This is a genomic window from Coleofasciculus sp. B1-GNL1-01, from assembly GCF_040220235.1.
Lineage (GTDB): Bacteria > Cyanobacteriota > Cyanobacteriia > Cyanobacteriales > Coleofasciculaceae > Coleofasciculus.
This window is the reverse complement of the sequence record NZ_JAVJTO010000009.1, coordinates 1-57671: the sequence shown is the minus strand read 5'-3', so window position 1 is coordinate 57671 and position 57671 is coordinate 1. Positions and strand designations below refer to the sequence as shown.

The 57671-nt window shown below is 45.9% G+C and carries 38 protein-coding genes and 2 pseudogenes (1 of these 40 running past the window's edge); 16 read left to right on the top strand and 24 right to left on the bottom strand.

Annotation, left to right across the window (positions count from 1 at the left end):
- A protein-coding gene (locus tag RID53_RS02035; protein WP_446386530.1) for a PEP-CTERM sorting domain-containing protein crosses the window boundary here: on the top strand, nt 1-787 show its 3' portion. It extends 398 nt beyond the left edge of the window; the window shows 787 of its 1185 coding nt (coding positions 399-1185); its start codon lies beyond the left edge, outside the window; the stop codon is at nt 785-787.
- Between the two features lie 270 nt (nt 788-1057).
- Here the strand turns inward: RID53_RS02035 and RID53_RS02030 are convergent, their stop codons facing one another.
- The 6 genes from RID53_RS02030 to RID53_RS02005 form a co-directional block, all read right to left on the bottom strand.
- The gene (locus RID53_RS02030) at nt 1058-1978 is read right to left on the bottom strand and encodes a CHAD domain-containing protein (protein WP_446386529.1); all 921 of its coding nucleotides are present in this window, start codon (nt 1976-1978) and stop codon (nt 1058-1060) included.
- A gap of 230 nt (nt 1979-2208) precedes the next feature.
- Entirely contained in the window at nt 2209-2724 is a 516-nt protein-coding gene (locus RID53_RS02025; protein WP_446386528.1) for a pentapeptide repeat-containing protein, read from the bottom strand.
- Between the two features lie 415 nt (nt 2725-3139).
- Nucleotides 3140-4456, bottom strand: coding sequence for a four-carbon acid sugar kinase family protein (locus tag RID53_RS02020; protein WP_446386527.1), 1317 nt, complete (start codon nt 4454-4456; stop codon nt 3140-3142).
- 365 nt (nt 4457-4821) lie between these two features.
- Entirely contained in the window at nt 4822-8082 is a 3261-nt protein-coding gene (locus tag RID53_RS02015) for an adenylate/guanylate cyclase domain-containing protein (protein ID WP_446386526.1), read from the bottom strand.
- Between the two features lie 839 nt (nt 8083-8921).
- A complete protein-coding gene (locus RID53_RS02010; protein ID WP_446386525.1) occupies nt 8922-10058 on the bottom strand; it encodes a hybrid sensor histidine kinase/response regulator in 1137 nt (378 codons plus the stop codon).
- Between the two features lie 53 nt (nt 10059-10111).
- On the bottom strand, nt 10112-11347 hold the full coding sequence (locus RID53_RS02005) for an ATP-binding protein (RefSeq protein ID WP_446386524.1): 1236 nt from the start codon (nt 11345-11347) through the stop codon (nt 10112-10114).
- 640 nt (nt 11348-11987) lie between these two features.
- Here RID53_RS02005 and RID53_RS02000 point away from each other — a divergent pair.
- Nucleotides 11988-12707: a response regulator gene (locus RID53_RS02000; protein WP_446386548.1), complete on the top strand. Its 720-nt coding sequence runs from the start codon at nt 11988-11990 to the stop codon at nt 12705-12707.
- A 262-nt stretch (nt 12708-12969) separates the two neighbouring features.
- Here the strand turns inward: RID53_RS02000 and RID53_RS01995 are convergent, their stop codons facing one another.
- Together RID53_RS01995 and RID53_RS01990 are read right to left on the bottom strand one after the other, a co-directional pair.
- The gene (locus tag RID53_RS01995; protein WP_446386523.1) at nt 12970-14973 is read right to left on the bottom strand and encodes an ATP-binding protein; all 2004 of its coding nucleotides are present in this window, start codon (nt 14971-14973) and stop codon (nt 12970-12972) included.
- 89 nt (nt 14974-15062) lie between these two features.
- Complete coding sequence (locus tag RID53_RS01990; RefSeq protein WP_446386522.1) at nt 15063-16010, bottom strand: phosphate/phosphite/phosphonate ABC transporter substrate-binding protein; 948 nt, start codon at nt 16008-16010, stop codon at nt 15063-15065.
- A gap of 560 nt (nt 16011-16570) precedes the next feature.
- On the opposite strand from RID53_RS01990, the gene RID53_RS01985 reads away from it, so the two are divergent.
- Together RID53_RS01985 and RID53_RS01980 are read left to right on the top strand one after the other, a co-directional pair.
- A complete protein-coding gene (locus tag RID53_RS01985; protein WP_446386521.1) occupies nt 16571-18262 on the top strand; it encodes a choice-of-anchor I family protein in 1692 nt (563 codons plus the stop codon).
- Nucleotides 18263-18564: 302 nt separating this feature from the next.
- Nucleotides 18565-18840 carry a GlsB/YeaQ/YmgE family stress response membrane protein gene (locus RID53_RS01980; protein WP_446386520.1) on the top strand — a complete coding sequence of 92 codons (276 nt, stop codon included), beginning with the start codon at nt 18565-18567 and terminating at the stop codon, nt 18838-18840.
- Nucleotides 18841-19147: 307 nt separating this feature from the next.
- Here the strand turns inward: RID53_RS01980 and RID53_RS01975 are convergent, their stop codons facing one another.
- Together RID53_RS01975 and RID53_RS01970 are read right to left on the bottom strand one after the other, a co-directional pair.
- Complete coding sequence (locus RID53_RS01975; RefSeq protein WP_446386519.1) at nt 19148-19405, bottom strand: hypothetical protein; 258 nt, start codon at nt 19403-19405, stop codon at nt 19148-19150.
- A gap of 50 nt (nt 19406-19455) precedes the next feature.
- The gene (locus RID53_RS01970) at nt 19456-20784 is read right to left on the bottom strand and encodes a hypothetical protein (protein WP_446386518.1); all 1329 of its coding nucleotides are present in this window, start codon (nt 20782-20784) and stop codon (nt 19456-19458) included.
- Nucleotides 20785-20907: 123 nt separating this feature from the next.
- Here RID53_RS01970 and RID53_RS01965 point away from each other — a divergent pair, with 123 nt between their 5' ends.
- The 6 genes from RID53_RS01965 to RID53_RS01940 all read left to right on the top strand — a co-directional run bounded on the left by RID53_RS01965 (nt 20908) and on the right by RID53_RS01940 (nt 30885).
- Nucleotides 20908-21498, top strand: a complete 591-nt coding sequence (locus RID53_RS01965; protein WP_446386517.1) for a CpcT/CpeT family chromophore lyase — start codon at nt 20908-20910, stop codon at nt 21496-21498.
- A 243-nt stretch (nt 21499-21741) separates the two neighbouring features.
- Entirely contained in the window at nt 21742-27015 is a 5274-nt protein-coding gene (locus RID53_RS01960; RefSeq protein ID WP_446386516.1) for a CHAT domain-containing protein, read from the top strand.
- A gap of 177 nt (nt 27016-27192) precedes the next feature.
- The gene (locus RID53_RS01955; protein WP_446386515.1) at nt 27193-28146 is read left to right on the top strand and encodes a glycosyltransferase family 10 domain-containing protein; all 954 of its coding nucleotides are present in this window, start codon (nt 27193-27195) and stop codon (nt 28144-28146) included.
- A 5-nt stretch (nt 28147-28151) separates the two neighbouring features.
- Nucleotides 28152-29144, top strand: coding sequence for an Npun_R2821/Npun_R2822 family protein (locus tag RID53_RS01950; RefSeq protein ID WP_446386514.1), 993 nt, complete (start codon nt 28152-28154; stop codon nt 29142-29144).
- A 32-nt stretch (nt 29145-29176) separates the two neighbouring features.
- On the top strand, nt 29177-30124 hold the full coding sequence (locus tag RID53_RS01945) for an Npun_R2821/Npun_R2822 family protein (protein WP_446386513.1): 948 nt from the start codon (nt 29177-29179) through the stop codon (nt 30122-30124).
- Nucleotides 30125-30135: 11 nt separating this feature from the next.
- The gene (locus tag RID53_RS01940; protein WP_446386512.1) at nt 30136-30885 is read left to right on the top strand and encodes a sulfotransferase; all 750 of its coding nucleotides are present in this window, start codon (nt 30136-30138) and stop codon (nt 30883-30885) included.
- Here RID53_RS01940 and RID53_RS01935 read toward each other — a convergent pair.
- The 3 genes from RID53_RS01935 to RID53_RS01925 all read right to left on the bottom strand — a co-directional run bounded on the left by RID53_RS01935 (nt 30856) and on the right by RID53_RS01925 (nt 32650).
- Nucleotides 30856-31737: a sulfotransferase family protein gene (locus RID53_RS01935; protein ID WP_446386511.1), complete on the bottom strand. Its 882-nt coding sequence runs from the start codon at nt 31735-31737 to the stop codon at nt 30856-30858. The two genes, RID53_RS01940 and RID53_RS01935, sit on opposite strands and share 30 nt — an antisense overlap.
- A gap of 136 nt (nt 31738-31873) precedes the next feature.
- Complete coding sequence (locus RID53_RS01930; protein ID WP_446386510.1) at nt 31874-32500, bottom strand: TenA family protein; 627 nt, start codon at nt 32498-32500, stop codon at nt 31874-31876.
- Nucleotides 32501-32509: 9 nt separating this feature from the next.
- Nucleotides 32510-32650, bottom strand: a complete 141-nt coding sequence (locus RID53_RS01925) for a hypothetical protein (RefSeq protein WP_446345504.1) — start codon at nt 32648-32650, stop codon at nt 32510-32512.
- Between the two features lie 205 nt (nt 32651-32855).
- On the opposite strand from RID53_RS01925, the gene RID53_RS01920 reads away from it, so the two are divergent.
- Nucleotides 32856-33428 carry a pentapeptide repeat-containing protein gene (locus tag RID53_RS01920; RefSeq protein WP_446386509.1) on the top strand — a complete coding sequence of 191 codons (573 nt, stop codon included), beginning with the start codon at nt 32856-32858 and terminating at the stop codon, nt 33426-33428.
- A 58-nt stretch (nt 33429-33486) separates the two neighbouring features.
- Entirely contained in the window at nt 33487-34020 is a 534-nt protein-coding gene (locus tag RID53_RS01915) for an alpha/beta hydrolase (RefSeq protein ID WP_446386508.1), read from the top strand.
- Here the strand turns inward: RID53_RS01915 and RID53_RS01910 are convergent.
- From RID53_RS01910 to RID53_RS01865, 10 genes and pseudogenes are all read right to left on the bottom strand, one after another.
- Nucleotides 34017-34220 carry a hypothetical protein gene (locus RID53_RS01910; RefSeq protein ID WP_446352016.1) on the bottom strand — a complete coding sequence of 68 codons (204 nt, stop codon included), beginning with the start codon at nt 34218-34220 and terminating at the stop codon, nt 34017-34019. The two genes, RID53_RS01915 and RID53_RS01910, sit on opposite strands and share 4 nt — an antisense overlap.
- 473 nt (nt 34221-34693) lie before the next feature.
- A pseudogene (locus tag RID53_RS01905) lies at nt 34694-35592 on the bottom strand (RRXRR domain-containing protein).
- A 214-nt stretch (nt 35593-35806) separates the two neighbouring features.
- On the bottom strand, nt 35807-36442 hold the full coding sequence (locus tag RID53_RS01900; protein WP_446386507.1) for a low-complexity tail membrane protein: 636 nt from the start codon (nt 36440-36442) through the stop codon (nt 35807-35809).
- Between the two features lie 64 nt (nt 36443-36506).
- Nucleotides 36507-39533 carry a translation initiation factor IF-2 gene (infB, locus tag RID53_RS01895; protein ID WP_446386506.1) on the bottom strand — a complete coding sequence of 1009 codons (3027 nt, stop codon included), beginning with the start codon at nt 39531-39533 and terminating at the stop codon, nt 36507-36509.
- Nucleotides 39534-39939: 406 nt separating this feature from the next.
- Nucleotides 39940-40218 carry a YlxR family protein gene (locus RID53_RS01890; protein WP_044206893.1) on the bottom strand — a complete coding sequence of 93 codons (279 nt, stop codon included), beginning with the start codon at nt 40216-40218 and terminating at the stop codon, nt 39940-39942.
- Nucleotides 40219-40437: 219 nt separating this feature from the next.
- On the bottom strand, nt 40438-41835 hold the full coding sequence (gene nusA / locus RID53_RS01885) for a transcription termination factor NusA (RefSeq protein ID WP_446386505.1): 1398 nt from the start codon (nt 41833-41835) through the stop codon (nt 40438-40440).
- An 85-nt stretch (nt 41836-41920) separates the two neighbouring features.
- A complete protein-coding gene (rimP, locus tag RID53_RS01880; RefSeq protein ID WP_446386504.1) occupies nt 41921-42382 on the bottom strand; it encodes a ribosome maturation factor RimP in 462 nt (153 codons plus the stop codon).
- 307 nt (nt 42383-42689) lie between these two features.
- Complete coding sequence (locus RID53_RS01875; RefSeq protein WP_446386503.1) at nt 42690-44210, bottom strand: hypothetical protein; 1521 nt, start codon at nt 44208-44210, stop codon at nt 42690-42692.
- A 305-nt stretch (nt 44211-44515) separates the two neighbouring features.
- Nucleotides 44516-45820: a general stress protein gene (locus RID53_RS01870; RefSeq protein ID WP_446386502.1), complete on the bottom strand. Its 1305-nt coding sequence runs from the start codon at nt 45818-45820 to the stop codon at nt 44516-44518.
- A gap of 67 nt (nt 45821-45887) precedes the next feature.
- Nucleotides 45888-47085 (bottom strand): annotated as a pseudogene (locus tag RID53_RS01865) (RNA-guided endonuclease InsQ/TnpB family protein); the annotation flags it as partial.
- A gap of 109 nt (nt 47086-47194) precedes the next feature.
- On the opposite strand from RID53_RS01865, the gene RID53_RS01860 reads away from it, so the two are divergent.
- From RID53_RS01860 to RID53_RS01850, 3 genes are all read left to right on the top strand, one after another.
- Entirely contained in the window at nt 47195-48835 is a 1641-nt protein-coding gene (locus RID53_RS01860; protein WP_446386501.1) for a sensor histidine kinase, read from the top strand.
- Nucleotides 48836-49180: 345 nt separating this feature from the next.
- Complete coding sequence (locus RID53_RS01855) at nt 49181-50443, top strand: tetratricopeptide repeat protein (RefSeq protein ID WP_446386500.1); 1263 nt, start codon at nt 49181-49183, stop codon at nt 50441-50443.
- Between the two features lie 314 nt (nt 50444-50757).
- The gene (locus tag RID53_RS01850; protein WP_446386499.1) at nt 50758-51813 is read left to right on the top strand and encodes a tetratricopeptide repeat protein; all 1056 of its coding nucleotides are present in this window, start codon (nt 50758-50760) and stop codon (nt 51811-51813) included.
- A gap of 1069 nt (nt 51814-52882) precedes the next feature.
- Here the strand turns inward: RID53_RS01850 and RID53_RS01845 are convergent.
- A complete protein-coding gene (locus tag RID53_RS01845; RefSeq protein WP_446386498.1) occupies nt 52883-53014 on the bottom strand; it encodes a hypothetical protein in 132 nt (43 codons plus the stop codon).
- Between RID53_RS01845 and RID53_RS01840 the strand changes: the two genes are divergently transcribed.
- Nucleotides 53013-57671 (top strand): two-partner secretion domain-containing protein (locus RID53_RS01840; RefSeq protein WP_446386497.1); only part of this gene is annotated, 4659 nt, incomplete at its 3' end. The genes RID53_RS01845 and RID53_RS01840 overlap by 2 nt on opposite strands.

Below are 57671 nucleotides of genomic sequence, written 5' to 3'. Positions count from 1 at the left end.
AATGACTGACTTGGGAACGTTTGGTGGTACAAATAGCTCAGCAAACGGCATCAACAATATTGGTCAGGTGGTCGGTTGGGCAGAGAATGAGCGCGGAGAAGAACGTGCCTTTCTCTGGGAAAATGGTGAGATGATTGACCTCGGTACTTTGGGTGGTACAACCAGCTTTGCTTCGAGTATTAACGATTCTAGTCAGATAGTTGGTAATGCACCAACAAGCAGTGGGAGTAACCGCGCTTTCCTCTGGGAAAATGGCGAGATGTTTGACCTCGGTACTTTGGGGGGTTCAACCAGCTTCGCTGGGGATATCAATGAATCTGGACAGGTCGTTGGCTTTGCAACGCTTAGTGGTGAGGGTTCTTTCAACCACCACGCCTTTCTGTGGCAAGACGGCACGATGATAGATTTGGGTACGTTGGATGACCTTCCTACAAGCGAAGCTGTGGGTATTAACAATGCGGGTCAAGTCGTCGGCAATGCCTATAACTTCAACGATTTCAATGAACGTAAACCCTTTCTCTGGGAAAATGGGTTGATGATTGATATCAACAGTTTAATTCCTGCTGACTCCGGCTGGGAATTGTTAATTGCACTTGATATAAATGATAGTGAGCAAATTGTAGGTATAGGTAGGATGGGTGATCAAGTCCATGATGTCTTACTGACTCCTTTGTCTGAGCCGACACCAGTCCCAGAACCTCTGACCCTTCTTGGTTCAGCTACGGCTTTAGGATTTGGAGCCTTATTCAAGCGAGAGCATTTAAAAAGACAGAAAAAACTCAGCTAAACGATTAATACAAGAAGACTTACGCTCCATCCGTGTCAACTTAAGGTAGAAAAGTAAGCCGTTCGAGTTCCCTCCCCTTTATAAGGGGAGAGTTAGGGTGGGGTCAGATCAAGGTATATCAAGTGCGATCGCGCTCTACTGGGGAACCGCTATTCTCCCTACCTGTTGATACCTGAACATTTAAGGGTTGGTCGTCGTTTATACGCAAGTTCCTCTCAGCTATGCGTTGATGGCGCTAAAGCGCAACTACAAGCGCAACTACAAGCGCAACTACGATCGCTCACGTTCCGATCGCCAAATCTGCCAGTACACCCCAATCCGCTCGACAAACACTCCCGGTTTCTCTGCATAAATGCGCTGTCCTAAACAGTACGCTGACTGCTGCAATTGGAGTCGTCGGCGGTCAATTAAGCCAATTAGGGCGTCTAGTTGAGGGCGATCGCCTGCGAGTTCCGGTTCCTTCTCCAGTAGCTGACGCAACATTGCCAAATCATGGTCATCCCCTAAATAATCGGCTAATTGTTTCGTTTCTGATGCCATTTCTGCCATCAAATTTGACCATACTAATTTAAGCAGTCGTAGGTGATACCACAGATATTTTACTCGCTTGCGCCAATCGTGAAAGTTTTCGACGCTAGGCTGATTAAAGGCTACTATTAATGCTTTATCCCCTCGTTTATAGACACGCTGAACACTCTCCTGTATCGTTGACCAGTCATTGCTTTTAATTGACCAATCTTTGACCCGTTCCCGCGCTGCTTTAATCATGCCAATGGCGTCCTCTTGGGCATTTTTTTCGTCCAGAACCCGCTCACTAATGGATTGACTACGGGCTTCTAAGGCTTGACGTACTTCCCTAAAACCATCGGCTGAGATAATCGTGGCAAAATGTTCGCTCAAATCATCTAGGGTTTCAATCGTCACCTGAGCATCTCGCACATCGGATAACAAGCGCCCCGCATCTCGGAAACAGGTATTTTCTTGGTGATAAGTATCCGAACCAATTTCATCCCGCACTAAGCGCAATAATGCTCGTAGCTTCTTCAACCGCTTACGAGCATCATGAACCGCCTCTTCTGGGCTATCATCCGTTTGACCCAATAATTGGGCTAATGCTTTGTCTATCTGTTCGTAAGCAATGCGCTGAACTCCCTCAGATATAGATTCGGATGCCTTTAATCGATATGCCATGGTTAAGTGTGCGATCGCGCTTAGAGTGAGAGTATGCTGACAATGTTTTTAGGGATGGGGGAGTAGGGGAAGCAGGGGAAGCAGGGGAAGCAGGGGGAGTAGGGGAAGCAATGATACATTTTCCCTGATAGCGGTGCAGGGGTATGAACGTTTTTTACCCATTTAAATGCATGACAGCTTATGGATCTTATAGTGGGCGATCGCGTCCTACTCAGCCTCTCTCTTGGGGATTATTTGGATGGTTTGAGTGGCAATTTTTGCAGCTTACCACATAAGAGACTCGATTGTTCACTGGTTAAAACAATCGTTCCGTCAGGTAGTATGGCTCCCCCGAAATCTGCATCGGTCAAATCTGCACCACTCAAATCTGCGCCACTTAAATCGGCTCCTCTCAGGTTTGCCCCTCGTAGGTTAGCACAACGTAAATTTGCCCAAATCAAATCTGCTTGGCGTAAATTCGCCCCACATAAGTTGGCTCGACTTAAATTTGCCCGCGTCAACGTGGCTTTTTCTAAGACAATCCCTTCTAGGTTTGCCTGACTCAAGTCAATTCTCTGGAGATCTACGCCGTTTAACTCTAAGTTGCTGAGGTTAAATCCCCGATAATCCCGTTCTCCCGCCGCATACTCCTCCAGTAGACGATGGGGTGCCATTCTTATTCGTTCTAGTTTCTTAAAAAACTCTTGCTTTCTAGCTGACGCTGAGGATTGGTTTGGGTTAAGGATATTTCGATCAGAGGATTGCATAGCCTGCTTTACCTGATAAATTCAACATAGTTAATCTTCAGATATTGGGCTGGACGATTAATTGAGAATAGTCCTAATTTTCGGTGAATTTAATCCGCTTTCGAGGTAACTTAACCCACTATCCGGCGTGACTCTAATGAGTTCTCCTGTGTGATCTACGTCTCTATTCTCGAACTAAACCCTATTGTAGCAAAAGTCTCAAGCCTCTAAGGAGAGGGGAGACGGTTTATGACTTAGGGAACAGGGAAGGAGTCAAAAGGAATAGGAAAACGTTGTCGTGCAATCGTCTAGCTTTTTATCTTGCCGTTGTATTCGGCAAATAGGGCTTGCTGCATTAAGTAGGTTGGTGGAAATAAACTCAACCATCTTAACTTCTGTAAATAAGCCTCAAATCCTTACATAAGAGATAAGACGATCAGCAAAAACGCTGATAAACTGTCACTAACCCATTGGCATCTCCGACATTGCCCGGAAACAGTACCACAGGTAAATCCGGAAACTGAGGATGATCTGATGGGGTTCGCACGACAGAACAACCCGGAATAATTTGACCCAGTAACCGGGCAGATCTTAAGTCTAAGCCTGTACTTAAGACATCATTTGAGGTAATTCCACCCTTACTAATTAAAAAGCCAATATCTTTGGGTAACTCTCGAACAATATCCATTAATAATGCTGAAACGGCTGCGCCAAAGTTTAACCGAGTTTGCACGTCTTTAAAGACCAATTCCTCACGACTGGTATAAATGGCGGCTGTTTTATTCGAGTTGTGAATCTCGTCAACAGCAGCGACAAGTTTGGCTAAAAGTGAATCCCGTTGGGATGCTGACTCTTCAAGTAAATGACTAACATCCACCTCAACACCAACAATATCGGAGAGTTTCAGAAGTTGTTCAAGCTGTTGGGTGGTCTTTTTAACATGAGACCCCACCAACACAACGCCCGGTTTCCCTTCTCTGACATACTGTGCCATATTCTCTGGCGGGACGGGTTGAGCGCCCAGATTCGCTAGAGAGGTTAAAATACTGGCAGCCGAGCGAAATAAGAACCGTTTCCCTTGGGCGGCGGCGCTGAGGACATCAGCCGCGAATTTATCTAAATCGGCTTGAGTTTCCCCATCAACCACACCACATTGATTCCCACTTAAGTTGAGGAGGCGTTCTAAACTTCCTTGGCGAATATCGGAGAGGACAAATCGCTCAACGTTTTCGGCTTTAATCCTTCCGTTAGTCTTTTCTTCCACATAATCGGGTAAATAGCTGTGACGATAGCCAAATACCGAATCACGGGCAAATTCAGTTTCATGGACGGGTGTGGGAACGCCATCCACCATTAAATAATGAACACTATCGCGGGTGACTCGTCCGCCTTCAAAGAATGCAGGAACTAAGAAATGAGCATCGAAGGGTCCCACTTCTTGGGCAATCACATCGGTTTCCACGGGATAATGTCCGCGTAGGGTGGAATCAGAGCGACTGACGACAAGAAAATCGTCGATTTCTTCAGTTTCTATGGCAATTTTTAGATTATGGCAAACCTCACAAGTGACTGTGGCGGCTTCCTCTGGGGTTAACGCCCGCGTATTCGTCAGGACAAAGAAAATCGGCGAAGCGTCGGCTAGTCCTAAGCACAGCGTCTGCACATCCCAGCGCGTCAGCAGCAAGCAACTGTGAACGGTTTGGGAACCGGTGGGGTCATCATCCAAAACGATAATTTTGGGTTTGCTAGTCATGCTCTTGGTGTCCTGCGATCGGCAATGGTCAATTTATCCCTGAAATTCAGGGTATCAGGATCTTGGCGAGAAAGCACGAAGCAATGTAGAGACGTGCCATGGCACGTCTGGGAGATGGAAGGGAGTGAACTCAACACTGAATCAGGGCGGGTTTTGTTCTAAACGTTACTAAGCTGTCACGCATTTAAATTGGGAATGGGTAGCGAGCAAGATGCTCGCACTACAAGGATTTCGCAATTCTTGACATTATGGTTTAAATGCCGAACAGCTTATCAATGGCGACAAGAGAGTCCCTAAACCCGCCCCTACAGATCATGTCCTCGAAGGTCGTGAAGCGTGAAGGGTTTGTAACTGTCAACCAACACTCAACACGTTCCCATTAGCCAATAGGTTGTCATTTCGCCGCGCCCTTTCACCGCGATCGCACCTCGTTCCTGAAACTGGAATTTGTCCCGTAATCTCTGGTATGTCGTCTCTGTGACTTGTATTTTTCCCGGTTCTCCCGACGATTCCATGCGTGAGGCGACATTCACCGCATCTCCCCACAAGTCATAGATAAACTTCCTAATCCCAATCACCCCCGCCACCACTGATCCGGTATTAATTCCAATGCGAATTTGCAATGACTCACTGTGTTCAGCTTGAAACTGAGTAATCGCTTCTTGCATATCTAACGCCATCTGCGCGATCGCTTCTGCATGATCTCCCCTCGGCTGGGGTAATCCGCCAACCACCATATACGCATCACCAATGGTTTTAATTTTCTCCAAACCATGACGTTCTGCCAACTGGTCAAATGTGGAAAACATCTGATTGAGTAAATTCACTAATTCAATCGGTTTTAACCGCGCCGATAACGGTGTAAACCCGACAATATCGGCAAATAGAATTGTCACATCATCAAAATTCTCCGCAATCGCTGATTGGTCTTGTTTCAGCCGTTCCGCAATTAGTTCAGGCAAAATATTCAGTAATAATTGTTCCGATTTTTCTTGTTCTAACCGTAATGCCACCTCTGCCTGTTTGCGATCGGTAATATCACGCGCTACCCAAATCACCGAATCATCGGAAAGTGGTGACAAATTCGCCGCAAACCAAATATCCTCTCCTGCAAGATTGATGCAATACTCGATATTTACCGTCGCTTGAGTTAACAACGCCTCTCGAATACTATTGAGAATAAAATCTACCTGACTGGAATCGAAATATTCCAACAGCGTTGTTCCCAAGATGTCCCCCGGAGATTTACACCATTTTCCTTTATTCGTAGGTGCTACCTTCAGACAACGACCCGATGCATCCACCACCAGAACCATATCCGTCATCGCGGCAAAAAGTGCCTTCATTTCTGCTTCGGCTTTCTTCTGCTGCATCACTGGACCCAACTGCGCCGACACGACAGACACCAACTCAATCCAATTTTCATCATTTTGGTGTTCTTCTGCCATAAAAAACACCAACACCGCTAAAACTGGGGCAGCGATTTGAGGTTTTGCTGGTGCAACAATGGGTACAGCAAAGGCTGATTTTAACCCACAGTCGGTTGCCAATTTGAGTCGCAAGAAAACATCATCGGATTCAGTGGCAATATCACTAATCCATTCTGGTTCACCATGACACCAAACCCGTCCCGGTATTTCTTCTTCGGGTAAAAATGTTAGGGCTTCACTATACTCTCGGAATTGTTCTAGGGCGGTGATAACCTCTGGATCAAGTCCGGTCTGTTTGTAATACCAACGATGGCTACATTCTAATGCCATCCCGTCTGTCGCCGGAATCCAAACTTCGCCATAAATCCAGCCCGTAGTTTGACACACTTGATGCAGGGCAATTTCTAAGGCAGCTTGAAAATCGGGGGCGGCATTAATCGCTTGGCTAATGGTCAGCAGTAACTCAACTCGTTGTTCAGCTTGTTTGCGTTCGGTGATATCATTAATTACCGCCAGTATGCATTCTTCTTCGCCAATGGTAATTAATTCTGCGGATAATAATCCCGTTCTCACTTGACCCGATTTGGTATAAAAATGAAACTCTTGATCCCGAATAGCACCTGTCTTTTGTAATAAGCTACGGATTCGGCTTCGTTCTTGGGGTTCAACCCAAAAATTGAGTTCAATGGAGGTATGAGCAATCACATCCTCTAGGTCATACCCGGTAATCTTGAGAAAGCTTTCATTTACCTCAATAAACGTTCCCTCTGCTAGAGTAGTAATCGTAATTGGGTTCGGGGATGAGCGAAAAGCCAGAGCAAACTTTTCTTCAGACAGGCGTAGGGCGGCGGTGCGTTGCTCAACTCGTGACTCTAACTCGGCTTGATTGTTTTCTAGGACGGTAAAAAATGAGTATAACTGTTGACTCATTTGATTAAAGGATTGAGCTAAAATTTCAAGTTCATGCACCCGAACTGGTATTTTACTCTTGACTTTTACCTGTTGATTAAATTTGCCCTGGGCAATTTTCGCCGCCGCTATGCTTAACTGGGTAATCGGCTGGGTAATCCATCTGGCGGTGAAGATTCCTAACCCAGTTGCCACAACAAACGCCGCGAAGCATAAGCTAATCGTGGTGCGGGTATTGGCATGGATTTGTTCCATGAAATCCGCTTCTGGTACCGCCACCACAATCAACCACTCTAAGCCCCGATGATCCTGGAAAGGAGTGACTTGTAAATAATAGCGATCGCGGTTTAGGTTAAAGGATAGCTGTTGGCTTTGATTAATCTGGTTTAAGGTATCAACGTTTTGGTTTAAATACTGCGCGGTTAATTGAATTAAGGGATCACGGCTATGAGTAGCAAATAGGCGCTGAGTTTTATCGCCATCCTGAATAAATCGCTGTTCTGATGTGGAACTAGCAACCAGTAATCCTGATGGTTCAATAATAAACGCTTGTCCCGTTTGACCAATTCTTAAGTTGTTGAGAAATTTACTAATCTCAGATAGTAAAATATCAGTACCAACGACTCCTAATAATTTATCCTTGTCGTCAAATACGGGTTCAGCTAGGGTAATTCCTAACCGAGAATGGCTAAACATGACATAAATAGGACTCCAAACCGTTGCACCTTGAAAAGTAGCCTCTTGATACCAGGGACGGATACGAGGGTCATAATTGGTGCGACTATCTAACAGTTGCTTCCGATTTCCTTGATTGTCAGGTTTGTAGGTATGAAAGTTATAGTTGGTTGATTTATCGGCAACTTTCAGCACTAAGCGGCTATCCTCGGTATAGCCTGCGCCAATATACTCTCCTTGCTCACTGCCGAACTGAATGGTATTAATAGAGTGGGTAATCTGTACGAGTTGCAACAGATAGCGCTCACTGGGCTGATCCTGAGTCTGCACCTGACCCCGACGCACGGCATTGGCAAGAACATGGTTGACCAGATGAGGCGTTTCCAGGTAACTATCGACATGTTGTACAATGCGATCGCTAACCTCGGTCTGTAACTGCATAACCAGATTGTCAACCGCCTGCTGTCCATTGCGAAAGGAGAGATATCCAGTCAACCCTACCGCCACAAAGATCTGGAGAAGAAAGGGAACCACCAGAACCACGCGCAATGGCATCTTTTGACTGCGTTTAGCGCCTTTGACAAGCTGACGGGTAATGGTTGGCAGTAACATGGGGCAAGGATCACCTACATGGATAATACTGTATAAACTCGTCGATTTGACTAATCAGGTTTTCTAGCGTTGCATCATCAAAGCGAAAAGCTACTTCCTTTTGTACCAAAAACTTAAGTATCCCTAAAGTATCGCTAAAGTGGATAAATCTCTGTCTTCCTAGACAAATGCCAAGTTGGGACTCCTCGATTGATTTTTCTATAGGAATCCTATAGTATCTCTAATGGGTTGGGATGAAAATAATTCTTCCTGTAAAGAAAATACAGGACTCATTGACCGATTTCCGCACAATTCTGGGAAAATGGCAAAATTTACCCATACGGTGTCATACAGTTGCCATGAAAAAGCCCTGTTTTAGCACTCTTCGGCTGTATTACACGGAGATAAAAAATAGTTGTTACCCTAAAGGTTATGATTTTCGTGATCGCGGAAATGACCACCTACCCATGAGAACTCTACTGCCTTCTGCTGAGCTGTCCAGCATTTAGATTGGGATAAGCGTCATGCATTTAAATTGGGTATTAGTATCCCTACGCGCTGGTGTAATTTACACATTAGAAATGGAGGCTTTATCAGGAGTTTCTTAGAACATTTGTACTGTAACTACGCGAGAGCGTACTGCTATAGTAGCGAGCAAGATGCAAAGCCTGCGGCATGGCTTCGCTAAACGCACTACAAGGATTTCGTCATTATTGACATTAAGGTTTAAATGCCGAACAGCTTACCTAAATCCCAAGGAAGGCAATAGGTAACAGGCAACAGGGAATACACTACACAATTTAAATGCGCCTTAGCTTATCTTCCCCAGCTTCCCCAGCTTCCCCAGCTCCCTGTTCTCGTCACGTTTGTGCGGGCAAATAAACCGTAAATAAACTACCTTTGCCCAACTCACTCTCGACTTCAATCCTACCCTGATGAGCTTCTACGATCCGACGAGACAAGTATAATCCCAAACCACTCCCCGATCGCTTATGCTTTCCTTGGCGAAATCGCTGGAAAAGAGTGGCAAGATCTTCTGGACGAATACCTGATCCCGTATCTTGAATGGAAATTATCACTAAAGGGGGTTGACCATCTGCCGAGTTTGTGGAATCCGATTCTAAACCTAAATTAATATCGACCGAGCCCTTTTCCGTAAACTTGACCGCATTGCCAATTAGATTAGTGAATACGCGGCGGAGTTCAAGGCGATCGCCCATCACCAGACAATCGTCTGAATTAAATGAATTAGCGCACTCTCCTACATTCAGCTTTAACGCTAATCCCTTTTCCTGGGCTAAGGGAGTCAGTTCTTGAACGACTTCCTTAATCATTTCCTGAGGATTTATCGAAACAAACGTTAACTCTTTAGACCCAGCATCGTGGCGATAAACTTCCAACACCGTATTCACCATCTGGACTAAATGTTGGTTGCTTTGCTGGATAGAAACGACGGCTTCCACGGCTGAATCAGGAAGCTGTCCAAAGCTTCCCCGTTTCAATAAACTCAGCATCCGATCAGCGGCGACTAAGGGGGTTCGCAAATCATGGGTGAGACGAGAGACGAAATCCTCTCGCTGACGCGCCAGTCGCACTTGTTCATCAATACTATGCTTAAGTCGCAGTAGCGATCGCACTCGCGCTAATAACTCGCCCACATCCACAGGTTTGCGAATAAAATCATCCGCCCCCGCATCGAGTCCTTCAATCGCACTCGACTGTTCATAAGCGGTGATCAGCAAAATTGGGATAAAAGGCAAACTGCTATTTTGACGAATTCGCCGAGTCACCTCATAACCATCCATTTGTGGCATCATTACATCCAGCAAGATTAAATCAGGAGGTGATTTTTCAACGATTGCTAATGCGGAATATCCATCTTCAACTAAACTGAGTTCATATCCTTCAGTTTCTAAGATGGTTTGCATTAGGAATAAATTGTCTGGCGCATCATCAACTGCCAGAATTCGCTCTATTTTTGGCTCAGGTAGATTCATTTTTCATCTATTTATACTTGAAAAGCATCGTAACTCCAAACATTTTAAAAGATTTAATTATAAGCAGGTACTTTAATTTCTGTCAACTTCCCCAAACAAGAAATATAACGCGGCAATTCGACGCGAAAAATAGACCCTTCTCCCACTTGACTTTCTACCGTAATCTTACCCTGCATCAATTGAACCAAGGATTTAGTCATTGCTAATCCTAGCCCTGTACCGGGGTATTGGCGGGCTATGGTCTGATCAACTTGGCGGAAGGCTTCAAAAATATAGTCTAATTCGGCTTGAGACAGACCAATTCCCGTATCCTCAACATCAATGACCAGTCGTTGCGATTCAACCTCGTATACATTGACCCAGATCGACCCTGATTTGGTAAATTTCACCGCATTCATGAGCAGGTGTTTTAAGACCTTGTGCAAACGAGAGCGATCGTTGATAACTAAAGGATTTTTAAGTTGGATTTTTATCGATAAGTCTAACCCTTTCTGCAATGCCAAGGGACGAACATCATTAACAGTGGAATTGACCACTTGATCGATATTAAATTCTTCAGCATTGAGTTCCAATGCTCCGGCTTCAATTTGAGCAAAATCTAAGACTTCACTTAAGAGGGATAACAGATCTTTGCCATTTTTTAAGATACATTGAACCATCTTTAATTGTGATGATGTCAGTGATCCATGGCGTTGGAGTAGGAGCATTTGAGCAAAACCGATGATCACATTCATCGGCGTCCGCAATTCATGGGATGTCGTGGCTAAAAACTGCGATTTAAGTGTAGAGAGTTCTTTTAATTTTAAATTTTGACGTTGAATTTGTTGCCGTTGTTGGGCTAATTCTTGATTCTGCCGGACTAGCTGTTCATTCGTCTGGCGCAACTGCTGATGAGCCAGTGCCACCTGCTGTTCCGCTTGGTAGATGCGAATCGCGTTTTGCAAAATCCGTCCTAAACTTGTCGGTGAAACCTTATCCTGAGACAGGTAGTCTGACGCCCCAGCTTTCATCAGCGCCACGGCGACTTGCTCATTACCGTGAGCAGTGATTACCACCAAGGGGATCTTGACGCCAGCCTTTCGCAAATCCTGCACCAGGCTTAATCCATCTTTGTCGGGGAGGCAGTAATCCAGAAAGACACAGTCAAATGTCTCACGGTTAATGAGAGCGATCGCGCTATTATAGTCACAGGCTTCAACATAATTGATTGACAAGCCCGTGGCATCCAGAGCCTGACGCACAGCTAAGCGATCGATGTCCTCATCATCAACGAGCAGAATATTGAGCATTTCTTTCATCAACGAGCAGAATTGAAGGATTTCTTCATCACCAACGTCAGCATTAAGCTAACTGTTGTGTCCCAGATAGAATGGCAACGGGTGCGCCAATGCTATTGCCCTAACGCACCACTGAATTAGTAAAGGTTGCAGCTTGTTCTGGGACGTGAGTTTGCTTAAGCTGGCATTGAAGATAGTCCAACCTTTGTCTTAGATTGTATGCTGATGGCTATGGTTTTCGTCTCAGTCCATAGGCATAATCACTGGAAAGTCTCTTGGCTGCCCAATTTTTGGCTCAACTGAAACGGCTTGATACTATTGATAGATGTACATCTGCCACGGATCTGCCATAGTGTTGATTATCTTTATTGCCGCGTCGCACTAGCGAGGGAAGAGTAATCGATGCCGATAGCAATACTTGACTTTTTAGGCTTAAGGATGCTATTGCAAGCGTTATCCTTGTCTGACCTGACTCCAGGGTATCAGCGCGATCGGAAACGAAGAATCACTTCATAGTGATTAAATCTAAGCATGGATTAGGTTAGGCTGATTATTGAATATGAAAATTCCCCAAATCCGAGAGAAGGAGTCAAACAGTCCTACATCTCTCAATGACCAAGATAAAACGAATTTGAGTTCTGAAACATTGATGGTGAGTCCTATGCGTGTCGTCCTGATTGAAGACCATAACCTTACGCGGATGGGTTTACAAGCCGCTTTACAAGAACAGGATGGAATTGAAGTCGTCGGAGAAGCGGCGAATGCGACTCAAGGATTAAAGCTGCTGGAAAGCCTAAAACCCGATGTCGCTATTGTGGATATCGGTTTACCGGATATGGATGGCATTGATTTGACTCGCAAGTTCAAGAGTAGCCATACAGATACCCAGGAGCCAGAAACAAGGGTTCTCATCTTAACCATGCATGATAGTGAAGATTCGGTACTAGCGGCTTTTGCGGCTGGAGCCGATTCCTATTGCATGAAGGATATTGAAATTGAACAGCTTGTCGAGGCGTTAGAAGTAACCCAGGAAGGGAACGCCTGGATTGATCCAGCGATTGCCAGTATTGTTTTACGACAGGTAAAACGAGAGCCATCCTCTGAAATGGCGGCGAATCAAGATCGAACCGTCAAGATTGATGCGGTAGGTCCAGAGTACGAACAAGTCATCGAAGCCTACCCCTTAACCGAACGGGAATTAGAGGTGCTTGAGCTAATTGTGGCAGGAGCAAGTAATGCCGCGATCGCGGATAAGCTTTATATTACGGTAGGCACTGTCAAAACCCATGTCCGCAATATCTTGAATAAGCTCTGCGTTGATGACCGCACCCAAGCCGCTGTTCATGCACTCCGTTCTGGATTAATTACTTAGGGGTTGCTGAATACGTGTTGTGGTGAGGATAGGGAACAGGGAACAGGGAACAAGTTCAACTAATTCCTGATACCGGATACAGGATAATTCCCGATACCTGATGCAGGGCGACCCGATAAAATTAATAGGTGGGTCGTGTTCATTTGTGCAGCGGGTCGCCCCTACAGTGTTTGTCCACAAATGACAAATAACAAATGACCAATGACCAATGACCAATGACCAATGACAATCCCCGTCGTTAACTGTAATTTTATCCACCGAATTAACGTGATGAAGAGACTTTTTCCGGCTTCGGATCTTTGACTTTAGCTGGTAGGTAAAAACTAAACGTTGAGCCAACACCAACCTCACTTTCCACCTGAATATTACCGCCCATCATCTCACAGAAACGTTGGCAAATCGCCAATCCTAGACCCGTACCCCCGTACTTTTTCGTAGTCGAATTATCCGCTTGGACAAACGGCTGAAATATCTTGGCTGCCTGTTCTGGACTCATACCGATACCCGTATCGGAGACCGAAAAAATAACCCGATCCGAGGTTGGGTCGTCATGCCCAGCATCAGGCATTGAAGCACTATCGAGGGTTGCCGATGAAACCACAGACAATTCCCCATTCACCAGTAGCATTTTAGCGTCCCGTTTCGAGTTACCATTTCCCTCATTTTCACTTTCACGAGTAACACTCAGTACAATCGTGCCATTCTCCGTGAATTTGGCGGAGTTGCTAATTAGGTTTAATAGCAACTGCTTAACCTTAGTTCGGTCAGCATACATTGTGCCAAGGGACGCCGCGCCATGAACCTCTAGGGTATTCGTCTTTTTCTTGATTAGGGGTTGTACCGTCTTCTGAACTTCAACAATTAAAGTCGAGATATCGAAGCTTTCCAGATAGAGGCTCATCTTCCCGGCTTCAATTTTAGAAATGTCCAGAATATCGGTAATCAGATTCAAAAGATGGAGTCCAGAGTCGTAAATCTGCTGGAGATCCGGGACAAAATCGGTATACCCTAAATCCTCGGCATCCTCCCGGAGTAACTCACTTAAGCCGAGGATACCATTCAGGGGGGTTCTTAATTCATGACTCATACTAGCAAGAAAGGCACTCTTCGCTCGATTAGCCGCTTCTGCTTCTTCTTTTGCCTGTTGCAATTCAACTTGGGCTAATTTTGCGTCTGTAATATCCCGAACAATCGCTAAAACTTCTTGTTCACCACTGACCACCAAGCGGGCTTCAAAATTTCGGCGCTGTTCCTCCACAAACAACTCATACTCAAAAATTTGGATATCTTGAGTCTTTAACGTTCGCTCGACATACTCTAAGCATAATGTCGCCACCTCTGTCGGTAAAACCTCAGAGACAGGTTGACCAACCCAGGTTTCAGATGATTGTAGGTAGGAGTCTCCTCTTGGTGCTTTAAAATCCAGAAAGATTCCATCTTGGCTAAACCGAAACATTAAATCGGGAATTGCATGTAACAAGGCACGATTTTTGGCTTCACTGTGTCGCAAATCTTCAGTCTGCTGTTCCAAACTTTCGATTAGGTTTCGCAGTTGGTCGGTCATGCTGTTAAAGGCACTCGCTAAAACTGCCAATTCGTCACTGCTGTCAATCGCAATCTTCTGACTCAGATCCCCTTTTGCCAGATGTTGGGTGGCGGCGGTCATCTGCTTTAAGGGTTCGGTAATGGAACGGCTCAGCAGTAGTGCTACCAGCGTACCCACCATCGCCGCTGCCAGTCCCATGGCAATCCCTTCATTTCGTACCGCCGCCATCTTTGCCTTCAGCGGGGCTGTGGAAAGCCCGACACTAACTGCCCCAAGCCGCTGACGCCCCAAAACGACGGCTTTACCCGCAAGGAGTTGGTCAGACTGCCATTTAAACACTGTTTCGTTACTTTCCACCAGTTCTTGACCTAAGGGATCAGGTTTGACTCCATACGCTAAAACATTGCGGCTATAGGCATCTGCTAGCACCCGTCCATCTTTGTCATAAATCTGACCTGCCACTAATACCTGATCCTTGCCCAACTCTTCCATGAGTTCCTTCATATAAGACACATCGAGAAAGTAGAGCGAATCTTGGGTGGCGACGACTAAGGTATCCAGCAATAGGTCAGCCTGCTGTTCTAATTCATCGCGAAAGGTTTCTTGCTGACGGTGTAGGGATAGCATGGTAACGCAGGCGACCGCCACAATCACTAACGTGGTCATCGCCAACGTTATTTTGGTGGCTAGTGAACCTTTTTTTGGGTTGAATCTAGCCATTCCACTTATCTTCCTCCCCTTATTTCGATAACGGTTGCTTCCTGGCTGGTCCATCTGGGCAACTTATTATTTACCAGAGCATCTGCACTTTATTTTTTCTCCACCTGTTCATACAACTGGCGCATTTTATCGAGACTGGTTTCAACGGGAAACTCGTCAAACTTGGCGGTTTCCTCAAAGGTGGTGAGTACCTCTTTCCCTTCAGGTGTCTGATCCATTTCCATTAACACCGTCTTAATCTGTTGTACCAATTCCGGGTCCATACCGGGTCTGACAATCACCAGATGACGAGCGATTTTCTGGGTTTCAGCCAGAATTTTCAGCGCTTGGCGGCTTTCTTCGGGGATTTCTTCTAGGAATGAGTAATCCGCCGCGCCTGCTGCGACTTCGCCACTGAGTACCCATTGGATCGTATTTTCATCATCATTACTGTAAACATATCCCACCTCATCGGCGGCGACGGCTTCATTTTGTGAGCCTTTTTCGACCATCTTCAAATCGGCGTCCAGCAGGGTATTCAGGGGTAAAAAATAGCCGGAGGTGGAGACGGGTTCCTCAAAGGCGAGCATTTTTCCCTTGAGATCCGCTAAGGAGTCAATCTCGCTTTCTGCCAAGGTAAAGATCACCCCATAATATTCACCCTTGCCATCCTTCCAGCGGCGCAGAATGGGTTCGGCTCCCGATTTATCACTTACTATCATGGCGGGGTAGGGACTGTCCACATAGATATCGACTTTGCCTTCTTTGAGCAAGCTTGCCATTGTATCTAAGTCGGGGGCAACTTTCACCTCACCCACACCAATGTCAAATTTTTCTAAGCGGGCGGCTAGGTAATCCGCCATGGGCTGGAAATTCTCTAGCTTGGCAGCGGCATTTTTGTTAACGTCGGCAAGGACAAGGGTTCCAGTCGCGGTGGATTGAGGGGTTGGCGTCGATGTTGGCGTTTGTGATAAGCTGTCCTCTTCGGTAGAACCACAACTTACGAGGGTGGTGAACAAGCCCAGCAGGACAACCTCTTTCAAAAATTTTGGCAACATTTGTTTAAACTCTCAATAATCACAAATTATCGTTGATAACCGTGCAGTTGTTTCGCCTCAGCTTTTCTTATCTGTTCTGTTTAGACTCGAAAGGCGTCTCCAGTTTCCAGGTATGGGATACCTCTTTGTCTTTAAGATTATTTTGTCGGTTTGCTGGATACATATCAAATTTTGACAAATTTGTTCATAAAGTTTCCGTGAAGTTTTTCCGGGTTTTTGTTAAAGAGTTGATGAACTTGTGCCAGAACCCTTCTTTATTGGTGTAAGACCATGCTAAATAAGGAGTGCATAACTAGGTAGTGTGACTCGACTTTTCAAGTTAATTTTTGTAAACAAATTGCTCTGTAGCGCTGGGTAGGAATTGTGCATTGGTCGTTCTGTCCCTGGCAAACAAACGGTGTGCATTTAGGTTAAATATATTAAGGAATGTAAAAACATCAGCCATTCTTACCCAAATCAGCGGCAATGTTGCTTTACACAACGTAACTTCTTGGGGTTAATTATACCCACCCTCTTACGTATCGCTATCGACTCTATCCGAATCAGGAGATTCATCACCCATGTCTAGGCGTCACAATTCACTCATTCATCGAATGCCGAGTATAGTTCAGTCAACCCTACAGTCAGCCGTTTTACTCGGTATGGTGGCGACACCAGCCGCCGCGATTAATCTCAACCTGACACCCATCGGTTCATTCTCGACAGGTATGTTTGCCGACAGCACCGCCGAACAAACGGCGTATGATCCGATCACTCAACGGTTGTTCGTGACCAGTTCCGGTCAACAGCAAATTAATATCCTTGATATTAGCAATCCGACGAATCCGTCGTCGTTGTTCGACCCCATCAACGTTTCTGAATTTGGGTCACCTAACAGCGTCAGCTATAGCAATGGTATATTTGCTGTCTCTGTTACCAATGAGATACCGCAAAATCCCGGTTTTGTGTTGTTTTTTGACTCAGAAGGGAATCCCCTACATGACCCCGTTTCCGTGGGTTCAGTCCCGGACTCACTCACCTTTACCCCAGATGGCACCAAGATTATTGTGGCTAACGAGGGGGAGTTGAGTGATGATTACTCAGAAGATCCCCAGGGTTCGGTCAGTATTATTGATTTGGCAACGTTTAATGTAACCACAGCTAACTTTGATGGTGTTTCCATCCCAGCCAACGTTCGCCTGTTTGGACCTAACAAGGATAACCCCTCTCAAAACCTGGAACCGGAATTTGTTACAGTGTCCCAGGATTCCCAAAAAGCTTATGTCACCCTGCAAGAAAATAATGCGATCGCGGTGGTGGATATTGCCAGTGGTCAGGTCGAAAAAGTGATCGGGTTAGGTTTCAAAGATTATAGCGTGCCAGGGAATGCCTTAGACGCCAGCGACGAAGACGGTAAAATCAACATCACCAATTACAACAACCTGTTCGGGATGTACCAACCCGACGGGATTGCCTCCTATATGGTAGATGGTGAGACCTATCTGGTTACTGCCAATGAAGGCGACAGCCGCGACTTTGAGTTTTTTAGTGAAGAGGCGAGGGTAGGCGACTTACTGCTTGACCCCCAAGCGTTCCCCAACGCCGCAGAATTACAAAAGGATGAAAATCTGGGTCGTTTAAAAGTCACCACTACCCTAGGTAACACAGACGACGATGAAGAATTCGAGGAACTGTATACCTTTGGTGGACGTTCATTCTCGATTTTTGATACAGACGGCGAACTTATCTTTGACAGTGGTGATGCGTTTGAACAAATCACAGCCGAGTTTTTCCCAGAGTTCTTCAACTCTGACGACGAAATCAACCTATTTGATGATCGCAGTGATGATAAGGGACCTGAACCTCAAGCAGTGACGATTGCTGAACTCTTTGGTCGCACTATTGCCTTTATTGGTTTAGAACGCATTGGTGGCATTATCAGTTATGACATTACTGATCCGTTTAACCCCTTCTTCCTGGATTATGTCAACAACCGCGACTTCTCCGTTGATTTTAATTTAGATGATGAGGGAGACCCTGATCCGACAGCCGAACAGCTAGCCGCCGTCGGTGATTTGGGGCTAGAAGGGTTGCTGTTTATTGCCGCTAACGAGAGTCCTAATGGTAATCCCTTGGTGGTTACTGCTAATGAAACCAGTGGTACCGTGAGTGTCTTTGAAGTTGAAAGCGTACCGGAACCCAGTTCTATACTCGGTTTGTTAATGTTTAGTTCCTTAGGTTGGGTCGGATTAAAACGCAAGCGCCCCCACTAATACCGAGTTGCGCTCAAACATAGTAGATAGGAAAAGCAGGGGAAGCAGGGGAAGCAGGGGGAGGGAAAGTTTTGAATGCAACTTGGTATAAATCCTAAGTATAGGGAAATTTAAACCAATAGCGGTTGGGGTTTGAGTCCCCCGAATTAATTTGAGTGTAGAGACGTAGCATGCTACGTCTCTACTAATTTAGGCAGATTGAATTTATCTAATTGGGTAGACGCGAAGCGTTACGGTGAATTGATATCCTGAACATAATCGTGACATAAACATCAATAAACAAACACTACGGAGAAAATTCTATGAATATTATCGCTTGGCTCGTATTAGGTCTAATTGCAGGCGCGATCGCAAAACTCATTTATCCCGGACACCAAGGCGGTGGAATCTTTGCCACCATTGGCTTAGGGATTCTCGGTGCTTTAGTCGGAGGGTTTCTAGGTAAACTCTTATTAGGCTCGTCCGGAGCCGCCGCCGCCGCTTCAGGCGCTCTCAGTATTGGCAGTATTATCTTTGCCGTTCTCGGTGCCTTGCTGTTAATCTTTATCTGGGGTTTACTTACTCAGAAATCCGCCTAATCAAAAAATAAGATAGAAGGCAAAAGGCAGAAGGCAAAAGGCAGAAGGCAGAAGACTGTAAGGTTAATAAGCTGTTCGGCATTTAAACCTTAATGTCAATAATGGCGAAAGCCTTGTAGTGCGAGCATCTTGCTCGCTACTAATGCCCAATTTAAATGCATGACAGCTTATCTGCTTTTTGCCTGTTTTATAGGCGTAGGAGGAAAAGACACACTGCACGAATAAACTGATGTGCATGGAAATTATGCAGTTGTTACCCCTCAACCCTTACGAATGACAAATGACAAATGACAAATAACCATTAACGTTAATTGTCCCCACCGACTGACTTATTCTGCCAAATCTGCCAGACTGCGCCAACAGAAGCACCAACACCTGCTAATAAACCCATTCCCATTCCTTCGACCGTTTTAACCATGGGATCTTGCAACAAGCACTCATCGGTCGGTGTCGCAACACCTAAACACTGATTCAGTTCGGCTTGAGCGGCAGTACCTCCCACAACAAGTCCCACCGCACTACAACTCACGATCAATAGGCAAAGGCGAATGATTTTTCTATCCATCGATAGAGATATTAGTAGATAATTTGCCCTATCCTAACCTATCCAAAGGATTATTGGAAGCCTTTGGCGGCTTTCTTTTTACGCTTACCTTTAGACTTGGATTTGTGAACCTCAGCCACAGCCGACTCAAACAGATTGTGCAAATGCAGGGGAACGCTAGCAATTTCTGGGAGTTCCGGTTCTAGGGGTTTATGAAACTCCTGGTGAAGTGTGGGTTCTAAATCCTGCTGGAGATTAAAATCTGGACGATCTAACACTGTTTGTAATACCGTCTCCAGTTGAGTCGGATACTCCTGGGCTAGCTGTTGCCAGATAAACAGGTTAATCTGAGGATCATTTAAGTATTTGTGGACTCGTTGTTCAGCATTGGGATACGTTTGCCAGTCTTCTGACTCTAGCATCTCTTGAAACTTAGAGTAACTGGGAAGAAACATCTGACCCCAACGGGGATGAGAAAAAACAGTCACCTGTTCAGCGTTGCGGATATCGTCCGGTAAATCCACATTAGGTATCATCATCGGGGATGTGGCGGCATTATCCAACATATTGGTTACTGCTGTAGCGTCTGCGCCTGCTTCTACCGCCGCTGATTTAACGTCCTCCTCATCCGTACCCGAATCTTGAATTATGTCTTTCAGGGATTTCGACGGATCAATCCCAGCCGCCGCCAGACGTTCCTGGGTCATTTTATCCCGCAGTTGAGCCAATTTTTGATTAAGCTGGTATCCAGGGAGGGTAACGCGATCGCGTCCAAAGAAGTCTACAAATGCTTGATGATAAGTCGCTACAGAGTCCCAAGCCTGTTCTAACAGTTCCGGCGCATCACGGTAAAGAGCATTTTTGTAGTTATTCTTGAATTCCCCAATCGCTACGGCTAGCTTCGGCTGACTTAAGCGCCCTTTGGCAAGGATGGGACTAAAAATCATCCAGTAGGTATCGGTGACGGGGGCGAGGCGAGTGAGTAAGATTTCCCCCACTTTAAACCGCCGCATCTGGTCTATGGTCGTGGGATGAGTGGGTTTTACGGTGTAATGCTTATCGGTTAGCCAATTTTTCAGTTCAAAGCCATCGGGGAGGATGTGGGTGAGTTCAAACAAGCCAATAAAGCTATCTCGCCAGCGGTTTAACAACGTGCGATCGCTGGGTGTTAAATTGGGATGGTGTTCTAGGAACAGATCCAATGGTGTCTGATTATCCACCTCACCCTCAGTTAAGAAGGTATCAATCACCAAGTTGCGCTGGTTGATATCGTAGGGTTCTCGCGTCAACTCATCCGCCGCATAGCTTTCCAAGGCGACGGCTAACTCTCCGTCTGCTTCCAGTACGAAGTTGGTTAGGGCTTGTTTCAGATCTTTGGCTTGCTCTAGAATTGCATCCACAGAGGTTTGCTCACCGCTCGACTCTCTTAGGGTACAGCAATAAAGCCGTGAATGCCTCTGTTATTGGGAATAGAATCAATTAAGATTGATCCGTATCCAATATCTCGATTAAAACACCGTATAATGACTCATTCAACTGACATTGCCACATTAGCCCGTTGGATGGCGGCTGACTTTAGTAACCAACAACAAGCCTTCGACAATCCGCCCTTTTACGCCCATATCCGGGTGTTTATGCGTCCCCTCCCCACGTCACTCCTGGATGGCGTCAGTTTCTTTGTCGAACAAGCCTATGACTATCTTCTGAATGTCCCCTACCGCTTACGAGTGTTGAAATTAATGGTAGTTGGCGATCATATTGAAATTGAAAATTACACCGTTAAAGACCCCGAAAAATTTTACGGTGCCTCTCGGGATCTTAACCGCCTACAAACTCTCACCATTGATCAGCTAGATAAACTTCCGGGTTGTAATATGATTGTGGAATGGACAGGGAAAAGCTTTAAAGGACACGTTGAACCGGGCAAAGCCTGTAAGGTTGTTCGCAAAGGTAAAGAAACCTATCTAGATAGCACGTTTGAAATTGACGAAAATCAGTTTATCAGTTTAGACAGGGGGCGCGATCCCGTAACTGATGAACATATTTGGGGATCTATTGCTGGTCCATTTTACTTTGTCCGTCGGGCGAGTTTTGCTGATGAAGTGAAGGTTTAAGCAATGGGTTAGATCTGAGGTTAAATATCGCTGATTTAAGACCTGTTAAATAGAGGTAGGGACACGGCATGGTCGTGTCCTTATCGAGGTAAACTTGAACAGCATCAATAATAGTTAACTTATTTTATGAAATTAGCCTATCGCAAATCCCTCGACTACGATAGACAGTAGGATCTAATCCGCGATCACACTAGCCGATCTCCCACACCTCAAGCCCCCAAAACCACCCTTCTGGAGGATGCTATGACTACCGCCATTTCTCTTGTCATCACCACCTATAACCGAGAAAATTACCTCGGTGCAGCCATTGACAGCATACTGGCACAAACCTGGGGGGATTTTGAGTTAATTGTGTGGGATGATGGGTCAACGGATCAATCAGTTACGATTGCCCAAGACTATGCTAAACGCGATCCCCGAGTCCGGGTAGTCGCGGCTGAACATCAAGGACGAGGTATTTCCCTCAAACGTGCGATCGCCCAAACCACGGGTTCTTATATTGGTTGGGTGGATAGCGATGACAGATTAGCCCCTACCGCCTTGGCGGAAACCGCCGCGATTTTGGATACTCAGCCAGAGGTAGGAATGGTTTACACCGACTACCAAGTAATCAATAAAAGCGGTAACGTGACAGGTTATGGCAGTCGATGTCGTATTCCCTTCTCAAAAGAAGGAATGTTACAAAAATTCATGACCTTTCACTTCCGGTTAATCCGTCGTTCCGTCTATGACAAAGTGGGAGGAATTGATGAGTTATTTTACTATGTTGAAGACTACGATCTATCCTTACGACTTTCTGAACTAACAGACGTATACCACCTGAAAAAACCGCTCTATTATTATCGCAATCATTCAGACAGTATATGTTATCAGCACTCCATTGAGCAACGTCTGCAAGCCCGTAAAGCTGTGGCTTGGGCGATCGCACGCCGCAGTTCAATCAACCGATCAGGTTTATCCTCAAAACCTGCCTGTATCCGTCCAATTCGCAAAGTGTTGAAACAGATAGTATCATTCGCGGCACTTCCCCTCATAGCTGCTATAAATTTTATGCCAGCACAGGCACAAATTACACCATCAGCAGATGGTACAGGAACTCAGGTTACACCAATAGGCGATCAGATCGATATCGCAGGCGGTACATTATCGGGAGATGGGGCGAATCTGTTCCACAGTTTTAGTCAATTTGGATTAGACAGCGAACAAATTGCCAACTTTATTTCTCAACCCTCGATTCAAAACATACTAGGGCGGGTCAATGGGGGATATCCTTCAATCATTAATGGTTTAGTTCAAGTCACAGGTGGCAACTCCAATTTGTTTTTGATGAATCCTTCGGGGATTGTATTTGGGGCTAACGCTAGTCTGAATGTTCCGGCTGATTTTACGGCAACAACAGCTACAGGAATTGGTTTTGATGGGGGTTGGTTTAACGCTGTAGGTTCAACTAATTATATCAACCTTGTCGGTAATCCCAGTGCCTTTGAGTTTGCCACCTCACAGCCTGGAAGTATTGTTAACGCAGGTAATTTAGCTGTATCCGAAGGGCAGACACTCTCCCTAGTTGGGGGAAATGTTATCAATACAGGGACAATGGAAGCGACTGGTGGCACAATTACCATTGCGGCAGTTCCGGGAACCAGCCGTTTGCGTCTGACGCAAACAGGACAAGTATTAAGTTTGGAGGTATCCACCAATAACCCTAACGCCATCACCCCCCTAATGTTGCCGGAATTACTCACAGGAAGTAATCAGGAAACGGGTTTAACGGTTAATGAAGATAACACAGTACAAACTACCGCAGGTACGGTAATTCCTCAGCAACCAGGAACCGCAATTGTATCGGGAACAGTGGATGCTTCTGCGGATTCAGTGGGTGGAAATGTAGACGTTTTCGGAACTGTTGTCGGTTTAGTCGATCAAGCCCAAATTAATGTTTCGGGTGACACAGGTGGGGGTGAAATCCGAGTTGGCGGCGAGTATAAAGGGCAAGGTACAATTCCGACGGCTGACACAACTGTAGTCGGTAATCAAGTAACTATTAATGCCGATGCCAGAGTGAATGGAAATGGCGGGCGTGTTATTATTTGGTCAGATGATTTTACCCGCTTTTCTGGGACAATCACAGCGCGAGGAGGTCCAGAAAGCGGTAATGGTGGGTTTGTCGAAACATCCGGGAAAAACTTGTTGGAATCCATTGGTGGATCAGTCGATGCGAGTGCGGCTAATGGTTTACCTGGGAGTTGGTTACTCGATCCACGTAATGTCACAATTACGGATATGGATACCAGTGACGGGACATTTATTGATGGAACGTTCACACCAACGGCGGATGGTGCAATAATCAATGTAGCTGACATTGAAGCAGCTCTCGATTTAGGAACCAGCGTCACAATTACCACAGGAGACACAGGAAATCAAGAAGGTAATATTACGTTAGCCGCTGACCTTTCTAGCTTTTCATTTAGTGAGAGAAACCTGACCTTAGATGCTGCCAATGATATTTTCATCAACGCTGAAATTTTTAGTGCCGATGGTGAGGGTGGTGAACCACTCAATGTATTTTTGTTAGCCAATGGTAATATTGAGGTTAATAATAATATAATCACAGCGGGTGGCACGATTGAACTGACCAGTTCCAGTGGTTTTATTGACAGCACAGGAGGAACACTAAATTCTAGTTCTGCAGATAGCAATGGCGGTGCAATTACTCTAAATGCACCGACTGGTATTACAACTGGAGAAATTAATTCGAGTTCAACGTGGGCTGGTTCTGGCTCTCCCACAGGTGGAGCGGTTAACTTAACCTCCGACGGCGATATTGTTACCGCTGCGATTAATTCATTTTTTGAGGGTGATAATTTTTACGGGTCTGAAGGGGGAGCAGTCAACTTAGAAGCGGGTGGAAATATTCAGACGGGTGAAATTAATTCCTCTTCCATTAATACAGCAAGGTTCAGTAGCGAAAATTCCCAAGGGGGTGCTGTGGAGTTAGTCGCATCAGGCACTATTACAACAGACGGAATTAATACCTCAGGTAGCAGCGATGGCGAACTTAATAGTATAGGTGGCTCAGTAACCATTGAGGCTGGAAGCGATATCGATGTAACAGGCATCATTGACTCCTCAACATCGTCTTCAGCGTTTGCTATTGAAGGTTCGGCTACGGCGGGTTCTGCAACTGGAGGATTAGTGAGCCTAAATTCCGCAACAGGTTCTATAAATACAAATACTATCAATTCCTCTGCATTGTCTTCGGCTTTTAGTAGTGCAGGTGTGGTTACTTCGAGTTTTGCAACTGGAGGTGAAGTCAACTTCAATGCTACTGAAGCTATTCAAACAGGATCAATTGATACAACGGCATCTTCTTTCGCTTCAGATGAAACCGGAACGGCAACAGGTAATTCAGTAACCTTAGAGGGAAGTAGCATTGTATTTGAGAGTATCGACACCTCAGCGTTTTCTGACTTAGCCGATGGAATCGGAGGTAATGTTAGCATCACCGCCAATGGAATTCCCGATGGTTTAGTCAGGGGTGTGGGGACAATTTCAGAAACGGATATCACGATTAAAACCGAAGGAAATACTGAGTCGGGTATAGTAGACATTACTCATAATGGTGGAATTGATAATGAGTTATTTACGGTAGGAGATGCCAGTATCAATGGAACAGCAGGTGGAATTAATGCGGGTGAAAGTAGTACAATTCTCCCCGATCAAGAAATTCCATCTCCAGGTACTCTGATACCAGAAACGATAACCTCATCTCAGGGCAATATTAATATTACGTTTGTCAATCAATCTCCGAGTTTAACTGCTGATGTATTATTGCCAACGACAGAAACAAATGAATCGATTACATTTACATTATCGGATTTAGATATAGAAGTGGCAGATGAAAATGGTGATAATACCATAATCCAAATTAGCGAAATTACTGCCGGAACGCTGACCCTAGAAGATGGTACACCTGTGACTTCGGAAACAGAACTATCCGTCGATGATGTGTTGGTATATACCCCGCCAATAGATGAGACGGGCGACATTGCAGCGTTTACTATTGTAGGGAGCGATCGCGTCTCCTTCTCTGAACCGCAACAGGTTAGCGTTAATGTTGAGTTACCGTCAGATGATGGTATGTCAGATGATGATATGTCAGATGATGGAATACTAGAATCTTCTGCACGTCTAACGGCTATCCTGCTACAAAATGAAGTAGAAGAGAAGATCGAATCCTTCCCAGTCGTCCAACCCATCGCATCCAATCGCGTCAGTACCCCAATCAAAAGCGAGACAGAAGCGCGTCAAATTCTCAGTGAAATTGAACAAGCAACAGGGGAAAAACCCGCACTCATTTATGTCAGCTTTGCGCCAACTGAAATCTCAAAAAACACCAACTATATCGGATTAGAAACAAATAATACCGAGGCGTTTGATAACTACCTCAATCGCTCCGGACCCCATGTTACAATTACCCCCCAAGAGAGTGATCAATTAGAACTGCTGATCATCTCCGCCGAGGAACCCCCGATACGGCGACGCATCGCTGGAGTAACCCGTGGACAAGTTTTAGAAGTCGCTCAGGAATTTCGCCGCAACGTCACCAACGTCAGGATTCCCCGTGACTATATCACGCCAGGACAACAACTTTATCAATGGCTTGTTGCTCCCCTAGAAGAAAATCTACAAACCCAAGAGATTGATAACCTTGCCTTCATCATGGATGAGGGATTGCGTTCTTTGCCTGTAGCCGCACTCCATGATGGTGAAGGATTTCTGATCGAACGTTATAGCGTTGGCTTAATGCCCAGTCTATCGCTAACCGATACTCGTTACGTGGATATCCGCGATGTTGGGGTTCTCGCCATGGGGGCTGAGACATTCGAGGATCTGAATCCCTTACCTGCTGTACCCTTAGAATTATCTGCGATCGCAGGTCCCTTGTGGCAAGGTAAAGCATTTCTCAACCAAGAGTTTACCTTGGAGAATATCAAGGAAATCCGCTCATCCCAACCCTTTGGTATTGTCCACTTAGCCACTCACGGCGAGTTTAAATCGGGTCAACCCTCTAACTCCTATATCCAGTTATGGAACCAAAAGCTGAGACTAGATCAATTGCGTCAACTCGGATTAAATAATCCCCCCACAGAATTGTTGATCCTCAGCGCTTGTCGTACCGCTTTGGGAGACAGAGAAGCCGAATTGGGGTTTGCAGGTTTAGCCATACAAGCTGGGGTCAAGTCCGCCTTAGGCAGTCTCTGGTATGTTAGCGATACGGGTACTCTGGGATTCATGACCAGCTTTTATGACCATTTGCAACAAGCGCCAATTAAAGCCGAAGCCTTGCGCCAAACTCAACTGGCGATGCTTAACGGTGAAGTCCGATTAGAGGACAAACAGTTAATCGCCGGGGATATACAGATTCCCTTAAACCCCGAACTCGCCCAAACGCCAGACCAAGATTTTACCCATCCTTACTACTGGAGTGCTTTAACTCTGGTGGGTAGTCCTTGGTAGTAGGTAGTAGTGGCGTAGCCCATCTCAGCAAGATGAATTAACCCTTAGCCCAGAAACCGTAGGGGCGCACAGACATGCGCCCGCCCGATTTAACCATAAAATCTATTCCCCAATTGTTGCAGTTGGCTGACTGGCAGAATAAATGCTAAGACTGATACGGTAGACTGACAAAAAAACATGGGCAGAAAAATTGTCGGAATGATTAGTAGTTATCGAGGGCTTAATCAAGCGGACTGGCTATGGCAACAAACGCCAAACCCTTGTGGAATCTGGGATAACATTCAAATGCTTTCCCAAGCCCCTGAGCCAGATTTTCTGCTCATGTACCAGTATTCGTTTCCCAAACCTCACCCTAAACTTCCATGGTGGCAACGTTTACGCCAAAAAAAGAGTTCAAAACCTGATGTAGCCTCCCAGTTACGCGGCGTTCCCAAAGAGCGGATAATCTACTTATTACGAGAACCGCCCCTGGAAAAAGTTGTTCAAACTAATCGGGCAAATTATGAAGCCGCGAAAAATTATTGTGGTTACATTTCAGGTCCCGATGATTTTGCCCCAACGCCTGATTATATGCCCGCAATTTGGTATCACGCTAATTCCTTCCGAGAATTAAATGAAATGATACCACCGGAAAAAATACACGCTTGTAGTTGGATCACCTCTGGAATTGATCGCACCGCCGAACATCGTAGACGTTTAGCGTTCTTAAAATCATTACAAGATAGTGGATTTGAATTTGACCTCTACGGGCGTGGATTACCCGACTGGGCGCAGGCAAAGGGTACCCTGAAAAACAAATGGCATGGCATGGCACCGTACTACTATAATTTAGCGATCGAAAACTATGCTGGGAATGATTGGTATGTCAGCGAAAAACTATGGGATGCTTTGCTAGCCTGGTGTTTACCCATTTACTACGGCGGTTCGGCGGCGGATAAATTACTGCCACCCGGCAGCTTTTTGCGACTCCCTAGCTTAGATGAGCAGGGCATCGCTTATATTAAAGAAGTAACCTCAACCCCGGATGCTTGGTATGAAGCCAAGGACGCGATCGCACAAGCCAGACAAATCATCCTACACAAACTCAATCTTCTGAATTGGTTATCTGATTTTGTCGCTAAATTCGATTAAACACCATGGACGGAATTTGTACCCTAGCCAGTGACCCAGTTTACGACCAACTGGTTGCCTTACTCAACAGTATTGAGGCAATTCAAGGTTCACAAATGCCTGTCTGTGTCTATCCCTACAACGACAACACGACAAAAATTGCCGCTGAAATTGCCCGTCGTCCCAACGTCCAACTCTATGATAATGTTGAGTCCATCCAGCGCTGGGATAAGTTTGCACAAAAGGCTTGGGATAGTCATCCCACCGCCCAGCAACGTTGGCGTCAAGTTGGCAGTAGCGGTTATCATCGATTTGGCACCCATCGGCGTTATTGTGCTTTTGATGCACCGTTTGATCGCTTCTTGTACATGGATGCAGATACGTTGCTGATGTCACCCATCGAGTTTATCTTGGCTAAACTTCCAGACAATGACTTTGTGGTGTATGACTTTCAGCACAAAGACTTAACTCATGTATACACGATTGATTTGCCTAAGCTAACTGAACTCTTCCCCGCCGAAAGACTGAAAACAGAAATCTTTTGTTCGGGTTTTTATGCTTCAAACCAAGGTTTATTTGATCAAGAACGGCGCAACTGGCTCATTGATCAACTTGAAGCAGGAGAGGCTGAAGTTCTTTATCCCATGGCACCGGATCAAACTCTCCTCAACTACATGATGATGCGACCGAATTTATCAATCTATAACTTTGCTTTAGAGTTACCCAAAGAACAACGAACCGGATGTTGTGTAACCTCAACACATTTTCAGGAAAATGACCATATTCTGTATGATAAAGGCAATCGACTCACCTATATGCACTACATTGGCGTATCGTCCAAATTAATTGCTAAAGTCTGTGCTGGCGAAAATATTGATTTTCCGTATCGAGATTTGTTTTTACACTATCGCTATCTTCATGAACCGGATAAAAAGCCGCAATTTACCACTAAACCCAAACCTTACAATCAACCCCCCAGCTTGCCTCAGCGACTCTTGAAGAAGTTAAAATTATCTTAATCTCCAAAGTTACTTATTATCATAACTAAAAAATGAACAAAGAGCGTGGCATTTATATTACCGCAAATGACAAAGTAATCGAGCAGGCGATCGCGCTGCTCAAGAGTATCCGGTTGCATGATTCGGATACGCCGATTTGCTTAATTCCTTATGATGATAACTATCAAACCATTGCTAAACTCTTAAAAGACTCCTATCAGGTAGAACTCTATCAAGACTTAGACTTTATTGAACGTCTCTCCAATCAGTTATACGAAATATTTGGCAAAGGATTTTTTGCTCGACCCAATCAATTCCGCAAACAAGCTTGTTGGTTTGGCGCTTTTGATAAATTTATTTATATTGATACAGATATCGTTGTCTTTGATAAAATAATAGAAACAACAGTCTATTTAGATAAGTATGATTTTATTTGCTATGACTATCAACATAGCGGCGGCATAAAAAATGTATTTACACCAAAAGTCATAGAAGACGATGTATTTAGCGAAAATGATATTCAGGATATGTTCAATGGCGGATTTTGGGGAGCCAAGAAAAATACGATATCTGAGGAAACACTCTATCAAACATTCACCGAATGTGCATCTCATCCAGAATACTTTGACTTTTCCCAAAAAACATCAGATCAACCTATCATTAACTATATGATATTGAAGCAGGTTTCCCAGCGATTTAATATCGTGCGCCGCCCTGGTGGTGCGCCGGGAAGTTGGGCGGGTAGCAAACATTTTCAGGTTGAAGATCATCACCTGATTGATCCAAATGTCAATCAGCCCCTAGACTATTTACATTGGGCAGGGATTCGCATCCAACCGGGTTGTCCCTATTGGGATATCTGGAAATATTATCGCTATCTTGGTGAAGATATTCCTGATGATGAATCGTTGCAAACTCCAACGCAAAAAAATCTATGGCAAAAGCTTAAAGGTAAAATAAATAATATAGAAAACCTTAAAAAATTCGAGAGAGGCAATTAGTTACAATGACAATGAAATCTCCTACTTTCATAGTAGTTGGGGCGCATAAAGCAGCAACAACCTCTATCCATAATTATCTTAAGCAGCATCCTGACATATATTTAATAGCCAATAAAGGCAGTGATCGTTTGAGTTGTAAACCTTACATAAATTCACTTGGAGATGCAGGAGAATATCTAGCTCAATTTGAAGGAGCTACTACTCAAAAAGCTTTAGGTGAGGTTTCTAGTGTTTATCTTCATGGTGATGGAGTTGCTACTAGAATTAAAAATTTATTCCCTGATATAAAAATTATTGCTGTATTGCGAAATCCTGCTGAAAGAGCCTACTCTCATATTTTATGGGCTGGTAAAAAAAATTTTACTCTAAAAGAGATAAAAGATTTTGATTCAGTTATTTTATCGATTTTTTCTGCTCAAGAAAAATTTCGCCAGCCTGGTTTATATTATCAAAACTTAAAAGAATATTTTGATAAATTTGATAGAGAGCAGATTAAGATTTTGTTATACGATGATATAGTACATGAAAAACAAAAGTTTTTTAAAGAAATACTTGATTTTATCAATGTAGATTCAACTTTTAACTTTGATTTTAAAGAACACTATCATAAAGGGACTCTAAAAATTGATAATTCTTCTAGGAAAGTGTTGCAAATTATCAACTCTAGAAATAATATAAAAAATGCTTTAAAATTTATTTTGAGACCAATTAGGAATATATTCAAGATTCATCTATTCCTTGACTTGATTTGGCATAGATAACCAATTAGATAAATCCCTTTCAAGTAAATCTTGAAGCTTAAGGATATCATCTTTATAAATTTCAATTAACTTTCTTCTTGCTTCTGGAGAAAGCTTAGCTTTGTAAGTATTCTTCTTAATCAGTACTGCTCTAATTTTTTGCCGAACCTGTAGTGGCATAGCTAATTTCAGAACAGCCGCAACAGAACTCCTTAGTAAATTAGGTTTGGTTAATAGCTGATTTAAAGATTGATTTTTAGGTAGTCCACCCTTTCTTCCTTTTTTACTCATGTCTGGAATAAAATTATCATCTACTTCAATAAATTTAAACAAATCTTGCATAAACGCAATAGAATTTTGGCATAAATCATCGTACAATAGAATTTTAATAGACTGGCGATTAAATGTTTTAAAATAAGGAATAATTTCCGAAAAATAAAATCCTCGTTTTACATATTTGTTATCTTCCGAAATAACTTGTTCAAAACTCCTCTTTTCAATTCCTTGGCGAACATGCATTTGATAAGCCGAAAATGCTCGTTCTGCGGGATCTCTCAATATAGCAATGATTTTAACTGTTGGTATGTGCTGGTAAATCAATTGGGCTGATTCGGGATAGGCATAGTAGTTGGTAGAGATTTCCCCAGTTACACTACCTTTGGGTGCATCTTGAAACAAGGAACAATAGTCTTCAACAGTAGTCACTGCTCCCCAGGGCTTGTGTTTTTCTCGCGTTTTTTCATTAATAAAAAAGAATGTTTCTTTTTTTTGACACATGTAAATTTGAGGATGTTGAGCGAGATAGTTATGTAATGAAGTCGTACCACATTTACCCGCACCAACAATGATAAAATCAGGAAATCTATTCATCATGGGATAAAAATCTAAAAATAGTGGATTAATCGACAAAATATAAGCTTAATCAACTAACTGAATTTATTTTTTAACTTTGGCAATGAGGGAGATTTATAACTTTTTTCAAAACGCTATCTTAGTTCCTATTTAGCTATTAAGAACCAGCTTGCCACGCTGAATCGAAAAAGTCTCGTTCACATAGCATAGCATAGCGGTAGCTGGATTTGACAGGGGCTGAGAGTTGGGTGTATTGATCCGTCAATCTCTCTAATTGCTGCGCTAACTGCTCAAACTCAGGATTACTATAGGTGCGAATCCAATCCGTATAGGTGTGTTCGGGAATGCCATCCTTGGCTAATTCTTGACCCAAAAAGGCATACAAGCGCATACAGGGCGTCATCGCTACTGTAATTAAACCAATCTCACCTCCCCAAGCTGTTGCCAATAAGAAGTCAGTATAGCGGCGTGTGGCTATGGCGGGTTCAATCTGTTGCAAGTTGACTCCCCAGGCTGTGGCGTAATTCTGATGCAGGCGTAGTTCTTCGAGAACGCCATCTGCAAGAGTATGAAAGGTGTTAAATCCCTCCCAGTCAGAACATTTAGCGGCGGCTATACTATAAGCGCGAGCAAACGCTTCTAAGAAAAAAGCATCTTGACCCACATAGTAGGCGAATTTCTGGTGCTCCAGTGTCCCTGTGGCAATACCTTGGACAAAAGGGTGTTCTAGACACTCCTGTACCAAGTCTTGGTTAGATTTCCATAAATCGCTGCTAAGTGTCATCGCGTTTGTTTATTGCCATGGACTCAGATTTTGTTCGGGAAAGGTGGGAAGTTGTAAGACTGAAGGGATCGGTGTTTTGTCAAATCCACCGTCTACCGATAGATATACTGAGAATGTAACCGCGATCGCTAGCAGTAGTCTTTCTAGCATAACCCACTCCTCTGATTGTCGCTCTTGTGACCTGTAAACTGCCAGTATCTTCTCACTATCTGTGATTTTGATTAAAGGGCGGGTGATGCAAACCGTTAATTTTTAGTGATGATAGTCTAAGCTTGAGGTGATAGGAGTCATAGATTCTAGAGCGTCAGGTTTAGTTCTCACCGTTAGCCATCATCAAAAAGTCAAACGTCATGCTATGACATTTAAAGTCTTTCCCCCTCTCATCCTGTTTACCTCTGTCTGGCTACACCCCTCAGTGCAAGCGTTCAATCCAGCCCACCTAGAACAATTACGACAAACAGGTAGCTGTGTTGAGTGTGATTTGAGTGGAGTACAATTGTCGGATGCTCTGTTGAGCAATACCAATTTGAGGGGTGCTAATCTGGCTGGTGCTAATCTTATCCGCGCCGATTTAAGACGTGCCAATCTGGAGTATGCCAACCTGAGTGGTGCGAGTCTGGTTTCTGCCAATCTTACAGATGCAAAGTTAACTGGAGCTAATCTGATTGTGGCAGCCTTAATCGGTGCAAATCTAACTCGTGCGAATTTAGCTGGCGCTGGATTAAGTCTAGCTAAACTAGCGAATACTAATCTAGTTGGTGCCAATTTAAGCCTTGCTGAACTAAGGGCGGCGGATTTAAGTAATGCGAATTTGACCGCTGCTGATTTGAGTGGTGCTGACTTGAGAGAGGCAGACTTGGATAATACTATCCTCAATAACGCTAAACTTAGCTATGCCATTATGCCTGATGGCACTTTATTACCTTAATTTATGAATTGTAATTTATGAATTGTTGATTGTTGATTGTTCCCTATTCATCATTCAAATGTTTAATTACTTATCAAATTTACGACGTTTTCTGTATAGTGGGATCATTGTCGCTGGCATCTGGTCTTATAGCTTGGCTGCTAACGCCTCAGAATCCGTCATCTTAAAATATCGTTTTCTGCGAGAGACGATATCGGTTCCCGAACTCTCGACATTTACCCAAACAGGTGAGTTATCACGTTCTCTACAAGCATATCTGGATTTGGCTGGGAAGCAACCCGAAGAACTACGGACGACTTTAACCCAACCAATTTCAGTTAATGGGATTATGCTTTCTCGGATTCTCAATACTCCTGTGGGAGAAGTAATGCTTGATCGAGTGAGTGAGGTGGTTCATACTCCGACTAACCGGGCAAATCGCCAGTCTTTGCGATCTGCCTTAGTGATCTCGGCGCTCAATGATAATCAAATCACCCTGATCGAAATCCTGGAAAACTACCCAACTGCCGATGTTCATGTTGAAGGCGATCGCTTAGCGGATATCCTGCAACAGATTACCCGCCTGAGTGAGGGTTTGCCTCAGATTTTTTAATAAGCCAGAGTCTCTAGGGTATCCCGCAAATACCGACGCACCCGATGCTCCAAGCTGCGATCTTGAAGGTGATGGGCAGCGGGATGCTCCATCTGCCAGCGTTGAAATCCAGAACTGGCTGCGATCGCTTCTTTGAGATTGTCCCAAACTGGACTATCTGGGGAAATTTGGTTGGATTCGGATACAGTTGTGCTTTTCATAAACCTTTATCGTGATCTAAACAGAATGAGTTCGTAGCAATTCTTAACTGTTATTTGTATTTTTTAACCTTATTTTCAGAATAACGGAACTGCGTTGTTTAAATTGTTACATTGGCAACAACTCATTGCCAACTTACCCAGATTTTTGGGCAAGTCATGATTTTCAACCAGGAAGAAGCACGTTCTGAAACAGGGGATTGAGTCAAGGGTGACCCGAGTGTATCTAGGACATCGGTCAAGAAACCGGGTTTCTGGGTGTCAAAGGTTGATATAGAGTTGTCATCCTCACGAGAAACCCGGTTTCTAGGAATGCTTGGTCTAGACTCAAGGATGACATGCTCCCTTGAGGTTTGGCTGTTGACGTTTAATGTAGCCAAACTCAGCTCAACGTGTTCGTGGGAGTCCCCATCTGAGCGCGTTAGCAAGATGGGGAGGGATAGCGGGACGCCGGAAGAATGGAGGTGTCCAACTTTTTAAGCTATGCACAAACCATTAGCCCTCCTGATTAACTCGACCTTGCTTGGGGCAAACTGCCCAATACGCTTCCAGGTGTGGTCGCAAACAGAGATGTTTTTGGTCTTTTCGGTGTCGGTAAATCCGCTGACGTAGCCAATATGGACTTTTCCAGCTTTCTGTGCTCTAACCAAATCACCGATTCTCATCCCAAATGGGGTAATTGTCCCACCCTTACGCTTTCTAATTCCGGACTTATCTGGAACCTCGAAGTGTAACTGGCGGCGGAAAAAGCCGTACTCTTTTCCCCGCTTCACCGCACCGGGGCGGGTGATGATCTTAAATGGGGAAGGAGTTACGGTAACGCTACCCTTGTGGGTGTAACCATGGGAATTGGAACCAGTAAACGGGACATATTTAATGAAATATCCGCAAGCCAATGTCACCCCGTCAACCGCGTGGGTTTCTGGTTTGGCTACAGACTTGTTCACCCTGTCTTTCTCTAACCCTAGTTGGGTTCGGAGTTGAGACGTGCCATTACCATCCTTTTGCCAACCTTCGCGGATATAGACAGGGGCAATTTTTTCCATCTGAGATATCGCCCAATTTTGACCTGTCATCACCGGGGAAAAGCCTTTACCCGACTTGGCGCGTTTGCGTTGGGAAAAGTCTATGTCGGCTTTAACCCGTTCATACCCAATTGCTTGCCGACGCCAGAATAAGACTTACCCGGATCGACTCCAACGGTAATGGGTTGCACGTCCTCAGCCGATGGTGGTGTGGTGAGCTGGACGTAATAGACGCCAAGGTCTGACCATTTTCCCACTGCCTTACCTTTCTTGACCCACCGTGGGACCCTGGAGGGCTTGGTAGGCGCCATCGGTTTTCCTTCTTCACTGATTACTGGAACACGATTCATAGAGATAATCCACTCGTGTAAATGTTTGTGTCTCTTAAGGCATTGATCAGGGTGTGTCCTGGCATTACCCAGCGTCTAGAGATTCCTAGACCTACATCTAATCCGAACTAGAGAAACGTTCGGAAGTGGTTATCCCTTACCAACTCATGCCCTATTCATGACTTCCTGGCAGGTTCCCTCTGCCAATCCCCGTCCTCACGAAGTAGGGCGGGGTTCATGAATCCACTTGTTCAGGGGACGATTCGCCCACGGATGACTCTGGGGCGATCGCAGGTAAAATTTGTTTGACCCGAAACCCTGGTACTGTAAAGTTTTCCGGTATTTTTTCCACTGGATAAGGTTGAGTTGCTGCCCACTCCGCCTCGCTAGTGAATAGAACTTGAACCACACTCAAAGGCACTTGCAAAAATAAGTGGCTTGCCAGAAACCCAACTCCTGCCAAAGCCAATCCAGCGATGTGCCATTGAACTGTCCAGGGAACGATCCCTGCCGCTAAAGGAGCGATGCTATAAATTTGCCACAGTACCCATACCATAAAACCTGCTGCCATAATTGTTAGCAGCGGGTTGGTTTTCCGGTCAAATAAGCTCAACAGTCGTCGCTGGGATTCGGTTAGGCGATCGGGTTTCAGAGCAACCACGAGCAGACTAAAAATGTCAAAGGGGCGGGTCAATTGCATCCACAAAACTGGTGCGATGCCGATAACTGCCAAAATTAAGAGTTCTAGCCAGATAGGTAACAGGGGTTCACCCGTTGCCAGTCCTAGCGCGACAACCTCTAACGTTAGGGGCAGTGCCGCTAAACCCGCCAAATGTATCCACAAGAACGGTTCAGACCAAAAAGAGCGCATTGGGTTGTCCTTTGTCTTTTGTGATTAGTCCTTAGTCATGAACCAAGGACTAATAACTTATGACCTAAGTCGCTGATAGAGTCCGGCGTTTGCTCACCATCTTATAGGTTTCGATGATGTCACCTTCAGTCCAATCATTGAATCTATCAACACGAATACCGCATTCAAATCCGGCATTGACTTCTTTGACATCATCCTTCATCCGCTTCAGCGAATCAAGTACCCCTTCGTAGATCATTTGACCCCGACGTTGCACTCGGATCTTGCAATTCCGCACTGCTTTGCCTGACTGTACGTAGCAACCTGCCACCGCACCGCGACCGACGGGGAAGACAGCTCGGACTTCCACTTGACCCAAGGGTTCTTCCACCAATTCTGGCTCCAGTAACCCTTCCATCGCCGCTTGAATGTCATCCAAGAGATTATAGATGATGTTGTATTCGCGCACATCAACACTCTCTTGTTCAGCAGCAGAACGAGCGCCGTGAGCCAAAGTGGTATTAAAGCCAATGATTACCGCACCACTAGCCGCCGCTAAGTCCACATCGGTTTCGGTGACTTCTCCAGCCGTCGCTAATAGGACTCGGATTTGAACTTCATTTTGGGGTAACTGTTTGAGTGAACCCAGAATGGCTTCAACCGAACCTTGTACATCTGCCTTCAGGATCAAGTTGAGTTCTTTGAGTTCCCCTTCTTGAGCTTTGGCAGAGAGGCTATTCAGGCTGACTCGGCGGGACGACATCACCTGTTGCAGACGAGATTCGCGCTGTTCTTGGCTTCTCATATCCGCAACGGCGCGAGCTTCTTTTTCTTGTTCAAAGACGTCAAACTCATCACCAGCAGCCGGGACATCGCTTAAACCCAATACCTCTACGGCAAAGGAGGGGGCTGCCTCGTCTACTCGTTTGCCTCGGTCATCGATCATGGCTCGTACTTTACCGAAGACCGATCCTGCCACTAAAGTATCACCCACCCGCAGCGTGCCATTTTGTACCAACAATGTGGCAACTGGACCTCTAGATTTATCCAGGTTGGCTTCAATAACCGTACCTTTGGCTAATCGGGCGGGGTTAGCGGAGAGTTCTTCAATGTCAGAAACGAGCAGGATCATTTCCAGGAGTGTATCCAAGTTTTCTTTTTGGATCGCACTCACGGGTACCATGATCGTGTCACCGCCCCATTCTTCTGGGACTAATCCATGTTCCATTAACTCTTGCTTCACGCGGTCAGGTTGTGCCCCTTCCTTATCGATTTTGTTAACGGCAACCACAATTGGCACTTCAGCAGCTTTCGCATGGCTGATCGCTTCACGGGTTTGGGGTTGTACCCCATCATCGGCAGCAACAACCAAAATGGCAATATCAGTTACTCGCGCTCCCCGCGCCCGCATCGCGGTAAAGGCTTCGTGACCTGGAGTATCCAGGAAGACCACCTGTTGGACTTGATCTTCATGCTCCACATCGACATGGTAAGCACCGATGTGCTGAGTAATTCCTCCCGCTTCGCCTTGTGCCACTTTGGTTTCGCGAATGGCATCCAGCAGCGTGGTTTTACCGTGATCGACATGACCCATGATTGTGACTACGGGTGGACGTCGAACCAGGTATTCTAAGTCAGCCGCATCCAGCATTTCGGTTTTAGCGGCTTCTGATTCAGCTTCTTCTGTCTGAACATCAACGCCAAGTTCTTCGGCAACCATTTGAGCGGTGGGCAGATCCAGGGTTTGGGTGATATTCACTGCCAATCCCTTGAAGAATAGCTGCTTAATCACCTCTGTTTCGGCAAGGTTCAGCTTATCTGCCAGCTCTCGAACGGTTAGCGAATCGTTTAAGACAATTTGTTCAGGACGTTCGGCGACTTCTTGCTTTTCACGACGGCGATCGCGACTTTCTGGTTTACCGGTTTTAACTTCTGGTTTTTTCCTAACCTGACTGGCTGCCGTTGGTGGGGGAGTCTGTCCCGTTTGAGATTTAGGTTTAGGAGGACGAGCGACCGACATACTGACTGCTACAGGGGTGTCAGCTGCTTGGTAGTTACCATCAAACTCTTCCTCATCTTCTTCGATCAGTTTAGGTCGCCGCTTGAGCTTAGCCGCTTTTCCGGGTTTAGATCCTTCCCGTTCCTCTTCCTCATCAATCCATTCACGTTTCTTCGACTGACGTGGCGGCGTGGGTCGTTTGGCTTTAAGATTTTTCAGTTCCGGCGGTTCCAGAAGGGTTTCTACGCTTTCATCGGCCTCCTCCTGCTTCTGTTCTAAGGAACCCGAATCGATAGCCGCCACTTCAGGACTCTCACTCGGACGAGTCGGTCGGGAGCGTTTGGGGGGAGATTGCAGTTTAGGAACAGGCTGAGCCGGAGATTTCGGATGAGCAGGGGCGGGAGATTTAGCCGGCGTTTGCGGTTTAGGCTCACTCGTCGATTCAGGCGGCTCAGGCTTAGCTGTCTCTACAGGGGTCTCATCCGATCGCTCGCGCTTCAATTTCGGTCGTTCAACCTGGGTGGGTTGACTCGGTTTCGGTGACGTTGGTCGAACGGGGGGTTGGATAAGTTTGGGTTTAGCTTCTTTAGTTTCTTTAGCTTCTTTAGCTTCTTTAGCTTCCACTTCAGCTTTAGTAACGTTCTCCTGTGACCCTTGAGATTGGGTTGGTGTTTCTGACTCAGAATTGTCCTGCTGCAAATTCACCGAGGTTGGTCGATTAAGCTGGGCGGGTGGACGTGGTGGATTCACAGTCGGCTTTACGGGGGGTTGAGAAGACTTTGACCCGGATTCTGATTCCTGGGAAGAGCTAAAACTGGAACGAGGCTTAGGCTTAACGCTCAAAATTTGCTGTTTGCGCTGATTGTTATTGTTAGAGCGTCCATCTGCATGGTCAGCAGATGCTGAGGTTGTTTGGTCACGACCTTTGAGGCTAGTGATCCCCTCAGCATATTTTTCCGCCGCCGCTCTGATTCGCTCAGCTTCAGATTCTGTAATCGTGCTACTGTGACTTTTGACTGCAATATGAAGTCCTTCGCAAATATTCAAAATGTCCTTGTTGTCCAAATTCAATTCCCGTGATAATTCGTAAATTCTGACTTTGCCGTTGTTCATCCACTATTCCCCCGTCGTACATATTGTTACACCATAACTAAATGATTGAAAGCGTGCGTGGTCATTGGTTTTCGTGCCGGATTGGCTTAAATCAATAAGGTGTCTTTAAGAGTTTACTCGATAACTCACCAATAACTCATGTTACACAGGCGATCCTTGACTGTCAGCCAGTTGGATATCTTTACACTCTTAATCAGAGCCTGGATAGTTAACTTACACAAATCTTAACAAAACTCGATAGATTTTCTAGATCCCTAGATCCGCAGTATCTTCCTCAGGTAGGAGTTGTTAACTTGATCAGGGTCAGACTCACCTCCGAACACCATTAGTAATGGTACTTCTTTACTATCCTAGCGATTGCTTAGGTTCATTGAGAGCCTTGCTGGAGTTTTTTGGATGCATTGGCTCAATCGCTGCTGCGTTGGATGCTCCAGGGACAAGGTTCTAAACGCTGCCATAATCGTTGATAAATTTCGTCGGGAACCGATGCCCTCAGCGCTCGTCCCAATCGATTTTTCTTCTGAGCAGCCGCCAGACAACTCGCTTGAGGACAGATATAAGCCGAACGTCCCATGCCCTGATCTAATTTTACCTGTCGCGATGGATGGATTCGCACAACTCGCCATAATGCTTGTTTTTGAGCCACCCGGCGACAACTTAGGCAACGTCGGTAATTGGGTTCCATAAGATTCGGACAATGATTTTGGTGTAGGCTCGCATGAGTTTACTGTTCACGGTGTAACCTATCTCGGTAAACGAGGTGAGGACAGTGAGGAGGATGTCTTGAGCAACGGCGTACACCAGCTTCCATGAAAATCTCTCCCCATTCCCTCTGATCAAGTTAGGTGCAAGAAGAGTTCAACGCCCTTAAGGAATCTACCGCCTTGCTTTGATCCTCCTAAGATTAGGACAAAATATCCTCCTCTTCCTCGTCTTCAGCAAATTCTTCCTCATCTTCAGCAAATTCTTCCTCGTCTTCAGCAAATTCTTCCTCAGCAAATTCCTCCTCAGCTAAGGATTGAGGAGTTGTCACCTTTGCCTCTAACTCGGCTGGTGAGGAAGTTTCTCTCTCTGGTTCTTCCTCATCCTCTTCTTCATCATCAGCGAGTTCGGCTTCCCTCTGTGCGATCGCGGCTTGTAACTCCTGCATTTTCTGGTGTTCAGCTTCGTAATCGTACTTGGCGATATCTTTAATATCAATCTTCCAACCTGTGAGACGAGCCGCTAGGCGAACATTCTGCCCTTCTTTGCCAATGGCTAAACTGAGCTGATCTTCCGCGACCAAAATGTGAGCCTGACGCCCTTCCGGATTCACCAATAAGACTTCCTCTACTCGTGCGGGACTCAGAGCATTCGCTATATAGGTAGCGGGATCAGGCGACCAACGAATCACATCTATTTTTTCGCCACGCAATTCATTGACGACCACTTGAATGCGTGATCCCCTAGCGCCGATACAAGCCCCAACGGGATCAACATCTCGCTCTAGGGTATCCACGGCAATTTTAGTCCGAGGTCCGACATGACGCGACGGTGGATTAGCTTCTCGCGCCACCGCCACGATTCGCACGACTTCATCTTCGATTTCTGGGACTTCATTGGCAAACAGATAGACCACTAAACCAGCCGAAGCTCGCGAAACCACAAGCTGGGGTCCACGGTGAGGACCTTCACGCACTTTTTTGAGAAAAACCTTAAAGGTACTGCCAATGCGATAGGTATCGTTGGGTAATTGTTCGCGCTTGGGCAGTTCGGCTTCCACTTCTGGCTGACCAAAGCCACTGCTAATCGCCATGATCACCGATTGCCGCTCAAATCGTAGCACTCTGGCTTGGAGAACCGTTCCTTCTAACTCTTCAAACTCTTCTTGGATCAACTTACGCTGTTGATCCCGTAGTTTTTGGGAGAGTACCTGCTTGGTTTGAATAGCTGCCATTCGACCAAAATCACGTTGATCTGGAGTAACATCCAGAACCACCGAGTCACCTAATTGTGCCTCTGATGCGACTTCTTGAACTTCTTTGAGGGAAATATGATGATCGGTGTTGCCAACTTCCTCAACAATGGTTTTGGTACAAAGAATGCGAAATCCTTCTTCTTCGATATCTAAATCGACTTCAAAGTTGTTAAAGTACTCATCATCAAAATGAGGTCGCTCTATGCGTTGCGCTCGACGATAGCGCTCATAGCCTTTGATCAGTGCTTCTCTCAGTGCCTGTTGGACTGCTGATTTCGGTAAATTATGGCTTTGAGAGATCTCTTCGATCATCTTTTTTAGTCCCGGCAGATTAACGATAGACATAGGCAAATCTCCATAAACTGTTTATTGTGGGTCGTTAACAACATAACTAATGTTCAATGACTAATTACTAATGATCTAAACGGGTTTAACCCTGCTCATCGAACTGAACTTTAGTTACTTGATCACGAGGAATGGCGATCGCCCGTCCTTTTCGGTTGAGATATACACGGGTATCATCCCGGCGAATTAATTGCCCTCGCCATTCTTTATGTCCTTGGTAAGGTTCAGCCGTGTTGACCACCACGGAAAATCCTTTAAATGCGATGAAGTCTCGGTCTGTCGTTAGCTCTTGCGAGATCCCAGGACTAGAAATTTCCAAAACATAGGCGTCAGGAATCAGATCCACGGCATCTAATTCAGCTTCTAAAGCCCGACTCATACGTTCACAGTCATCTAAACCCGTATCGCCGTCGCGGTTGCGGATATCTACCCGAAGTACAGGGGGACGTCTGTTCGTGTGAAACACCGCCCCAACGAACTCCAATCCCAATTTTTCAGCTACTGGGGTTGCCAAATCGATTAGTTGGGGAATCAGGGGATGAGTCATAGAAAAACTTCAACAAAAAAAGTGGGTTCAACCCACCTCCAGGTAAAATTTCTGCCAAGAAGCTTAGCGACGATTGACACAATCTCTACCCTGCTTGTGTACTTGGGAACAGTTTTATAGTTTCCCCAGACTCCGACATCAGGATAGAGTAACTTCCGTTGCTATGTTAGAGTTTAGCGCAATCTTTGCAGGTTGTGGGATCGGGTTACCACAAGCAAAGGAGGATAATGGTGGAGTTTTGACCCTTCACGACCTTCGAGGGCATAGTTTTGACTTCCACCTCCCCTATCTCCCTCATCTTCATCAACTACACCTGTCGCTTTTGCCGAATTGCCCGGGTTTGGTCAAGAATGTCCTCTAAGTCCTCTTGGGACAAACGCTCAACGTAATTGACTTTGAATTCCTCTAAGAAGGCGTTGAGCAAGTATTGAATTTCATCTAAGGTTTTCTGGGTCTGAATTTGAGAGCCATAAGCTTCGCCCAGATGACGAATTAACCGTTGCAGAATTTGATCCCCAACTGGATCATCTGCGATCGCGGCGTCTAATCCATTGTAAAGCGCTTGGGTAATTTGGTGTACCAGTTGTTCGGTTAACTGAGTGCGAATTCTTTCTACACCCGGTACTCTCTCTAGTCCCTGATAGGCTTGAGACTGATTCAAAATTTTGTCCACGTTATGCCGTAGCAAGTCTTCTATATCGGTACGGATGGCGGGAAGCACCTGATTCACTGTCATCTGCACCATAATCTTAGTCAGTGCTGCGACTTCGTCGGTTTCGTTGAGATCGATGTAGGGGCGGACTTCCCGTTGCTGAAGAAAATTCGCGATCTCTCCTTGGCGAATGGAAGATTGGAGTTCATTAATAATCTGAATCACCACTACTTGGGTCATATCGCCAGCGATTTCAGCGACAAATCCTTGACGCGCTTGTTTCTGAATCGCACTCATATCGATTAACCTTGCCTGATCCAGTCGAATCGTCACCGGGATGATTCGCAGCCAGCGCCAGAGGGGAATCAACAAAAAGATGTCATACCAACGCCATAACATCGCATCGATCCAACTGACCCCGGTGCGGTGGCGACTGATGAACCAAGTACGACCCAAAAAATCTGTCAAAAAGACTAGGAAAAACGGGAAGTCAATGCGGAGTCCAAAATAATCAACAAAATCCCCTGTTTCTCCAATGGGACGGTAGTAGTTGGCTGCAATCAGAGGACGAATCTCCTCGTTGAAAAATTCGAGTTCATTCTCTGGGTCTTTAGCGGTTAAGTTTTCTTGACTCCAAAATTCTCTAAATGCTTCTTTGGCAGAATCCTCGTCATTGGGAATATGCCCCCGCATCTTATTTTTTATTTTTTCCAAATCTCCCGTTTTATCGGCAAGTTGGAACGGGTTTGTCTCAATCATGTCTACGCTACGTTGGCGCAGATCTTCTAAAAGTTGGATAACTTCAGGAGATTGTAAGCTTCTCAGTTTTGTTCTTAGGTTGGTTGCATCAATTTCTGCTTCCAATGCATTAACCTTGTCCAAATAGTGTTCGGTTTCTCGATAGGGTTGAATCCCTTTGATTGGGTCATACCACTGGGTAATCGGAGGTAGGGGAACCTCTAAAGACCAACCGGGAAAACTCCATGGACCGATGTCAAAACTCACTAATTGGACTTCCCCATGTAGCCAAAAATCTCGCAGAGGCAGGTAGGTCAAGTCAAATAAGACTAAGAAGTAGTTGAACGAAGCCACAAGCGCCATCAAACGTTCAAACCAAAGGGCGCGACGGACTTTACGTTTACTTTTGCTTGGGGTCAGTCTTTGAATGGATGACATATTTTTTCAGGCTAGATCAGCACCAAATTTGGCTATAAATAATAAGTAGTTATCGTCAAACTGGGACTGATCAGAAGGGATTCAGGAAGGCTTACTAGAAATATCAATCCTATGGGTGATAGGGTTCACTGTCAAACTAGGTTAGCTTGGCGGTTGTAGACGCGGAGCAGCTTCCCGTAGGGTAACCGCAGCTACACAAACGAAACCCGCCTGCGCGGGTTGCCATATCCTTTATTGTTTCATCCTTCTTTCTCGGCTGGATACCTCGTCCATAGCTAGGCTATGGGCGGGGTAGTTGATGTTAACTATGGAAAGACACGACCGGGATAGGTCATGGGAGCGCTAGGACTGTTGTAGATATCCCATTCCTCAATACCCCGATCGCGCAGAATGGTTTCGGCTTGGCTTATTTGCTCATCCGTTCCCTGAACCAACACCAGATAATCCCCATGAGAGAGGCGATCGCTATATTTTTTGGCTTGCTCCTCAGGAACGCCTAAGTTCGCGAGTATACCGACCAAACCACCAGCAGCCGCACCAATAGCTCCTCCGCCTAATGCAGATGCGATCGCGGCGGCTTCGCCTCCAACAAATACCACAGGACCCACACCAGGAACCGCTACGGTGACTAACCCAACCAGTAATCCGGTTAATCCCCCCAAGACACCCCCAGCTACCGTCCCTGTGGTTGCATCTTTGGCTTTTTCATGACTCACGGGATCGGTAACTCTCACCCCAGACACCTGATCGGGATGTTCGGCGTCTTTGGCAATCACTGAAACGAGGTTCATGTCAAATCCAGCCGCTTTTAACCCATCGAGAGCATTTTTTAAATTTTGCTCATAAGAAAAGACACCAATCGCTCGCTGATTTTGCGTTACAGGTGTTGGTGCTGTTGCTGGTGGAGTAGCCGGAGTTACACCCGTCGGCGTTGCACCCAAAGGTTCACCAAAGGGTCCTGTGTACGTCGCGCCCAGGGGTGTAGGAGATCCCACCGGAGCCGCCGTTGGGTGAGTATAGCCGGGAGCGGGAGTATTCACTTCAGGACGGTTATAACTTCTCCACTCTTGAATTCCTTGAGGTTTCAGGATAGAAGCCACACGGCTGATTTCCTCTGGTGTGCCATCCACTAGGATTAAATAATGTCCTTTTTCTAAGCGATCTTGGTAAAGTTTAGCTTCGGCTTCGGGAACTTCCAAGCCAAGTAACGCCCCAAATAAGCCGCCAGCCGCGCTACCAACCGCCCCACCCAAGAGCGTATTACCAATTACTGAAGCGGCTGCACCGCCGACTAAAATGGGTCCAACTCCAGGAAGCGCGATCGCACCCAGCGTACCAATTAAACCGACGATCCCTCCTGTCACTCCCCCCGCAACTGCACCAGCCGCTGCACCTTCTCCGGTTTCATTTTCGGTATCGTCTTGCACATTAACGCCAGCAATTTGCTCCTCATCCCGGGCAATGACTGATACTTGGTTCATGGGAAAATTGGCATCTCTCAGATGTTTGAGAGCCTCTTCGGTGGCTTGTCGCGTCGGAAAGACCCCCACACCGCGTTGATATTGACCTAACGTCATAGTATCCGCCTCCATCTCTCTATAGGTTTTCACCCTAATACCCCTATTTCTACATTTCTCTGGCAGACATTCATCAATCGTGGGAGATAACCACTATTAGTCACTTGTCCATCTGTAGGAAGAAAGAATTGTTTGACATCCTCACCGCCCTATAAGGACGGTGATTCCCAAAAGCGTCAAACAGCGATAACTGAATGTACTCTCGGTGGGTTGACGGCTCACCACACACTGCCTCATCCGAGGTCTTACACGCGCTCCCCGTCCGTTTAGAGTCGTGGATCTGCCCAACCCCGACTTTGACACCTCGACTTCGCTCGGCGTCAAGTCCAGCCTGTTCTATGTTAACCGAGGCATTATCATCCCGGTCGTGTTCCACGCCGCAATTGATGCACACAATAGACCGTACCGACAAGTCTATTTTCCCCCATCGGTACCCACACTCAGAACAAACCTGACTGGTAGGTTCCCATCGGTTGATGACTCGAAAGTCCCGGTTGTGATTGCAGGCTTTACCCTCACACAATGACCGGAATTCATACCATCCAGCTTGGCTAATTGCCCGTGATAATTTGCGGTTTTTAAGCATACCGCCAACGTTCAAATCCTCGCTTGGCAATCACTTGGTTCTCGTTGACCACCTTAGTAGAAAGTTTATGCAGGAAATCCTTACGCTTATCCCGTATCTGGGCATTGAGCTTGGCTACTTTCACCCGCATCCGTTCTCGCCGTTTGCTGCCTTGTTGCCGTTTAGCTAACCGCCGTTGGCAACGCTTTAGCTTGCGGTAGAGGCGGGAATAGTTCGGGCTATCAATCTTTTCCCGGTTGCTGCAACAGGCAAACGTTTTCAACCCCAAATCAATCCCGATGGATGGGTTCTTGGGCGGTTTGATTTCTGGCTTTACCTCAACGACAAAGCTGAGAAAGTACCGACCAGCGCAGTCTTTAATCACCGTTACAGAACTAGGCTCAGATGGCAGAGGACGCGACCACTTGACTTTGATGTCCCCAATCTTGGCTAAGTAGACCTTGGACGCCTTAATCTTAAACCCACGTTGAGTGAACCGCGCCGTTTGACGGTTGGTTTTCCGTTTAAACCGTGGCGGGTTTACCTTGGGTCCCTTGCGTTTACCAGAGCGGGATTGAAAGAAGTTCTTATACGCTACCCCCAAGTCTGCAACTGATTGCTGGAGGGGAACAATTGATACCTGTCCTAACCATTCTCTCTCCTCATTGTTTCCTGACAAAGGACGTAGCTTGCTTCTCAATGAAAGCGAGTATGAGCAAGGACATAAGACCATTCCACGGAAATTGCGACTCAGGGGTTCGGTTCTACGACCCCGGAGAGATGACGACTGCCAGTATCCTCATAGATAGACAAGTAGAATTGGCAGTTCATGGGGATAGATAGTGGTGCAAAAGTGGTTGTTACCAAACATCAGCGAAGTTTTAGCTCAGAATACGCCGACTGGGGTGAACAATCCGGTCGAATCTCAGGTTGAATCGACAACGGTTGTCATGGATAAGGGACAGCGCAGTGCGGCGAGTCAGCGGATGAGAGACGAAAGGCGATCGCAGCGAGAATGGCAAAGTGCGATCGCGTCTTTGGAACAGTTACTCTTACAAGTCCTTTGCTCAGAAGATCAAGGCGACAACTCAGCATCTCTAAATGGGTTAGTTTTAGCCGGTCCTGCACCTGTTTTAAGCCACTCTGATTTGCTTTCTCATTTTCAAACGGGGGTGTTTACGACTGAAACCGTAAATCCCTGGAGTTTTATGCCCTTTCAATTGCCTCCAGCTCAACCGGAAAAAGCTCAAGGTACGGTTAATACGACTTATGAACTCTGCTTATTTCCGGCTGACTCATTGACTGAGGAGCAGTTTTGTTTAGTCTTTACCCGTGGCTTTAGTTTAGTTATGGCAGCGGGAGACGATCCCAATGGTGTACCTGGATTTCGCTTCTCCTTTGATCCAGAGGATGTGCAAAAAGCTTGGGCGTCTCTTTATCCTCGATTATTATTAGCCAATCCCCATCAACTGAGTTATTTAGATACATTAGTTAAGCAGTTTGCGCCTCAGCCTCCCGATTATAAAATTGTTATGCAATTTGGGCGTCAGTTGCTGCAAAATATGCCGGAATATTCTGTAGAACCGAAGAATGAAACCATAGCAGTAACACCGATTAATTCAGTTACTCAAGTTTCTACAGATCCGGCGTACAGTGAGACAATTGAAGACCGGGATTGGCAACCCTTAGCTAAGTCAGAAACTCGTGTTAATCATCGAGTGTCTCAACTCTGTGAATCCGCCCCTGATGTGGAACTTCTGCAAGCTTTAACTCATGAAGTCCGCACACCACTAACGACGATTCGCACGTTAACTAAATTATTATTAAAACGTAAAGATTTAGCACCAGAAGTGATTCGGCGTCTGGAAATCATAGATCATGAATGTACAGAACAGATTAACCGGATGGAGTTAATTTTTAGAGCCGTTGAATTAGAAACAAAAGCGGTGAAAGAAGCCCCGGTTAATCTCACATCAATGTCATTGGCTCAAATTTTACAGAATAGTATTCCCCACTGGCAAAAGCAGGCACAGCGGCGTAATGTCAGCTTGGATGTCGTATTGCCGCAAAATCTGCCGACGGTGGTGAGTAATCCTTCGATGTTAGATCAGGTGTTGACGGGTTTAGTGGAGAATTTTACCCGCACCTTACCCGCTGGCGGTCATATTCAGGTGCAGGTCACTCCCGCTGGAGACCAGTTAAAATTGCAATTTCAGTCTCAACCTAACCCAGACAATTCGGGTAATTTGGATAAGTTTGGACAGTCAACCTGTCAGACGTTAAAGTCAATTGGTCAGTTATTAATGTTTCAGCCAGAAACAGGCAGTCTGAGTTTGAATCTAAACGTGACCAAGCATTTGTTCCAAGCCTTGGGCGGTAAACTAATTGTGCGTCAGCGACCGCAAGCTGGGGAAGTGATGACGATATTTTTACCTTTGGAAGTTAGGAATAATAGCAGTAATCAAGAGGGAATATTAGTGTAGCAGTCTGCCTGTAACTTTGCCCCATAGTAAAACGTTGTGAGCCTTCTATGGCGTGAATCCTCTGTGGCAATCATTTGGCAAATGGGTCTTAGTCCATTTGAATGGACTTGAGCTATAGCTGTCGCCATAAAGGTTAGGACTTCATTGCAGACTGAAACGACCAGGTATCAGTAAAAACCCTTCTGCCTTCTTCCCTGAAGCCTTGTCTCCAACTATCCTACAAATTCTATCGTCTGTTAATAGCGATGGGTTATAGAAATTTAACGGTTTATAATCTTTCGTAAAGCTTCTGCTGTGCCAAACTATTGCGATAGGAACTAACAGGATAGGATTTCCCAATTTTCCATGAATTCCCTTGATTTAGAGAATGCACTCCAGCGCTATACCGACGCGCTGACGAAGCTGGAAGCATTGACGGTGACAAAACGAAAGCGGAACGATGAAAATGCTACAGAAATTGTTCTCGATGTTTTGGTAACGAGGGATCGCATTCAGTCGCTTTTAGCCCAAACCTGCCAGAATCCTAAGAAGACCCTATTGAGGCTGAGTGAACTCGACCAACGCTTAAAAGAAAAAGTGGATGTGATCGTTCAAATTGCTCCGTTAGCTCAATGGCGAGATATTTTAAATCCGCCCAAAACCGCCTGGTGGTGGTTTTTCGATACATTGGAGTATGTCCATGCCTGGGATCGCTATGATTGGCTCTGGGGCGCGATTACGATGCCGATTTTGACGGTGAATTTTAGCTTAGTGGTGGCGATTTCGTCCCGATTTTTGAGTGGCGGCGTGGATGCACTGGGAGCGTTTGCGGTGGTGGGTCAGGCGGTATTAGCGCTAACAGCAGCTAAAGGGACGTTGACTAAGACGGGACAGCATACGGTGGAGAAGGCGCTGGAAAGCCTGAAGATTCCCCAGCATTTTTGGCAAGAGGTGAAGCTGGGGGGAACGTTGTTGGTGTTGGTGAGTCTGATTAGTTTGCACGCCTCTTTACCTAAAATTGCTCAGTATTATGTAGAACAGGGTAAGCGGGAACAGTTGGCTGGACAATTGATTAATGCGCTGCAAAATTACCGTCGAGCGACTGAACTTGACCCGAATAATATGGAGGCTCATTTTCGATTGGGTTCCGCTTACGAGAACTTGCTGGACTTTAAAAAAGCGAAAAGTTACTACCAAATTGCTATGTTAGGCGGTGAGATGAGTGCCTATAGCAATCTTGGTCGCTTGTATATTCTGGATAAGAACTATTCCGGCGCAGCTTTTTTATTGAAACAAGGTCTTCTACAACCTCATGATCCAGAATTGGGGTACTTTTTGCTCAAAAATTTAGGCTGGGCGCGGCTGAAACAGGGTCGGTATGAGGAAGCGGATGCTTATCTGAAAGAAGCAATTGATATAAACAGCGATCGCGCTTCGGCTTATTGTCTGTTGGCTCAAGTCCAAGAGGCAAAAGGGAACAAAAAAGCGGCACTTCCGTTCTGGGAAAAATGTCGCGATTTAGTGGATGGGCTGAATCCCGATGAAGATCGATGGTTTGACCAAGCCCAACAACGTCTAACATCGACTTCCGAGGAAGCTACTCCGGGGGCAGATTCTGTTAATCCTTAGACGATGTAGTAACGGCTGGCGTGACACAGTTAAGATAAGGGAATAGATTTTACAGATTTAATGGGCGCACGTCAGTCATTGGTGTCAACTCAAGCTACAGCCCTCACCCCCAACCCCTCTCCCAACGTTGGGAGAGGGGAGTAAGAGGGGAGTAAATTTACTCATTAAGGGTGCATCTGTTGAACAACTTCTAACAGACAACCTAGACAACTGGGGTGATTGTTGGTCGTTCAGTATATTCCTAACCAGAGAAAAACGGAGGAATTATGATGAAGCTACCAATAATGAGATTGAAAAGATATCATTTTGTAGGCTTGACTTTAGCGTTAGTCCTAACCACTCTACCGACAGGAGCGATCGCGGCTCAAAATCGAGTGGCTGAGGGACGGGTTCTGCTCAAACGTCAGGGATGGTCAAGTTTCAGAACGGTTGCGGCGGGTACACCTCTGCATCACAGGGATCAACTGCAAGCCATACGTGGGCAAAGGGCAAAAATTGTTTGTCGAGGGGTATCGTCCTATAGAGTGCCATCGGCTCAAATCTATCCGGTGTCTTACTTTTGTGGAAAACCCAATACTTCGGGTGTGTTCCGGGATCGAGTCCTGAAACCAGCTCATAAGCTTGGTGGCGATGATCCCACGATTCCTTACGTGATTACGCCCCATCGCGGGGAAATACTCGATGGTAAACCGACGATACGTTGGAATCCGGTGGCGGGAGTCAGTCGTTATACGGTGCGAGTTACGGGTTCCGGGGTTTATTGGGAGACTCAGGTGAGTGGGACTGAGGTGGTTTATCCCGGTGAACCTGTCCTACAGCGAGGAAAAGAGTATCTAGTGGTTGTCGAGGCGGATGGAACCTCATCCCAGTTGGATAAAGGCGGAGAATATCGATTCAGGCTGGTTTACCCTGATGTAGCCCAGCGGGTTCAGGAAAAGATTCAGGCGATCGCACAATCGGATTTGTCAGAAGCAGCCCAAGCGTTGGCAATGGCGGATGTGTATTTTGAGGAAGATCTCGATAGTGAGGCGATCGCAATTCTGGAGTCCTTGGTTCAGTCAGGAAGCCAAACGGTTCAAGTGTATCAGCTTCTTGGTGATCTCTATGCTCATGAGGGATTAAATCTGCTGGCGCAGGAACGGTATGAACAGGCGATTGAATTAGCGATCGCCAGTGAGAATATTGAAGGTCAAGCTAAGGCTCAAGTGGGGTTGGCGGAAGTGATGATTATGCTGGGGAAAACGGAGCAAGCGATTCGCTTATTTAACCAAGCGCAAGCTGGCTATGAAGCGTTAGGGGATTCCCAACGGGTGGAAGAATTGCAAATGCGAACTCAAGAGTTAGCGGTGTCTAGTTTTGGCGTTCGTTAACGGCTGATTTTATCCCTTATTCGGAATTCAATTATCATAAATTCAGCCAATTTATTCCCAATTTATCCCAAGATTATTCCTAAATTGTAGGGTGCGTTAGCGCAGCGTAACGCACCATTATTTTGTCGGGTAGCACAGACGTGTAACTCACTTGTTAGTCAGGGATGGCGCGAGAATGTTTAGGGACGGGTTTTACTACTATCTTTTCGATTGCACCCAGATGCAACTAAACCCGCCCCGATTCACAGGTTTCGTGATTTTTTTAAGGGTTTCGCCAACATCAGGGAAGGGTGTATGTCGGCAAAGGGCGCACGTCGGTCATTGGTGTCAACTTAAGGTCGAAAACCAATGCTGGCAAAGTTTTCAGCTATGTCTATTTACTGCTCAAAATTTCCCCCTCATCCCCTAACCCCTTCTCCCACCGTGGGGAGAAGGGGAACCAGACTCTCTTACTCCCCTCTCCCCGGCGTGGGAGAGGGGCTGGGGGAGAGGGGTTTTGCTTAAGTTGACACGGATGCACGTCGGTGCGCCCCTACGGTTTCTGTAAGCGTTACCCTTCAAACTCGCGATCGCTCCTCACCATCCTGAACAAACCTGAACTATATCTGAACTATACCTGAATTATAGTCCTGAATTTTTCTGAACTTATTGATTGCCTCAAGCCGCACAATATAACTGTGCCGAACTTCAGGGAAATGACACTGGAAGCAGAGAGGTTTGTAGTCGGTACAAAGCGTGCCTGCCGTGCTAAAGCACTGACTACAAACCATTATTTTCTTCTGGGTGATGACCAACTACACAAATACCTCAACCCCTAATTTTGTGGGGAAATCCAATAGGTATTCTGCTAACGACAGGGACGCATCAATTCTAGCGACAGGAAACCAAAGCTATTCGATTTCCCTCCCCTTGACAAGGGGAGGGTTAGGGAGGGGTCAGATCAAGGTATCGCTTTCTTTGCTTAAATTGACACCGATGACCGACGTGCGTCCAGTCACCCACGCCACCCCAAAAAAACAACTGGAGGATTAAATTTTGTAACAGATTATATTCTCCAATGAGAAATAATCTAAGCTTCATTTAATTCCCCTCGTAGCTTTTCTGTCAATCGACTAATTTTCAGGGTTTCGCATCGTACTAACAACGCTGGCGCTAACACATAGCCAGCCGGATGTAGCTGCCACGATGAGGATTTAATCATGGGAAAGACAACAGGTTACGCTTCACTTCTGAGCAGTCTCTCGGTTACTGTTTTGACGAGTTTGAGTCCAGTTTCGGCGCAAATTGTGCCGGATAATACACTTCCGGTCAATTCTCAGGTGACGGGATGTCCGGTTTGCCTGATTGAAGGGGGAACGGTGCGGGGAGTGAATCTGTTCCATAGTTTTGAAGAGTTTTCTGTACAGACGGGGGGTGAGGCGTTTTTTTATAATGGGTTGGATATTGAGAACATTTTAGGGCGGATAACGGGGACTAATATTTCGGATATTGATGGCTGGATTCGGGCAAATGGCACAGCTAACCTGTTTTTAATTAATCCCAATGGGATTGTGTTTGGTGAGAATGCGCGGTTGGATGTTGGCGGTTCATTTGTGGCGTCTACAGCCAATAGTTTTACCTTTCCTGATGGCAGTGAATTTAGTGCCACGAATCCTGAAGCGCCGCCGTTGTTGACGATTAATGTGACACCTGGATTGCAGTATGGAACTCCACCGACGGGAGATATTAATCATCAGGGGAATTTAGCGGTAGAATCGGGGCAAACTTTGGCGTTATACGGGAATCAAGTCACGAGTACGGGTTCTCTCACCGCACCAGGGGGAACAGTGATGGTGTTGGGAGAGAGGATTGGTTTATTAGACAACGCTGAGGTTGATGTGTCCTCGGATATAGGCGGGGGAACGGTATTAATTGGTGGTTCCTTTCAGGGTCAAGGTACGATTCCCACAGCAGCGCGAACTGTGGTTGAGCCGGATGTGACGATTAATGCTAATGCTTTAATCAACGGGGATGGAGGTACGGTGGTTTTGTGGGCAGATGAGGTAACGGGGTTTTATGGAACTATTAACGCCCGTGGGGGAGTTGATGGGGGAAATGGGGGATTGGTTGAGGTATCGGGGAAGCAACATCTGATATTTCGTGGAAACGTGGATACTCGTGCGGTTTTTGGGTTAGCGGGGACGTTGTTGCTTGACCCAATAGATATTCGGATTGCTAATGGTAATGGGGATAGTGGGGTTGATGGTGAGGGGAGTTTTGCTGGGAATAATTCGGGAGTGGCGGGGGCGATTCTGAGTACGCCGTTGAGTGAGATTGATGATACAGCACCAACGACGATTTATGAGTCGGAGTTGGAAGGGTTGGCGGGGGATACCAATATTGTTTTACAGGCGACTAACGATATTCAGATTGATGATTTAGCGGATGATGCTTTAGATTTTGCTCCTGGGAGTGGGGGGATTGAGTTCACGGCTGATGCAGATGGGGATGGGGTGGGTTCGGTAGTGATGGAGGATACTGTTGCCGATACTCTGTATACGAATGGGCGGGATATTGAGATGTCTGGCGCGAGTTTGACGCTGGGGAATATTAAGACGTCTGGGGTTGAGAGTGGTTCAATAAATCTCAACGCCACAAATGGTGGCATCAGTGTGGGAAACCTGCACACGAACAATCGTGTTCAGGGAGGGGCGATTAGGCTTGATGCCAGTGCCAATATCACGACAGAAATCATAGATTCCTCCTCTAGGAGTAATGGAGGGACTATTACTCTGAGAGCGGGCGGTAACATCACCACAAAAGAGCTCAACTCTTCCTCTGACTCTTTCTCCTCCTTTTCTGGCGATGGGGGAGGAATGTCTCTCACCGCAGGTGGCAACATCACTACTAACGGTGATCTTAACTCCTACTCCTACTCCGGAGCCTTTTTCTATTCCTCCTCAGGCTCCTCCTTTTCTGGCAATGGGGGAGGGATGTCTCTCACCGCAGGCGGCAACATCACTACTAACGGTAATCTTGACTCCTCATCCTACTCATCCTACTCTTCCTTCTACTCTTCCTCGGGTTCCTCTTTTTCTGGCGATGGGGGAAGGATGTCTCTCACGGCAGGTGGTAACATCACTATTAACAGTAATCTTAACTCCAACTCCTCCTCCTCCGGTCACTTCTTATTCTCCTCCGGCTCAGGCTCCTTCTTTTCTGGCGATGGGGGAGGGATGTCTCTCACGGCAGGTGGTAACATCACTACTAACGGTAATCTTAACTCCAACTCCTCCTCCTATTTTTCCGCCTCCAACTCCTCCTCCTCTGGTTCATCCTCTTCTGGTGATGGGGGAGGGATGTCTTTCACGGCAGGTGGTAACATCACTACTAACGGTAATCTCAACTCCGCCTCCTCCTCCTTTTCCTCTGGCTCCTCCTCTTCTGGTGATGGTGGAGCGATGTCTCTCATAGCAGGCGGTAATATCACCACAAAAGATCTTGACTCCTACTCCTTCTCCTCCGGCTTCAGCTCCTCCTCTTCTGGCAATGGGGGAGTGATGTCTCTCATAGCAGGCGATAACATCACCATAAACGATCTTGACTCCGCCTCCTCCTCCAGGTATGGCTTCTCCTCTTCTGGCGATGGGGGAGCAATTTTCCTCAGCGCCATAGAGGGCAATATTTTCGGTAGTGAAGAAGACGTTTCCAGTCTTAACTCCTTTTCTATCTCCGAGCAAGGAACCGCAAGAAATGGTGGTGACGTTACTATAAAAGCTCGAAACATTGTGAGCAATCTAGAGATATTAACCCTATCTTCTTGGGAAAACGCCAAATCTGGGACTGTTTTAGTAGAAGGCTCTGGAAATTTATCAATCACAAATACCAATATTCTGACCAGCGGACAGTTCACCCTGGAAATTTCCGACGGCCAAGAAATCACTTTAGATGTTGGTAAGACAGGTCAATCAGGAGATGTCATTATCACCAGTTTGGGAGATCTCACATTCAACAACAGTCAGATTGAAACTGATACCAAAGGTAGTGCCTCAGCCGGTAATGTCATGATAACTAGCCCCGCTCTGGTTACGTTCAATAGTAGTTTTATTAGAAGTAACACTAGCAGCACAGGTGCGGCAGGCAGTCTCGATATCGAGGCAGGTCAAGGAATTATGCTCATCGGTTCTGATAGTGAACTATTTGCCGGAACCACTAACTCTGGCAAAGCCGGAAATATTACTCTTCAATCCTACCAAAACGCACAAAATTTAACGATTAACCTGGCACAGGGAACATCTATTTCTGCTGCCACTAATTCTACTTCTAACCAAGCAAACGGGGGAGATATAAACATTAAGGCTCCCGACTCCATTACAATTCAGGGCGAAGGAAACATTACCACAGAAACTGTAGGAGCAGGCAATGCTGGCAAAATTGAAATTACCAGCACCGATTTAAACATACAACAAACAGAACTTTCTACCTCAACCACAGGAGAGGGAAACGCCGGAGACATAATCCTCGATACCTCCACCTTAACCGTTGCCAGGGGAGCAAAAGTATTTGCCTTCACTGAAGGTAGTGGCGATAGTGGCACAATTGAAATTAATGCTCCCACCGCCGTCAATCTCGGCATTGGTGTCAATGATTTTTCCCCAGTTCTGTCTGTAGAAACAAGTGACGCAGGCAAAGCTGGAAGCATTATTATTAATACCCCAACCTTAACCCTCTCCGACACCGCCCGAATTACCGCAACCGCCACCGATACCGCCACGAATACAGAGGGAGGTGGCAGTATCACCTTAAATGCATCCACGATGAACTTAGCCGGAATCGTGGGTGTCTTTGCTGAAACCGAAGGACAAACCCCCGCCGGAACCTTAACCCTGAACCCCTATCAGGATCAATCCACCCTAGACATTACCCTAGCGCCCAATTCCCAAGTCTCGGCTTCTACCTCTGGAAGTGGCAAAGGTGGCGATTTAATCCTGAGTGCGCCGCAAGCGATTACCATTGCTGGACAAGGGCGGTTAGCGGTAGAAAGCCGCAGTACAGGGGATGCGGGTAATGTAGAGGTTACTACTCCCCAACTTACCCTCACTGGTGGTGTCGAACTATCTGCTGCTGCTACGGATAAGGGTAATGCCGGAGAAATTCGCCTCAACACCCAGCAGTTAACCCTGGAAAATGATGCACAGATATTGGCATCTAATGTCTTTAGTAGCAGTGAGGGGATTATCTTACAAGGTTTGGATACCTTGACAGTTAGCAACAATAGTGTCATTCAAGCCTCGACTGAAACGGGTCAAGCCGGAAGCTTAAGCATTAATGCTAACTCCAATCCCGCTAATTCGGTGCAAGTGAGTGATAACAGTCGCCTATCCGTTGAAGCTACTGGTGAAGGCGGTAAGGCTGGGGGTTTGACGGTTAATACTCAACAGTTAACCTTAAGTGAGAACTCGGAACTCTCAGCCTCCAACATCTCTGGTGAGAGCCAAGATATTATTTTACAAGGCTTAGAGAACGTACAGTTAACCAACGGCAGTGAAATATCAGCCTCGACAGAGACAGGAACAGCCGGAAGTCTCAGCATTAATGCAGGTGAAAATCCGGTTGATTCGGTATCTCTCAACAACAGCCGCCTATCGGTTGAAGCCACTGGTGAAGGTGGGAAAGCTGGGGGTGTAACGATAAATACCGAACAGTTAAGCTTGAATGCGCGATCGCAACTTTCAGCTTCCAACATCTCTAGTGAGAGCCAAGATATTATTTTACAAGGTTTAGAGAACGTACAGTTAACTAACGGCAGTGAAATATCAGCATCCACCCAAACCGGAACAGCCGGAAGTCTCAGCATTAATGCAGGTGAAAATCCCGTT

Excerpts from the sequence above, each read along its gene's own strand:
- RID53_RS01900 (WP_446386507.1), bottom strand. The coding sequence starts at position 36,442 with ATGCGCTCTTTTTGGTCTGAACCGTTCTTGTGGATACATTTGGCGGGT.
- RID53_RS02020 (WP_446386527.1), bottom strand. The coding sequence starts at position 4,456 with ATGACTAGCAAACCCAAAATTATCGTTTTGGATGATGACCCCACCGGT.
- RID53_RS01855 (WP_446386500.1), top strand. The coding sequence starts at position 49,181 with ATGAATTCCCTTGATTTAGAGAATGCACTCCAGCGCTATACCGACGCG.
- rimP (WP_446386504.1), bottom strand. The coding sequence starts at position 42,382 with ATGACTCATCCCCTGATTCCCCAACTAATCGATTTGGCAACCCCAGTA.
- RID53_RS01925 (WP_446345504.1), bottom strand. The coding sequence starts at position 32,650 with ATGCTAGAAAGACTACTGCTAGCGATCGCGGTTACATTCTCAGTATAT.
- RID53_RS01980 (WP_446386520.1), top strand. The coding sequence starts at position 18,565 with ATGAATATTATCGCTTGGCTCGTATTAGGTCTAATTGCAGGCGCGATC.
- RID53_RS02030 (WP_446386529.1), bottom strand. The coding sequence starts at position 1,978 with ATGGCATATCGATTAAAGGCATCCGAATCTATATCTGAGGGAGTTCAG.
- RID53_RS02015 (WP_446386526.1), bottom strand. The coding sequence starts at position 8,082 with ATGTTACTGCCAACCATTACCCGTCAGCTTGTCAAAGGCGCTAAACGC.
- RID53_RS01845 (WP_446386498.1), bottom strand. The coding sequence starts at position 53,014 with ATGATTAAATCCTCATCGTGGCAGCTACATCCGGCTGGCTATGTGTTA.
- RID53_RS01975 (WP_446386519.1), bottom strand. The coding sequence starts at position 19,405 with ATGGATAGAAAAATCATTCGCCTTTGCCTATTGATCGTGAGTTGTAGT.
- RID53_RS01950 (WP_446386514.1), top strand. The coding sequence starts at position 28,152 with ATGGACGGAATTTGTACCCTAGCCAGTGACCCAGTTTACGACCAACTG.
- RID53_RS02025 (WP_446386528.1), bottom strand. The coding sequence starts at position 2,724 with ATGCAATCCTCTGATCGAAATATCCTTAACCCAAACCAATCCTCAGCG.
- RID53_RS01965 (WP_446386517.1), top strand. The coding sequence starts at position 20,908 with ATGACTCATTCAACTGACATTGCCACATTAGCCCGTTGGATGGCGGCT.
- RID53_RS01875 (WP_446386503.1), bottom strand. The coding sequence starts at position 44,210 with ATGTCATCCATTCAAAGACTGACCCCAAGCAAAAGTAAACGTAAAGTC.
- RID53_RS02010 (WP_446386525.1), bottom strand. The coding sequence starts at position 10,058 with ATGAATCTACCTGAGCCAAAAATAGAGCGAATTCTGGCAGTTGATGAT.
- RID53_RS01890 (WP_044206893.1), bottom strand. The coding sequence starts at position 40,218 with ATGGAACCCAATTACCGACGTTGCCTAAGTTGTCGCCGGGTGGCTCAA.
- RID53_RS01945 (WP_446386513.1), top strand. The coding sequence starts at position 29,177 with ATGAACAAAGAGCGTGGCATTTATATTACCGCAAATGACAAAGTAATC.
- RID53_RS01985 (WP_446386521.1), top strand. The coding sequence starts at position 16,571 with ATGTCTAGGCGTCACAATTCACTCATTCATCGAATGCCGAGTATAGTT.
- RID53_RS01960 (WP_446386516.1), top strand. The coding sequence starts at position 21,742 with ATGACTACCGCCATTTCTCTTGTCATCACCACCTATAACCGAGAAAAT.
- RID53_RS01915 (WP_446386508.1), top strand. The coding sequence starts at position 33,487 with ATGTTTAATTACTTATCAAATTTACGACGTTTTCTGTATAGTGGGATC.
- RID53_RS01955 (WP_446386515.1), top strand. The coding sequence starts at position 27,193 with ATGGGCAGAAAAATTGTCGGAATGATTAGTAGTTATCGAGGGCTTAAT.
- infB (WP_446386506.1), bottom strand. The coding sequence starts at position 39,533 with ATGAACAACGGCAAAGTCAGAATTTACGAATTATCACGGGAATTGAAT.
- RID53_RS01910 (WP_446352016.1), bottom strand. The coding sequence starts at position 34,220 with ATGAAAAGCACAACTGTATCCGAATCCAACCAAATTTCCCCAGATAGT.
- RID53_RS02005 (WP_446386524.1), bottom strand. The coding sequence starts at position 11,347 with ATGCTCAATATTCTGCTCGTTGATGATGAGGACATCGATCGCTTAGCT.
- nusA (WP_446386505.1), bottom strand. The coding sequence starts at position 41,835 with ATGTCTATCGTTAATCTGCCGGGACTAAAAAAGATGATCGAAGAGATC.
- RID53_RS01990 (WP_446386522.1), bottom strand. The coding sequence starts at position 16,010 with ATGTTGCCAAAATTTTTGAAAGAGGTTGTCCTGCTGGGCTTGTTCACC.
- RID53_RS01930 (WP_446386510.1), bottom strand. The coding sequence starts at position 32,500 with ATGACACTTAGCAGCGATTTATGGAAATCTAACCAAGACTTGGTACAG.
- RID53_RS01920 (WP_446386509.1), top strand. The coding sequence starts at position 32,856 with ATGACATTTAAAGTCTTTCCCCCTCTCATCCTGTTTACCTCTGTCTGG.
- RID53_RS01935 (WP_446386511.1), bottom strand. The coding sequence starts at position 31,737 with ATGATGAATAGATTTCCTGATTTTATCATTGTTGGTGCGGGTAAATGT.
- RID53_RS01995 (WP_446386523.1), bottom strand. The coding sequence starts at position 14,973 with ATGGCTAGATTCAACCCAAAAAAAGGTTCACTAGCCACCAAAATAACG.
- RID53_RS01940 (WP_446386512.1), top strand. The coding sequence starts at position 30,136 with ATGAAATCTCCTACTTTCATAGTAGTTGGGGCGCATAAAGCAGCAACA.